The organism is Gemelliphila sp. 1F1 (genome assembly GCF_056897515.1).
On record NZ_JBXHBE010000003.1, the window covers coordinates 115,343 to 164,982 of the forward strand.

The window sequence follows — 49,640 nt, forward strand, 5'->3', positions numbered from 1 at the left end:
ATTTTTTACAAGTTGTTTTAACCAATAAATAAACTTAGTATGTGCCACTCCATCTTTTATATGAGCTTTTATTATATTATCAATCTCTACATTATTTTTCATAGCTTTCATCAATATAGTAGGATTTCTTTTTTCTACTAAAGTAGTTTCTTTCGGAATATTATTAAATAAAGCGTAATTCAACAATGTTGGATCTACTAGCACTACATCAGAATAAGAGAATTCTTTCACATCTTCATATATATTGTTATATGGTTTTAAATTAACGTTATTTTTAGCTAAATCTGTCTTTATAGTATCGGCTAACTTCGTTTCATCTACATAGAAATCTACTTTATTCTCATATACTATCGCATAACTCAAAAGTAACGGGAAGAAATCAACATCCATTCCTCTAATATTAAGTAGCCATCCAATATCATCTAGACTAGTGATAATATGAGCATTAGCCCCTACATTATTCATTTCTTTACGAACTCTTGCTAATTTGTCTTCTACACTTTCCCCTGCTTGACTTAAATCCAAAGCAAATGCTTTATTTTTAGAAAGAGCAGGTCTATCTTCCCAAATTTCATCAATTAAATCTACATCATATTTTATAGTTGCATTTTTATTTTTTAGTCTAGTAGCTAAATTTTTACCTTGACCAAAAGTTACTACACGACCATCAAACCCTAACACACCATTTTCTTTTATATTATCGACAATATATTCTTCAATAGTAGGTACGCCTGGATCAAACATTCTTTGCAATTCTATTTCTGTACCAGCAAGTTGTTTTTCTGCTTGCAAGAAGTATCTTCCATCAGTCCATAGACCTGCGTAATCTTTAGTAACTAAAACTGTCCCAGCAGACCCTGTAAAACCACTTATAAAAGCTCTAGCTTTAAAATGTTCTCCTACATATTCACTGTTATGAAAATCAGCAGTAGGAATCATATAAATATCAATATTATCACCTTCCATCAACGCTCTTAAATTTTCTAAATTTTTTGCTATACTCATAATACGTCCTCTTTATCCTAAAATTTCTCTAAACTTATCTGTAGCTGTAACCAAAGCACTAATTATTCCTGGCTCTCCAGAAGAATGTCCGGCATCTTCTACTATATTCAATTCTGATTTGTTTAATTTTTTATGTAGCAAATGTGCTCCGATAACTCTACAATCTATGTCATATCTACCATGAACAATTACAGTTGGGATATCTTTAAATTTATGACAATTATCTAGTATAAAATTATCACCTTCCCAAAACATATTATTCATCCAAAAATGACATTCAATTGTTGCCATAGAAATCGCAAAATCAATATTACCAAAACTATCCTCTAAATTAGGATCAGGTAATAATGTAACTAAGCTACCTTCCCACATACTCCATTCTTTAGCTGCTTGCTTGCGAACTTCATAGTCATCACTAGTAAGTTTTTTGTAATAACTAGCTATAATATTATTCCTTTCATCTTCTGGAATTATACTAATATATCTCTCAAAAGCAGCCGGTTGAATATTACTAGCTCCACCTATTTCATATATCCACTCAATATCTTCTCTACGTCCCAAGAATATTCCACGAAGAACTAGACCTAAAACTCTCTCTGGATACTTAATAGCGTAACACATAGCTAATGTAGATCCCCAACTTCCTCCAAATACCAACCATCTATCTATTCCTAGATCTTTACGTATTTTCTCAATATCTTCTACAATACTCCAAGTATCGTTATTTTCTAAGCACGCATGTGGAGTAGATTTTCCACTATCCCTTTGATCAAATACTATAATACGATAGAAATCCGGATCAAAATATCTCCTACACGTAGGCGAAGTTCCACATCCAGGTCCACCATGTAAAAATATTACAGGTACTCCATTAGAATTACCACTTTCTTCATAATAAATATCATGAACATTATCAACTTTTAGTTTTTTACTAAAATTTTCCTCTATCTCAGGATATAACGTCCTTAACACCATAACTTTACCCTCCTTAGTAATTTTATTAATATAAAATCATAATAAATATTTTAATAAATATTTACTACTTTAATTTTGACTATAACTATAATAAAAATTTTCAAAAATTTTCCATTAAATTAAGTTTAATAATCTTTACTTCATTATATCACACAATTATAACGGTTACAAATTTATTTACAATAAAAATACCTTAAAAGAATTATATAACTCTCTTAAGATATTTTTTTTGCATTAGTCCACTAGAGTCTCATCTTCTCGCAACTCAACCAATGATGCTAATTTTTTATCGAACACAAACAATAACACACCTAATAGACATAGTACTACAGTTATTAATGAGTATGCGTACATAAAGTCTAATTCAGAAATAGCTTTATATACATATCCGTAAGATAATGTAGCAAAGAATGTTGCTGCTACCCAAACTGACATCATAGTAGATAATAAATGTTTCGGTGAATATTTAGAAACAAAAGCATTTCCTAATGGAGAGAATACCATTTCTCCTAAACTTAATAGAACTCCAAACATTACTATCCACATTAAACTTGCCTTATTCGTTTCAGCAGAACCAATACCTCTTTGGAATTCAGCTCCTATAAGCATTAAGAATGATGCTCCTAATAAGAACAGACCTATACCTAATTTTTTGTATAAACTCAAATCTCCTTTTGGTCGTTTTGATAAACGTAGCCATAATGCACCCAAAATAGGTCCTAACACTATACATAATAATGCATTTTCTGAATCAAACCATGCTGTAGGAATTTCAAAATCACCTATGTTAAAGTTTACATATTTTGGCGCATAGTCATAAACAGCAAGATAAGTTAAGTACCAGAATAACCAGAAAATAATAGAGAATGCTGAAATTAAGAAAATTGATGCAACTCGACGTTTTTCATAGTCTGCTAAAGGTCTTTTCTCTTCCACAACTTTTTCTACTTTTTCTTCTCCTGCTTTGAATGGTATTTTTCCTGCTTCTCCTAAAGACTTATATCCTAAAACAAACCATATAGCTCCCAATAAACAAAGAAGCCCCGCAAGCTTAAAGCATTGTAAATATCCACTTTGTTCTGATGTAGCTAAAGAAACATACAAAATACCAACTGCAGTAGTTCCAACAAATGAACCTACATTAACAAAAGAATATTGTGTTGAAAACGCAGAGTCTTTCTCTCCAGAAGTTTTGAACAAAGTACCTGTCAAAGAAGAAAGATTTGCTTTAAACAATCCTGTACCTATCCCTACTAATGCTATCATAACCCATAACGATGCTTTAGTTCCAACATACCCTTGATATGCATATCCAATTGCCATAAGCAATAATCCTACAGGTATTAAATATCTAGCTCCTATATATCTATCCGCTATAAATGACATAACTACTGGTGCTGCATAAGTTGCTGCAACGAATAAACTTTGCATAACTCCTGCTTCCCCTTTATCAATACCTAAACCTCCATTTACTAAAGCAGCTGTTAAAAACGCAACAACAAGCCACTTTGAAGAATAATAAGCTGCTCTTTCAAATGAAAAAGTCAAAGAACACATATAAAAACTCCAAGGCTTTCTTGTACTAGCTTGATTATCCATAACTGTTCCTCCTTTTTTATATTTTATAATTACGCTTTCATTCTATCACAAAAATTTAATAGTTACAATACTATTATTAATAAATATATTATAATATCAAAAATTTATTTATAATTTAACTATAATAAGAGTAACGCAAAATAATACACATTGTTTATAGCAACATATTTACAATAATTTTATATTAATTATTACAATAAAAATATTATTTTTTGTAAATTATAGTACGAAAATTAAATTATATTAAATAAAAAAGACGGTTAACACCGCCTTTAAAATATATAAAAATTCTATTCTGTTCTTAATGCTTCTACAGGATTTTTCTTAGCCGCTATTCTAGCAGGTATAATACTAGCAATAAGAGTTAATAGTAAACTCAGCAATATTAACAACGTAGAATTTTGAATAGATAAACTAGCTTTAAATCCTTCTGCTTTTATTGCATTAGATACTATATTACTAATAGGAATAGATAATAACATAGCTACCACTACTCCAAAGATTCCTGAAGATAGTCCAACAAGACCAGCTTCTACATTGAATATTCTTGTAATATCTTTTTTTCTAGCTCCAATAGCCCTTAAAATACCTATTTCTTTAGTTCTTTCAACCACAGATACATAAGTTAAAATACCTATCATAACAGATGACACCACTAACGATATAGCCGCAAATGCAGTTAAAATAATAGTAACTGTATTTATCATTTGATTCATCATTTCTGTCATCATCTTAGCTAAGTCAGTGTAGCTTATATTGTATTTGCTAGCTTCTGAACTACTTGAGCCATATTTTTCATTTATCTTTTTGTTGTAATCTTCTATAGTTTTTACGATATTTTCTCTATCCTCAAACGATTTAGGATAAATAGATACTTGACTAGGTTTTGTACTTCCACCTAATTGCCCTATAATTTGTTCATAAATTGTTTCTGATATAGGTTCATTAGTTATAACATTCTTCGTACTATCCGCTTTTTGTGCTTCTACTATCTTAGAATTTTTCTCTTTTTCTAACATAACATTTTCTAAAGTTTGTGTATACCCAAGAACAGAACCACTACTTTCGTATGTACTTTCTTTAGGTTTTACTATTGCAACTATTTTGGCTTTTTCACCCGAATCATAGCTAGACTCATTCAACTCTGATAATGTGTATATTCCACTTCTTTCAGTATAATAATTATCATTACTCAAAATACTAAATTCTTTGCCTAGTAAGTCTTTGTAATCTAATTTACTATTTTCATCATATCCTAGTGCTTTTAGAATATTCTTATCAATAGAATTATCTTTGCCTATATAAAGTATCATTTCTTCTGCTTTAGTTGGATATACAAAATTATCCGTTGTTTTTGCTACTACATCATACTGATTTAAAAGAACATTTTCGTCCTCAGATAGCTTAGAAAAATTATTATCTCCTCCAAAAGATGCACCTTCTGTTTTGAATTCTTGAACTGATCCACTAGAATTTTTAACTAGTGCTTTTAATTTGTATTCATTAGTATATTCAATATTTTTATAATAATCTTTCGCATTATTTTCTAAATATTTTAGAAATGTTTCACCGTTACCTAGAACATCTTCTGTATATATATTTTTATGAATTTCATTCCTATTACCCGCTTTAATAGTCGTGCTATTATCTACTTCTGTATCAGATAGTACAATTTGAAAATTCATCTGTTGCGAACTTATAGTTATCGGCATACTCGCCATATTTTCATTTTCTAGTTTATCAATATAACCTTTCATTCCTGCAGAAATAGATAACACCAAAGCTATACTTATTATTCCGATACTTCCCGCTAAAGTAGTCAACAGTGTTCTTACTTTCTTCGTAAATAAATTTTTTGTACTAGATTTTATAGAATCACTAAGTTTCATAGAAGTTTTCGGAAAATTAGGCGTTCCTTCTTTATTATTTTCACTATCGCTATAAGGGTTTGTATCTTCCTGAATTTTCCCATCGGACACTCTTACTATTCTATCACTATATTTTTCTGCAAGCTCTGGATTGTGTGTAACCATAATTACTAATTTATCTTTACTAATTCTTTTTATTAGTTCCATAATTTGAACACTCGTTTTACTGTCCAAAGCTCCCGTAGGTTCATCAGCTAAAATAACTTTCGGATCAGTAACTAGTGCTCTTGCTATAGCTACACGTTGCATTTGTCCACCTGATAATTGACTAGGTTTTTTATAAATATGCTCTCCTAATCCTACTTCTTCTAATGACTTCTTCGCTTTTGCTGTACTTTCTGATGAACTAAAACCAGAAATAGATAACGCTAATTTCACATTATCCAAAACTGACAAATGACTTATCAAGTTATAACTTTGAAAGACAAAGCCAATAGTTCCATTTCTGTAACTATCCCAATCTTTATCCTTGAATTGTTTAGTAGAACATCCATCTATAATAAGATCTCCAGAAGTGTATTTATCTAAACCTCCTATAATGTTCAACATAGTAGTCTTTCCACTACCACTAGCCCCTAATATAGAAACAAATTCCACTTCACGAAATCTAATACTTACATCATCTAGAGCTGTTGATTTATTGCCGCCTAAAACATATTCTTTTGTAATATTGCGTAATTCTAACATTTTCTTCTTCCTTACTAAAATAAAATTTCATATAATTATATCTCAAAAGATTTTGACCGTCAATAAAAAAGTATAAAATACGGAAATATTATAATATAAAGCTCAAGAGTATAAACCCTTGAGCTTTACTATTTAAAAATTTGTATTAGACATTAAATCTAAATAACATAATGTCCCCATCTTTAACTTCGTATTCTTTCCCTTCCAAACGAACTTTACCAGCTTCTTTGGCTTTAGTCATACTACCATATTCCAACAAATCGTCGTAGCTAACAGTTTCTGCACGAATAAAACCACGTTCAAAATCTGAGTGAATAATACCAGCACACTCTGGAGCCAACATACCTTTTCTAAATGTCCATGCACGAACTTCCTGTACCCCTGCAGTAAAGTATGTAGCTAAACCTAAAAGATTGTAACTAGCTTTAATCAACTTATCTAGTCCACTTTCTTCTATCCCTAATTCTTCCAAGAACATTTCTTTTTCGTCATCCTCTAAAGATGCCATTTCTTCTTCAATCTTCGCACAAATAACAATAACATCACTACCTTCTGTTTCGGCAAATTGTTTAACTTTAGATACTAATTCATTATTATCAATATCCAAAAGGTCATCTTCACTTACATTAGCAACATACAACATAGGTTTCATTGTTAATAAATGCATATTCCTTGCAATTTTTTGCTCTTCTTTATCTAGTTCCAAAAGACGCGCAGGTTTTTCTTCTTTTAGAATATCTCTAACCTTAGTCAATACTTCGAATTCTGCAAGAGCATCTTTATCTTTTTGCTTAGCTTGTTTCTCTACTCTTCCTATGCGTTTTTCTACACTCTCTAAATCAGCCAAAATTAATTCTAGATTAATTACCTCTATATCATATATAGGAGCTACTCCCCCTGCAACGTGCGTAATATTTTCATCTTCGAAACAACGTACTACTTGACAAATTGCATCAACTTCTCTTATATGACTCAAAAATTTATTACCTAATCCTTCTCCTTTTGATGCACCTTTTACTATACCTGCGATATCAGTAAATTCAAATGAAGTAGGCACTGTCTTCTTAGGAGTTACCAACTCCGTTAGTTTTTCTAATCTATAATCCGGAACTTCTACTATTCCTACATTTGGATCTATCGTAGCAAACGGATAATTAGCTGCCAACGCTCCTGCTTTTGTTATTGCATTAAATAATGTACTCTTTCCTACGTTAGGTAATCCTACTATTCCTGCTGTTAATGCCATAATTATATCTCCTTACTTAACTAATTCTTAAAAATTCATACTAGAACATTATATCACAAAAGCTTACTATTATGAAGTTATGTAACTATATAACTTATATGAAAAAAATATTATTTCATTATAAAAATTAATTATCTTTTTTTGAGTTTATTATCATTCTATACTTATTAAATACTAAATAAAAAGTAATATAGATTGTAATAACTATTAATATATGTAAAAATACTTCTAACAACTTTAATTCCCTTTTAAATATACTATAATGTACTATTTCAACTATAATTGAAAGTATATTTATAATTATATAGTGTTTTAAAAATTTAACCATTATATGTATCTCCCAATTAATTTCCAACATATATATTAAATAAAATATTTATATCTATTATATTTATAACACATAAAATAATTGTAATCAATTGTACACTTAACTTTATATTATCTTTGTAAACTAACAATCTTTTCTAAGAAATATCAATATTTAGTAGCAATTTTTCCGATATACAGTTATAATAATTACAAATTAGCTAGGAGATTATTATGAAAAATTGGATAAGAAGTAATATAAATAAAATTTATTTGATAACATTATGTATAATAGCATTAATATTTGCCGGCAACTTACATAATAACAACTCTCTTATTAATAATATTATTTTAGTATTATTCCTTATAGACTATATTTACCGTATTTGGAAAAGTGATAATAAAATAAAATTTATTTTGTCACATCCTATTGATGCTCTTGCTATATTACCATTTTCTCAAGGCTTCAAATTATTAGCTCTTTATCGCTTATTCTTCTTGTTAAGCGATAAAAAAAGAACATCTTTAAAAAATAATAAACTTATAAAAATATTAAAGGAAAATAACCTCGCTTATCTATTAGCTTGGCTAGTAGTGATTTTGTCAATATCTAGCCTTTTAATAACGTTAGTAGAACCTACCATTCCCAAATACGAAGATGCTTTATGGTGGAGTATCGTTACTACAACTACTGTCGGATATGGGGATATCTCGCCAGAAACACAAATAGGCCGTGCAATAGCTAGCATCTTAATGATTTTGGGAATAGGTATTATGGGACTTTTAACTAGTAGTATAGTAACTTTCTTTAGTAGAGAAAATTCAAATAACGATGTAAGTTCTACTTATAATAATATAGAAATTAAAAATTTTATAGATAACGAAACTTATGATAATTTCTTATCTTTAGATGAAAACACTAAAAAATATATAATTCAAAAACTTAAAGACGATATAAATTTCTTTAGTAACAAAAAATAAGAAACTACTTATAAACTATAATATTATAGCTTATAAGCAGTTTCTTCGTACATTTCTACAATAAGTTTTTTAAATATTGAAAATCTAGAACATCTATTCGCTTGTTAGCAATGGCTATTGCACCTGCATCACGTAAAATATTAAGTTCTCTATTGAGCGTACTCCTATTAACGTGTAATATATCTGCGATAACTTCTTGCGAAATAGGAATGTTAATAGTAATGCTAGGATTATTAATATTAACTAGCCAATAAACTAGTCTATCTCTAACACGACGATACTGCAATGCTCGAAGTACTCTTTGATTATAGCAAGTAAATTCTGCGATATATATCATAACATTTCTCATAAAATTTATGTCTTCTTCTATAATCTGCTTTATATCATCCCATGCCAGCCAAACAACTTTAGTTTTTCTAATAGCATATGTATCAAAAGAGTAAACACTCTCTCCTCCATATAACATATAAAACGGGAATGAAACTCCTGGACCATAATAAGATGAATTAACAGGCTTTCCTACATTTGTAAATTCTGTACAACGCAGAACTCCTTCTAATATTATACAAATTTCTTTTATATCTTCTCCCGCACTAATGACTAAATCATTAGACGAATAGCTAGCTTCTCTCTTCTTTATATTTCTTAACGCTTCTTTTGATTTTTCAGATATACCTTCAAAAATATGTATAGTTGAAAACAACTTCTCCATATCATATCCTCCTTATTATATAGTATAACATTTATACATATTTTATGCAATCTTATTTGGTTGATATACAGCAATTATTTAGTTGTATTACAAATAATTTTTCATATTTTTGATGTTACCTATAATTCAAACAATAGAAATTAATTTTCAATAGTTATATTATTTCTCTAAAACTTTTTTTAGCTTTTTATTAAATTCTCTTCTTGGCATCATTATATTGTTATCACACTTCAAGCATTTTATTTTTATATCAGCACCCATACGTGTAATTTTCCATTTATTAGTCCCACAAGGGTGAGGTTTTTTCATTTTTACTATATTTCCCAAATCATATTCCATAAAAATCACTCCTTTACTTAACAGAGATTATTTCATTTGTAAATTCTGAATATAGCTCTTTTTTTATAACATTTTCTAAAATATTCTTTTTACCCAATTTAGCTTTAACAATAATCTCAAAACTAGCTATATTCTCTTCAATATCAATCAAAGAATTTAATTTTAATTTTTCTTTCTTGTAGAAATATTTTTTATACTCTTCGTTATTATTAAACTTGTCCAAAAAGTTACCTAAAGACACTTCTAATTCTTGTACAGTTCCCTTTATTTTGATGTTGCTTCTAATAGTTACTAAATTATAATTTTGCGAATAATTAATTACCTGATTTATACTACTATTAGGTACAAAATATACTTCGCCACCATTTGATAGAATTTTCGTTGACCTAAGACCTAAAGCCAAGATTTTCCCTTCTGCAATAAATGCAGCTTGATTATTGATTTTGACATAATCACCTACATCAAATTGCCCTTCAAGAATAATAAAAAATCCTGTAATTATATCTTTTACCAAACTTTGAGCTCCAAATCCAATCGCAACACTTACTAATCCTGCACTAGCCAAAATTCCAGCAGTATTTACCCCAAACGTTGATAATATCTGTATAATAGCTATAAAATATATCAAATATTTAGTAGCACTTTTTATAAGTTTATGTATTGTATCACTTCTTTTTTCGCTAGATTGAATGCCTAACTTACTATTAGCTTTCAAACTAGTTCTCATTATATAATCTAGTATTTTCACACTAATTTTTACAGCTATGTAAGCAAGAACAATGATTAATATTATTTTTATAAAACGATCAAGAAGATTAAGATATAAATCTTTGTTTCTCAAAAAATCTAATATGTTTACCATTTTATTTACCGAATAACTTTATTATTCTATCAAATTCTTCATTATCATTGAATAATATTTCGATCTTTCCTTTTTTATTTTTATTCTGCTTTATAGTTACCATTGTCCCTAATACTTTTTTCAACTTAATTTCTTGTTCTTCTATAAAGATATCTTTTCTTTCTTTAGTAGATGCCTTTTTAGGAGTATTTAATCTATTAACATAATCTTCCAAAGAACGCACCGACATTTTATCTGCAATTACCTTATTACAAACTTCCAACATTTCTTTTTTTGTTTTTAGTGACAATAACGTTCTAGCATGACCTGCACTAACAATACCTTCAGAAAGTTTTTCCTTTATTTCTAGCGGCAATTTCAAAAGTCGCAAACTATTAGCTACATAAGACCTACTTTTTCCTAATTGACTAGCTAATTGTTCTTGCTTCAATCCTGTACTATCCATTAATTTTTTGTAACTTTGTGCTTCTTCTAGCGCAGTAAGATCCTCACGTTGTAAATTTTCCAAAACAGCAAATATCATCATTTCTTCGTCAGAAAATTCTTTTATAATAGCTGGTATTTCTTTTTTACCTAATTTCTCAAAAGCTCTATATCTACGCTCTCCTGCAATTATATAATATCCAGAAACAGTCTTTTTCACTATTATAGGCTGTAATAATCCATTTTTTTCTATTGACTCTGCTAACTCTGATATTTTGCTATCATCAAAAATTGTTCTAGGTTGATAAGGATTTTTTTTTATTTCTTCAAGTTTTATATTTTGAACACTATTATTATCATTACTTACCGATATATTTTCCGTTTGAAATATTGCTCCTAGTCCTTTGCCTAGCCCTTTGCCTTTAGCCACGATTAATCACCTCTTTCGCTAACATTAAATATTGTTTAGCACCTTTTGATGACTTAGCATACTCAATAATAGGCTCACCAAAACTAGGCGCTTCACTAAGTCTAACCGTTCTAGAAATTACCGTATCAAAAACTTTATCTTTGAAATGATTACGTACTTCTTCTCCAACTTGATTAGAAATATTAGTTCTACTATCAGTCATAGTAAGCAAAACACCAAATATATCTAAAGTTGAATTTAGATGCTTTCTAACGATATTAAAAGTGTTCATTAGTTGACTAAGTCCCTCTAGCGCATAGTATTCTGTTTGTACAGGTATTATAACTCCATCAGCTGCCGTTAAAGAATTCAGCGTAATAAGACCTAATGATGGTGGACAATCTATAATTATAAAATCATATTTCTCAGTTATAGACGATATAGCTTGCTTCATTCTAAGCTCTCTACTTATTGCAGACACCAATTCTACCTCTGCTCCTGCTAAGGCAATACTAGATGGCACTATATCAAGATTTTTATACGCTGTCTGTTTTATTACTAAATTAATATCTACTTCATCTACTAAAACATCATATATTGATTTTTGCACATCATTTTTATCAATTCCTACTCCACTCGTAGCATTAGCTTGCGGATCAGTATCTATAATCAAAACTTTTTTATCAAGACTTGCCAAAGAAGCAGCCAAATTAATAGCTGTAGTAGTTTTTCCTACTCCTCCTTTTTGATTACATATAGCCAATATTTGCATAATTTCTTACTCCTTATATCTTGGTACTTTTATTTTCAAAGTTATGCTACTCATTTCTTCCTCTTCTTCTTTATCTATACGAATATCATAACGTTGCTCTAATTTTGCTATTTCTTTCAAAAATTTAGAAATAACTTTTTGGGCATTATAGTTTGAATTATTATAATCATTTTTAGTATTATTTTTCTTTATATTCAAATAATTATTTATTTTCTCTTCTGTTTGTATAACATTAAGATTTTGCGTTAAGATTTGGCGTAAAATATTCTCTTGTACAGCAGGCTCTAATTTTACCATCGCTCTACCATGACGCTCAGTAATTTTTTTCGTGCTTATAGCATCAATTACCTTAGGACACAATTTCAACAATCTAATTTTATTCGCTACCGTTGCTTGAGTTTTACCAAGTGATTTCGCTAATTCTTCTTGAGTAATATTATTAATATCCAACAATTGTTGATAGGCATTAGCTTCTTCGATAGGTGTAAGTTCCTCTCGTTGAATATTTTCTATAAGAGCTAGTGTAGCCATTTGTTCATCTGTTAGTTCTTTAACAATAGCTTTTGTACTTTCCCATTTCAAATACCTTAAAGCACGTAATCTTCTTTCTCCAGCAATAAGCTCATAAAGACCATTTCCCAATTCACGAACAGTTATAGATTGTAATAGTCCATTTTGAGATATAGAGTCCGCTAATTCTATTATTTTGTCATCATCAAACTCGTGACGAGGTTGATATTTGTTAGGTACTATATTATCTATTTTAATTTCTTTTAATACATCTTCATCAGAGATACCTACTTTTTCTGCCCTACGAGTTAAGCTATACAATTTGCTAAAAGGCTTTATAGTATCACTCATAATAAACTACCCCCTATAATATTTAATCCTTTTATAAGAATAACACAATTACTTTTTTATGTCAAAATATTTCCCGATAAATTAATAAACTAAATCAGTGTATATTAACAAATTTAAATAAATATTTCCAAAACTTATAATGATAATAGATTGCAATTTTTAATATATGATAAAGTTCTTTTTCTTTAAAATCGCAAATAAAACATAAAAAAAAGACAAGACATTTTTATGTCTTGTCTTTTTTTTAGATTATTTATTATCTTTTCTTCTTCTACTTAGTAGACCTGCTATCGCTAATAATACTAGTCCAGCTACACTTGTAGTTGTAGTTTCTCCAGTATTAGATAATTTCTTAGATACTTTAGATTCTGAATCTTTGTTATCTGCTGAATCAGTTTCTGGAGTTTGTGATTGACCTCCATCTGAATCTTTACCTCCTGGCACAACAGGTGTTGTCGGCTTAGAGTTTGGATCTTTTGGATCTGTTCCTTTTGCTTTTTCTTCTTCATCTGTGTATCCATCGTTATCATCATCCGGATCTGTTACATCTGGAATTTTATCTCCATCTGTATCTCTTTGTACTGTAATTACGAAGTCTTCTGTTGCTACTACTTTTCCAGTTTCATCTTTGATTTCAACTTTTACTGTGTAGTTTCTTTCTTCTTCATCTCTACCCCAATCTGTTACTGTTGGTGTTCCAGTAATTTCTCCTGTGTTTGGATTATATGTTAATCCTCCTGGTAATTCACTTACTTCTACTGTTCCGTTTGTTGGTACATTAGTAGTTTCTACTTTAATTGAATCTATTGGTTGTTTTTCTACTACTGTTTTGTCTTCAATTGGAGTTATAGTTGGTGTATTATCTACTACTTTTACAGGTACGTCAATAGTTTCTGTACTTCCATCTGGGTATGTTATTTCTACTTTTCCTGTGTAATCTCCAGGTGTGTTTGTATCTATACTTCCTTCTGGTGTTACGTCTTTAACTTTAATCTCTACTGGATTTCCGTTTTCGTCTACTATTGGGTTTACGTTGTCTGGTAAGTCTACTTTTCCACCTTTTTCTACTTCTTCAGGTTTCGCTGTTGGCTCGTACTTATCTGCATCTTTCTTAGCCGGTGTATTGTCTACTACTTTTACAGGCACATCAACAGTTTCTGTACTTCCGTCTGGGTATGTTACTTCTACTTTTCCTGTGTAATCTCCAGGTGTGTTTGTATCAATTGTTCCTTCTGGTGTTACGTCTTTAACTGTTACATTAACTGGATTTCCGTTTTCGTCTACTATTGGGTTTACGTTGTCTGTTAAGTCTACTGCTCCACCTTTTTCTACTTCTTCAGGTTTCGCTGTTGGCTCATACTTATCTGCGTCTGTTTTCGCTGGTGTGTTATCTACTACTTTTACAGGCACGTCTATCACTTCTTTACTTCCGTCTGGGTATGTTATTTCTACTTTTCCTGTGTAATCTCCAGGTGTGTTTGTATCAATTGTTCCTTCTGGTGTTACGTCTTTAACTGTTACATTAACTGGATTTCCGTTTTCGTCAACTATTGGGTTTACGTTGTCTGTTAAGTCTACTGCTCCACCTTTTTCTACTTCTTCAGGTTTCGCTGTTGGCTCATACTTATCTGCATCTTTCTTAGCAGGTGTACTGTCTACTACTTTTACAGGCACATCAACAGTTTCTGTACTTCCGTCTGGGTATGTTATTTCTACTTTTCCTGTGTAATCTCCAGGTGTGTTTGTATCAATTGTTCCTTCTGGTGTTACGTCTTTAACTGTTACATTAACTGGATTTCCGTTTTCGTCTACTATTGGGTTTACGTTGTCTGTTAAGTCTACTGCTCCACCTTTTTCTACTTCTTCAGGTTTCGCTGTTGGTTCGTATTTATCCGCATCTGTTACAGTTGGTTTAGAGTTTGAATCTTTTGGATTTGTTCCTTTTTCTTTTTCTTCTGTATCTGAAACTCCATCATTATCATCGTCCGTGTCATCTTTATCTGGAGTATTATCCCCATCTGTATCAAGATTGAAGACTGCATCAACTGCATCTGTAGTTGAATCTGGATAAGTTACAACAACTGGTACTGTAACTGTCTCTGCAGTTGTTCCAGTTGGTGAGTCTGGAGCTGTTACTGTTACTACTCCTGTGTCTGGATCTATTGTTACTGTGTATCCGTCTGGTGCCACAAAACTTGGATCTATTTTAAATTTAGTTCCCTCTGGTACTGGTACCGTGTTTCCTTCTCCATCTTTTATTGTCGGTGTCGATGTTGCTGGTGTTTTTGGCACTACATTTGTTTCTGGATATTCTGGCTCATATTTCTCATTATCTGCTTTTTTAATAACAAATTTTGCTGTTGTAGTTGCAGTTGTCCCATCTTTGTAAGTAACTTCTACTGTAACTTCTGTATCTTTTTGTGGATTAGCCCATGTAATAACTCCAGTTTTTGAATCTATTGTAAATCCTTCAACTGTTTCGTCTCCATTTTCAGAAACTAATGCAAATGTAGCTCCGTCTGGAACAGTTTTAGTTTCAACTTCGTCTGTATGCTCTACGTCAAATGTTGGAGCTTTTGATGTTGTTGATGTACCTACTTCTCCTTCCGTTACTTCATAAACAGGAACTTCACGGTAAACCACTGTGAATGAATCTTTTAACATTGGATAATCTGGTAAACTACCATCTTCTCCAAGTTGATATAATTCTGCAAAATAAGTTGTTGTTTTTGTAAGATCTGCTGGAGTTATATATGATGATTCCTCTAATGTCCCATCAGCCTTTACACTAAGCGTACCAGATTCTCCTACTACATTGCCACTTTCATCTTTCCAAATTACTTTATAGCTTCCTCCAACTCCAGGTGTTAGCCCTCCTGTTGAGGCTTTTGCAGTGTCTCCAGGCTTAGCAAAATTGCTAAATGAATCATAGTTATAAATATCAAATTTTAATTCATCATTGAAAGCACCAAAATAAACATCCCATACATTATCATTTGTTTCAACACCACCTATTGGATTTAAACTGTCATTTACCTTAACTCCCCAGTTTGTTCCACTAACTAAACCTTGTGGTCCCCAAGGACTTGTACTGACACCTTTAGGAACATCTCCATAAAATCCATTAGTCATAGCTACTCCAGGTATTTCTTCTGGAGTTACCATTAACCATTCCCAGTTAATATGCTTTGGAGCATTTGCTAATTCTCCTTTTCCATATCTTGCATCTCCTACCCAACTTCCATATGATGGACTGTGAGCTACTTGATGATTCCATTCTGTACCTTTTTTGGTTTCTCCAGTTTCTGCATTAACTACATCTTCTTCAGATACTAAAGCAGATTTTTTTGTTCCCAATAGGCTACCTGTATAACCAGGATTGTTCCAAGTAAATCCATAAGTACCATTAAATTGAATAATATATTTTCCTGAAGCGTCCACTTGTGCTCTTACTGTTTCTGCTATCCATTTGTTACGCCCGTCATTTGAAATACCATCTAAGATATATTTGCGTAATTTTTCCTCATTATAGCGAGTCCAGTCTTTACCCCTAATATTTGAAGTTTTATCATTGTTTACTTTTGGTGACCATGTAGATGCTTCATCAACAAATGTATTTAAAGCGTCCATAGAATTTAATTTTTCTACTGCCCAATCACTTAAATAAGAAGCATAAACATATTTACCTGTTAATGCTTGATCGTATTTTTTCTCTCTTGAAATAATATCTCCATAAAAAGTATTACCAGCTGGTGCATTGTTATTCCAGAATACCTGACCTTCAATGCTACCTCCACGATTACTACCTTCTACTAGAGCTGGTGTATCAGTTGCATTCTCACGCCATACATCAGATGTCTTATGTGCATACCTAACTTCTACATTGAATAACTGACCTTTAGCTATATCTTGATTCATTCCAGCAGTAGTATCCTTAACTATTCCTTCAGGTGAAATTTGTTCTTCTCCAGAAGAGTACATTAATGAATACTTATTAGTATCTGGATTTTTAGACCAAATACGCCATTTTTCCCCTTTTGGTAGTGCCGCATCAGCGTCAAATTGATAAAGTTTACCATCAGCTCCTATAAAATCAGCCATCCCTATACTAAATGAACCATCTGCCTGAGACACAGTTTTATAAATTGGTGAGGCAAATCCATTTTTTTCATACCACTGAGCAAATACCTCTACTCCTTCTAATGGTGCATGATATTCGTTAGAATCTTCTGTAGCTCCCCCTCCATAAGTTAAGCGCACGTTCCCACTAACTGTACTAACTTCACTTGAACTTACAGTATTAACAATAGCATCATCTTCTGAAGTTCCTCTATTATTAGCTACTAAATCATTGTGTTTTCTAGCCTTTTCTATTATTTCTTGAACTTGAGCATCTCGGTTAATAACACCTTTAGTCAATTTAGTGATTTCAGCTGTATAATAACGTTTCTCTATATCATTTAAATTAGATAATGTTTTAATTTCAGCTAACGCTGCAGTATATACATCTGTTGTAACTTTACGGAATGCAGATCTTGTATTTTCATTACCATAAGAATTAGCTCTCATTTCAGCTAATTGTAGTCTGACATTTGCCGCTCTAGCATCTGATTGAACAGCTAAAACTTCATCTATAGAAGTTGCTTGTTCTGCTTTTGCTACAAATTCTGCTTTTTGTTCTGCTGAAAGATATTTTAATACACTAATACTATTAATAACAGATTCTTTTCTACTTAATAACTTAGCTTCTTCAGCAGAAGTATTATTCGTATTTACAACTTCTTCATTAACTGGAGACGTTATTTCTTCATTTCCACCAACAGAATTAGAAGTATCAACCTCTGCTTCTACTTCTGCATTGTTTGCAGAAGCATCAGAAGACGCTATTCCTAAAGATAATAAAGTACCTAGTACAACACTAGCTGCACCAAAGTGATATTTTCTTATAGAAAAGCGTTGACTCATACTATACCAATCAAACTTTTTCTTGTTCATTAAATTGTTCTCCTTTTAAATAAAATTAAAATAATAAAATACTTCACTATACAAGTGAAAATATATACATTTTATAATTATATACCCCCCCCCCCGATTTTGTCAACAATATTGACTTAATTATAAAAAATATTTTACAACATATTTATCAAAATAAATAAAGAACAAGAATATGTTTCTATAATTCTATTATAGAAATAGTTTTTCGTCTATAAATCTCTTTTTAAAGAATATAATACATCAAATAATAAGGTATTACTTTGTTTTCAAACAATACAAAGCGATAAAAATAATTATATAAGTTTAAGTTTATAGAAACTTAATATTTGTGAATTATATTCATATATTATCTACTATAAATATCTAAGTTATATACCAAATATCAATAAAATTAAGTCACAAATCCAAATATTAATAAAAAACTTAGTTAGCCAAAATACTTACACCAACAAATTACTAACAATAAAAAACAATACTCTAACTTTACAATATTATCATAAAGATAGAGCATTGCTTTTATATAATTTTATTTGAATTTCTTTATTATCCGTTCTTTTAGATATTGAAAACCTTCGCTCCTGTAATAGAAAACAACTACAAAGCAACTACTTACAACTAATAAAATTGTTGCTTTAATTATTAAAGCAATCAAACTATTGACAGTAACTAACCTAGAAATTCCAATACCTATAAAAATTAAAAATAACAAAACAAATAAACTTTTCATAATAGATATAAAATAACTTATACTTGAATGACCAAAAAATTTATTGAATAATAAAACCGGTTCGTACCAAAAATACGTCAACAACCTAGAAATTGATGTCCCCAACAAAATACCCGCTAGTCCTATCAATTCACCTAAAATTATTGAAATTACAAGATTTAATATTGCCGTAAATAGCATAACATATTTTATTTGATTATACAGACCTGTCGCTTCACGATATACCCATACCGGAAGCAAAACAGCAGAAAAATAAAAATTTATAATTATTGCATATAGTACCCACTCGTCTAGTAAATAACTATCACCTAACCACAAAGCAATAAAATCTTGTAATAAAAACAACATCATAATTACAACGATAATGCTAAGAATATTGCAAATAGTTTGCAAAATTTGAAATATCTCGTAACGCTTATCCTTTCCTTCTTTGACAATAAGATTCCCTAAACTAGACGTCAAGGAATTGAACGCAGTAGTCAACAGAGAAACAACTTTCGCAACAACTAACATATAGTTAGAATAAAATCCAACCGTTGCAGTTCCTACAATAATGGAAATCAAAGTGTTATCAGTAGCACTTATCAAAACATTTGATGTTTTATAAATAAATAATGACTTAATATTATTAAAAATTCCTCTAGTCTCTTCTTTATCTAAAAATACTTTATCATTAATGTAAGGATACTTCTTACTAGCTACTCTTGATACAACAATGTTATATACATAAGTAACTACTACTTGGATAATTAAATAAATTAAAAAACTGTGAGTTAACCACAAAAACAATGCCAAAAAAATATTTTGTAAAATATTAAAAATACTTCCATACTTAGCCGTAATATATCCCTTTTGATCTGCAACCAAAATAACCGTCTTATAAACAACAATATATGAAGCAACTGTATTTAATAAATACAAAACATAATAAAGAGTTAAATATGGCATTTCAGTATTCAAATTAACTACATAATCTAAAAAAGGAATAAACGCAATTCCTCCTAAAAATATAACAAGTGCTATAATATTACAAACTTTCTTATAGAAAGTTATTAAACCACTAATATATTCTTTATCATTTTCCGCTAAAGGCTTATATAAGCTATATATCATAGCTGTTATTAATCCTAAATCTGCCATAGAAAGAAGCGTTAAGACATCTTTAAATATTGCTTGCACTCCTAAGTATTCTACACTAAGAAAATAAAGAAATATACTTCTATTAATAAATCCCAGTACAAGCATTAATAATTGATACCCTATATTATATGTTATATTTTTAATTGCGTTATATGTTCTACTAGCCATTAATCTATTCCCAACTAACTTTAATATTTATTTTGTTATTTAATTTTATATGCCAATTTTATTACATTTTTGTACAACTTAGGATTTATTTTGTAAATAAGAAAAGTTATATAACGTAAAAATCCTTTTTTCCAACCTTTTGTCAAAAATATTTTTTTATTAGAATGTTCTAATTCCGAAAATATTTTTTTCTCATACTTTGCAATATCGTTCTTGTTTCCATCTTTATAAAGACATCTAAGTAACCACATCAAACTATTAACTTGATGGAGTTCTATAATTTTCTTATCATCACTACTTAATGGTAAATTTAATAATTTGTAGAATGTAGTAATAACTGTCATATTTGTCTCTGAAAATTTTCTATGCATAGTACTGTCATTATTGTTGCGGTAATGATATAAAATTTCATTTGAAACATAAATAGTATCAATATATTGACAATATATCATATTAAAAAACATATCTTCCATAATCTTGATATCTGAATCAAAATAAATGTTGTTATTCAAAATAATATCTTTTGAATACAATTTGTTACAATTCGAGCCCCACAGATGACGAGTTAACCAAAATTCATAAATAAACTTATCTTTAGTAATTAGACCAGAAAATGAATCAGATTGCTTACCATATCCAGATACTCCAATACCAACAACCGACATATCACCCATTGTAATTCCTTGATATAACTTTTCCAAAAACGAAGGATATAAATAGTCATCTGCATCTACGAACGTTATATACTCTCCCTTGGCAAGCTGGATTCCTATGTTTCTGACAACAGATACCCCTTTATTTTCTTGTGTATAAATTGTAATATGTAAGTCTTTATTGTCATTCTTAATATTATTCAAAATGTCATTTGTTCGATCATTCGAGCCGTCATCAACAAAAATTATTTCAAAATCTTTATAAGTTTGCATTTTTATACTATCAAAACAATCTATAAGATATTTTTCAGAATTAAAGCACGGAACTATAATACTAATCATCTTAATAATCTCCTTGTACACATTAATACGAGCTGATATCACTATACAATCGTGGATATGATGCTAAAACCAAAAATATGTATTGAGTAGGTCTTATTCCCGACTCCATTAATCCCCCCCAATTAAGAAACAAAAAATTGTAACGAATAAAACATTGGCTAACACATTAGATACTCTAGCGATATTTCGAAAAGCACTTATATGTAAACATACAAATACAAACAGAGCCGTTAATCCTCCTCTGATTGCAATATCAAGTAGTTGATTATGCGCCGAGAAAAAGCTTCCCCAAATTTCGATAATATCAGAATTGTTCCCAAAACCAATAAAAGGACTTTGTTTAATTAATTCTATTGCATTTGACCAAAGCAAACTTCTTCCAGTAAAACCTGCATCTCTCCCTAACAAATCGGTAATATTCGCAATAAAAGGATTGCTGTTACCAAAAACAATTACTCCTATAAAGAATAAAAAATATACGCCTACAAAAAGCCAGATTGCATAAACTCTACTTGAGATATAATTTATGCTCACTAGAGCAATAAATAAAATTACTAATGTAATACCAGTAGCTGATCCTACAATAATCATTGTAATTATACTAACTAAGTTAAAAAAAATAATTCTAGGAGCTAACATTACAGAATACTCTTTGTATGAAATTCTAACCCTAAAAATACCGTAATTTTTCTTGCACAAAAAGTAATTTATTCCCAATAATGCGAGCAAATTATAGACTATACCATTATCTTGTCCCAAAAAATATAGTGGATTTCTCACCTGTGTATATAAAGTTGCAAAAGGAAATCCATAAGGGTAAAGAATAATAAAAACAAAATTTATAATTACTAGCGTTGCTAATATGTTAAATAATACATTTAAAACTTTTTTTATATCAGCTCCAACCGCTAAATCAATCAACATAGGTATAGCTAATGCAGGTAATATATCAATATAAAAATTTTTCTCAAATAATCCATTAACAAACGATGACATAACAAAAATAAAATTAAGTCCAAAAATCATTAACATACTTTTAGAAAACTGCAATCTAATTAGATAAAGTATAAAAATAATAATTACAGCTCCTAATTTCCAAAAAGAAGTTATATCATATACCTTTGCAAAACTAGGAATAAACTTCAGAGAATAAGGAATAAAAAACGGCAATAACAAAAAATACAAAACTAGTTTATTTTGAACTAATGAACGCAACGTCATTACTATTTCTCCTTTAAGATATCTAAATAATAATTATACATTATATTTGATATATTATGTATATCAAACGACTTCAAATTATTCTGTTCTTCTTCACTTAGTTCTCTCTTGTTTTCTCTATACTTTAATATTTCTTCCGCCCAAAAATAAGCTCCTTTATCTAAAGATAAATAACGTACCTTAGATGTTAAAGCAACTGTTCTAGGTGTAGTATTAGAAGTAAAAGAAAGAAGAGCATTAGCTTGAGACTCTGCAAGAACTATCGAAAATCCTTCAAACAGACTAGGCAAAACAAAGACATCCATAGCAGAAAAATATCTATAAACATCATCAACATTGCCGATAAAAAATACTCTTTCAGATAGATTCAAATTAGCAATTTTATCTTTTATGATTTCTTCTAATTTACCAGTTCCTATCAACAATAATCTAGTATCTCCGTCTATTTTTTCTAACTTTTGAAAAATATCTACTAAAAAAGTATGATTTTTTTGTTTATTAAAATGGCCAATATGCCCAATAACTAAATTATTTTCTGTAATTCCTAACTCTCTGCGAATTTTATCTCTATCTTCCAAAGAAAATTTGAATTTCTGTAAATCAATCCCATTATAAATTACTGTAAAATCTCTATTGCCAAAAAGCCATTCTCCTGCATCCTTACTACAAGCTAGGGCGTTCGTATATAATTTTTGAAATAGAGGATTTAAAATTGTATGTAGCAACTTATAATCACAAGTTATATTATGGCTATGAACTATCCTTACCTCAACTCCTGCTAATTTCGCTGCGAGCAATTCTTCGGTCATCAAAGCACTACTTCCATGAATATGCACAATATCAAAGTTATTCTTTTTTATATAATAACGTAATTTAAAGAAATAACCAACAAGATTTTTTGTTCTTCCTTTAATTTCTACAAGTTTTAGTTTTGAATTTTCAAAAATATTTTGCAACGATTTATTAACAGAAATAGGGGACAAAACGTAACAATCTACACCATTTTGTTCAACAATGCTATCCATCGTATTAAGTACGAATTTAGTAATTCCCCCTGCATTAACTCCACTCGTAATAATGTGCAGAATCTTTAAATTGTTTTTCGAATTAATCGACTTATTTCTTGGCAATTTTTTCAATATCCTTTCTAAGTTCACTAACAAAAACGTAATTATTCGACTTAAAAGATTCATAATTCTTGTGATGAATAATTTTGATAATATCTTATAAATCAGCAACATCGAAACAAGCTTCAATAAGATTTAATTCCGAAAACATAGAAACTATTTGTGTTTGATGATCATCAACATGTTCACCATACTTGCTATCTCTTGGAATAGCTATTACATTTTTGTTCTTTTTCAAAGCTGTAATAATGGCACCAGTTCCTCCGTGACATATTACAATATCAGCTTTTTCTATATAACTATCAAAATTTTCTTTCTCAATAAAATCTATAATTTGGAACGTTTTAGGAATATAATCACTGTAACCTACTTGGGCAATAATATCTTCTTTAATTTTTCCTTTTTTCTTTAAATTATCGATAGCTTCTAATAGTCGATTAAATTGAAATTTCTGAGAACTTAATATAATAAATATCACAATTATATACCTCAACTAATAAATACCGCCAACATATTTGGCTTTAGGATAAACTTTTAACATTTCTGGCCATTGAACATAGAAAATATCAGCAATTTTATACATAAATTTTCCTGTCAAAGTAGCAGAATTAACTTTTGCAAAAGATTCTATGTAGATAACTTTTTTACCAAATATTTTGGCAAATAGACATAAAGGGATAGTTGATAAGACACCTGTTGAAACTACAACTTCTGGCCATTCTTTAAATAAAATATATATATAGAAAAGACTACATTATACAATAGTGGAAATATAAAGAAAATATTTTGACGATTTACTTGCTTAGTAAAATATGTAGGTAATAACAGTCAAATGAGTTTAGCTAACCAAATGGCTGATTTACTTGCTTAGTAAAATATGTAGGTAATAACTTAAAGTCATTGTTATACATAGTTTTTTCTGTTACGATAAAACTGTCATAATTCTTAAATAAATCTTTTAGCATTAATACCTGTTCAAAATGTCCTCCAGATGACGAAGTAAAACAAATTTTCACTACACGACACTCTCCTTTTATCTTTCAATAAACTTTACTTAATTATTTTGAAGCTATATTAATAGCATCCTTAATATTTTGATAAAAAACTTTTTCATTAAATCTATTTTGGGTTGTATATTGAGCATTTTTTGCTTTTTCATTCCAAATTGTTGGATTCTTTAAGACCTCATCAATAGTTCTAGCTAAATCTCTAGGTAAATTGTTAGTTACGTCTACAATAATACTATTATCCGAACTCGTTGTTTCAGAAATTCCTCCTTTGTTAGTAGTAATTAAAGGTGTTCCTGATAATTTGCTTCTATCATTGTCAAACCTAATGGTTCTTCCCATATTGAAGGCAAAACGACAACATCAGCTAATTTATAATATTTTCCTAAATCTTTATTGGGTACAAAACCAGTAGCGTGGACCTTAGAACTATTAGCCACTACTCTAGCAACATCTTTTTCAAAAGAAGTTAAATTATCCATTCCAAACGAACTTGCTCCTACCAACATTAAATGAGCACTAGAATTTTCTAATTGTTGAAATGCTTGCAACAATTCCCAAACACCTTTTTTGGGCATAATACGTCCTACAAACAGAATAACAGGAGAATCTTTAGGTATGTTATAACGTAATTTTAATTCTTCTTTCTCAAAGTTAGATATAGTTAATTCAAATTTTTTTGTATCTACTCCATTATGAACAACGTGAATAGGGAGATTATTACCAAAGCATTTTCTAATATTTTCTTTTAAATAGTGACTTATACTAATAATACCTGCAAATGCCGATGATAGATTAACTTTCCTAAAATGAATATTATGAGTATGAAAGTATACTTTCCCACGGTACTTATTTTCTAGTTCTTTAGTTGCAAATATATCACATAAATATAATGCATTTTGAATAATAACTACATCATAATCTTGTTCAAGTAAAAATTTTTTAGTCTTTTTTTCGTTTAATATTTGCCAAAGATAGTTTTTTTGCCACAAGTCTTTATCACGTTTTATAAAACGTATAAAAGAAGTTATCCTTTTATCTATAAAATCAATATAATCTGGTCTTCTGAGCCACCTAAACCTTACATTAGGATATTTTCCTATTGACATTGACATAGCGTCCTTATCATAAAGCGAAAAAATTGTTATTTCTATAGATTTATCTTCATTAGCACCTTTAACTATACTTTCTATCAAAGTTTCTACTGCACCACCTCTTACAGCAGGAATAGGAAACAGATATGAATTTAAAATAGCAACTTTCACTTCTTCACCCCTTTTATACTTTTAACATCTTACTAATCTCTACCAAAGATATCTTTTGTATATACTTTATCTTTAACAAAATCCAACTCTTTGACATATCTATTAGCTAATATTAAATTCGATTTCCCACAGAAATATTCAAAATCACTAGTTACTGGAATATCGTTCCAACTTTTAGCATTAATTTTCGGTTCAAAAATAATCATTTTTATATTATTTTCCTTAAGTCTTCTAATAATTCCTTGAATAGAACTTTGTCTAAAATTATCGGAATTAGATTTCATAGTAAGTCTATAAATACCTACTAAAGCATTATCTTTTTTTGTAGCTAAAAGTTCCAAAACTCTCTCAGCTATAAAATCCTTGCGAGTAGTATTAGAATCAACAATAGCCTTCATAAGTTCTTGAGGTATAGACTCATAGTTTGCCAATAATTGTTTGGTATCTTAGGCAAACAGTATCCTCCGTAACCAAAAGATGGGTTATTATAATAATCTCCAATTCTTGAATCAAGTTTCACTCCGTTTATAATAGATTTAGTATCCAATCCATTTACCTCTGCATAAGTATCTAACTCATTAAAGAAACTAATACGCATAGCCAAATAAGTATTTGAAAATAATTTAACAGCTTCTGCTTCAGAATCAGACATCATCAAAACAGGAATATCATTTTTATAGGCGCTAGAACGCAACATATTAATAAATACTTCTAAACCTTCTTTAATTCTTAAGTTATTCTCATCAAATCCAAAAATAATACGACTAGGATACAAATTATCATACAATGCTTTTGTCTCACGCAAAAATTCAGGACTGAACACAATATTAGCTTTTGGATATTTATCACGCATACGTTTGGTAAAACCTACTGGAACAGTCGATTTAATTATAATAATAGCTTGCGGACGATAATCTAACACCTTATCAATAGTCATTTCTACTGACGTAGTATCAAAAGAAGATAATTCTGAATCATAATTAGTTGGCGTCGCAATAATTACTAAATCAGCTGACTCGTAAGCTAAATTTTCGTCTAAAGTTGCAAACAAACTCAAATCTTTATTAGCAAAAAATGATAATATCTCTTCATCTTCTATAGGAGATATTCGTTTATTAATAAGAGTAACACGTTCCTCATCAATATCCAACGCATATACAGGATATTTTTGACTCAACATAGCGGAAATACTTAATCCTACATACCCCATTCCAACAACAGTTACCCGCAACGGTGGACCTACTTCCATATTTCTTTTCTCCTTTTTAACTTTCCCTAGATAACAATAAAAAGTAATTCAATAAATTGTCAACAATATATAACTCCCTTTTTTATAAATTATATTAGTTATTTATTTCAAATCTAAAAACTCAACTCAATAATGTATAATACCAAATTTTCATATAATCATATTATCGTTATTATTTTATACTATAATCTTAAAAATTGTCAATATTTTATAGTATTTAATATCTGTTTAAATGATATTCTATAAAAAATAATAGTATATTTACATTGAAAATATACTAATATGTATATATTACTATTAATTTTATATAATATACTAATTGACTTTTTTGCACTAAATTATAAAAGACAAGGCATTAAATACCTTGTCTTTTTTTTAAAATTATTAAATTATTTATTATCTTTTTTTCTTCTACCTAGTAGACCTGCTAATGCTAATAGAACTAGACCAGCTGCACTTGTAGTTGTAGTTTCTCCAGTATTAGATAATTTTTTAGATACTTTAGATTCTGAAGATTTTCCTCCTGACACAACAGGTGTTGTCGGCTTAGAGTTTGGATCTTTTGGATCTGTTCCTTTTGCTTTTTCTTCTTCATCTGTAAATCCATCGTTATCATCATCTGGATCTGTTACATCTGGAATTTTATCTCCGTCTGTATCTCTTTGTACTTTGATTACGAAGTCTTCTGTCGCCACTACGTTTCCAGTTTCATCTTTGATTTCTACTGTTACTGTGTAGTCTCTTTCTTCTTCATCTTTGCCCCAATCTGTTACTGTTGGCGTTCCAGTAATTTCTCCTGTTTCTGGATTATACGTTAATCCTCCTGGTAGTCCACTTACTTCTACTGTTCCGTTTTTCGGTACGTCAGTAGTTTCTACTTTAATTGGATCTATTGGTTGTTTTTCTATTACTGTTTTGTCTCCAATGTCTTTGATTGATGGTGATTTTTTATCTGGATTTGTTACAGTTATTTTCACTGGTACTTCATCTTTGCTTCCATCTGGATATGTTACTGTGATTGTTGTTTCTATAACATCTCCTGGTTTCGCTGTTCCTGGAACTTTTACTGTAATCTCTCCTGTGTTTGGATCTACTTTTACATTTGGGTTGCTTGACTCAAATGTTGATCCATCTGGCAAGTTACTTCCATCTTCGTTCTTAGGCGCTGGAATTGTTACTGTTTCTCCTGGCTTACCTGTCTTGTCTTCGTACTTAGGCTCATTTGTATCTGCTTGTTTTGGATCTTTTTCAGTTACAGTTATTTTCACTGGTACTTCGTCTTTGCTTCCATCTGGGTATGTTACTGTGATTGTTGTTTCTATAACATCTCCTGGTTTCGCTGTTTCTGGAACTTTTACTGTAATCTCTCCTGTGTTTGGATCTACTTTTATATCTGGATTGCTTGATTCAAATGTTGATCCATCTGGTAAGTTACTTCCATCTTCGTTCTTAGGTGCTGGAATTGTTACTGTTTCTCCTGGCTTACCTGTCTTGTCTTCGTACTTAGGTTCGTTTGTATCTGCTTGTTTTGGATCTTTTTCAGTTACAGTTATTTTCACTGGTACTTCGTCTTTGCTTCCATCTGGATATGTTACTGTAATTGTACTTGTAATTTCATCTCCTGGTTTCGCTGTTTCTGGAACTTTTACTGTAATCTCTCCTGTGTTTGGATCTACTTTTACATCTGGGTTGTTTGACTCAAATTTTGATCCATCTGGCAAGTTACTTCCATTTTCGTTCTTAGGTGCTGGTACTTTTACTGTTTCTCCTGGCTTACCTGTCTTGTCTTCGTACTTAGGCTCATTTGTATCTGCTTGTTTTGGATCTTTTTCAGTTACAGTTACTTTAACTGGTACTTCGTCTTTGCTTCCATCTGGGTATGTTACTGTGATTGTTGTTTCTATAACATCTCCTGGTTTCGCTGTTTCTGGAACTGTTACTGTAATCTCTCCAGTGTTTGGATCTACTTTTACATCTGGGTTGCTTGATTCAAATGTTGATCCATCTGGTAAGTTACTTCCATTTTCGTTCTTAGGCGCTGGTACTTTTACTGTTTCTCCTGGCTTACCTGTCTTGTCTTCGTACTTAGGCTCATTTGTATCTGCGTTTGGCGCTCCCGGCTTAGAGTTTGGATCTTTTGGATTTGTTCCTTTTTCTTTTTCTTCTGTATCTGGAACTCCATCATTGTCATCATCTGTGTCTGTTTCGTCTGGTGTTCCGTCTCCATCTGGTTCTAGTTTGAACTCTGCAGTAACTTTATCAGTTGTTTTATCTGGATATGTTACTACTACTGGTACTTCTACTTTCTCTGCCGTTTCTCCTGTTGGATTTTCTGGAGCTGTTACTGTTACTACTCCTGTGTCTGGATCTATTGTTACTGTGTATCCGTCTGGTGCCACAAAGTTTGGATCTATTCCATACTTAGTTCCACTTGGCGCTGTTGTTTCTTTTCCATCTTCTCCTTTTATTACTGGAGTTGATGTCGCCGGTGTACCTGGTACTACATTTTTTGTTGGATACTCTGGTGTATATTTATCTGCTTGTGTTGTTGGATCAGTTACTGTTATTTTGAATGTTTCTGTAACTGGTTGTCCATTCGCAGCTTTAACTGGATTTCCAGCTTTATCCAGGACAGTTACTGTTACTGTACTTTCTCCTAACGCTGTTGGTGTTCCAGAGATTGTTTTTGTATCTGGATTAAATGTTACTCCATCTGGTAATCCTTCTACTTTTAAAGATCCTCCATTTGGTAATTTATTTACTGTTACCGTTACATTTGTAATTGGCTCTCCTAATTTTACAGTTTGATCTTCTATTGGAGTAATTGATGACGCTATTGAATTTGGATCTTTTGGATTTGTTCCATCTGTATGCTCTTCTGTATCCGGAATACCATCATTATCATCATCTGTATCTGTTTCGTCTGGTGTTCCATCTCCATCTGTATCTAGTTTAAACTCTGCAGTAACTTTATCAGTTGACATATCTGGGTATGTTACTACTACTGGTACTTCTACTTTCTCTGCAGTTTCTCCTGTTGGATTTTCTGGCGCTGTTAACGTAACTACTCCTGTATCTGGATCTATTGTTACTGTGTATCCGTCTGGTGCCACAAAGTTTGGATCTATTCCATACTTAGTTCCACTTGGGGCTGTTGTTGCGTCACCATCTTTGTCTTTTATTGTTGGTGTTGATGTTGCTGGTGTTTTTGGCACTACATTTGTTACTGGATATTCTGGCTCGTATGTATCTGCATCTTTACTTGAATTAATTACTGTAATTTTGGCATTTACTGTAGCTACTGTTCCATCTGGATAAGTTAAAGTAACAGGAATTAATATTTCTGTTCCTGCTGGAGTGTTGTCTGCTACTGTAGCAGTAATTACTCCAGTTGCTGAATCTATACTTACATTACTCAATGTATTTGGTTTAGTACCTAATGTGAATGTAGAACCAGAAGGTACTTCTACTTGCTTACTAGAAATATCTGTTATTTTCGGAATAATAGCTTGAGCTTGTTTTCCTGCTTCAACAGTAGAATCTTCATAAGAAACATCATACGTTTGTTTATCTGGAGCATTTAAAGTTAATAAGTTAGTATCCAAGAATGAGTTAGCATAAGAACCTCTTAAAACTCCAGGTTCATTAGCACCTACTGGATTTGTTCCAGATTTAGTTTCTCGTCCCATCCACCCTTCAAAGTTCAAAGTTCCATTTTGATCTTTTATAATCTTATTCAATTCTTTTGCTAATTCTACAGAATTTTTAGGATTTTTTAGACCATATTCTACTGTAATATATAGAGGTTGCCCTAACGTATAACTAAATAAATTTTGACTAAAGAAGTTACGCACTTTATTTACATCCGCTTGACTACTTTTTCCTGCAATAGTTAGATTACTGTTAGTTCTTGAATCAACTATTCCTTGAGAATCTGCTGTAATATTAAAACGTTGCTTGTTATCTAAAATATTACCACTAGAATTAGATTGATATATACTAATATTATTGCCATCTATAAATGGTAATAAAGACTTAGGAATTTGTTGTACAAAGTATGGTAAAGTTTGGTAACTATTAGCTACTCCTAAAAGACCATATGCTCCAGATGGTGTAATAATATAAACAGATTTTATACTATTAGCAATACCTGATGTATCTCCATGTAAATCCGGCAATACTTTCATTATAGGCGGTACATTAGCTGCAGCATCTTTCTTCGTCCCCGTAAAGTTATTACGCACACCATTATCAGAATCATTTAAACGTTGATTGTTTGTGCTAAACCAGCTATTATCAATTGATTCTGCAACAAGTTTGTTAATACCTTCTGATTTTTTATAATCTTTACCTGTTACCCAACCAGATGTAAACGAAATAGCCTTATTATCTAATCCTAAACCTGTTAATGTTTGTCCATTTTTTAATTTAATAACAATTTTATTTTCATACTTAGTTCCAATTAATCCTGTACTAAATGTTTTTGTCAATAATTCTACCGCCCAAGTAGATGGGTTCCCATTATACTTTTCAAATTGAACATTATTTACAGAAATACTCTCAATATTCTCATAAAATCTAGGATTTTGGAACGATAGTACATAATGTCCTGCCAATGGATATGTATTATCTTTTTGCCATCCGCTCGCTAATTGTGTCCACGAAGTTGAATTTAAAACTATTGTATTATTTGAAATACTATCTAACTCAGTACCTGCATACAATACATTCGTTTCACTAGGAAGTCCTTTTTTAGCTGGTTGTGTTATACCTTTAAGATCAAAATCGTTTGTTACATCTATTCCAGGATTATTTACATTAATAGTACCTTCTGTTGTAATAGGCTCTATTTTAGTTGTTTGTGTTTTTTCTACTCCATTCTTATCTGTAACTTTTACAGTAAGATTTCCACCACTTACAGGACGCTCAAAGCTATAAGTACCATCAGCTCCTGATAAAGCTACTTTTTTACCATCTAAAGTAGCTTCTACTTTTACTGCATTTTCAGTTAATATGGTAACCGTTGATTCCGCAATATCTATATTAAGAATAGCTAATTCAGATGAAGAATCCGCACTTCTTAAGCTTAAGTTATTAGGAGCAACATCTTCTACTGAAGATTCAGTAGCTGCCGGCTGTACTTCTCCACTATTATTAGCGGAAGCATCAGAAGATGCTATTCCTAAAGATAACAAAGTACCTAGTACAACACTAGCTGCACCAAAGTGATATTTTCTTATAGAAAAGCGTTGACTCATACTGTACCAATCAAACTTTTTCTTATTCATTAATTGTTCTCCTTTTAATAAAATTAAAATAATAAATTTATTCACTATAAAAGTGAAAAATACATATGAATTATATTATACACACCCCCCCCCGTTTTTGTCAACCATCTTTATGAAAACCCTAAAAAATATTTTAACATTATTCATAAAAACGACTTATTTTAGTCAAAATTTTCTTATTATAGTAAACATATATATTTTTATTCCAATTAATAAATTCTATAAATATTTATCGATATATTTATAGCAACGAAAAATTACCGCACTATATCAACTACAAAATAAAAAATCCTTGCATTATGCAATACAAGGAAAATAAAACTCAAAAAATATTTAATTTATTGTTTATTATTTTGTTTCCGTTCATTTCCTATATCATATAGTTCCATTTTCTGTAATATTACTTTATATATAGGATCATAAGTTAAACAATGATATTCCATAAGATTCTTGTAGTCATATAATAATTTGTACGCTCTATTTCTTGCATCTGATAAACCTCCTCCATAAAGTACAATATCTGCAAGTTTTTCGTTAACCATATCTACTAAATCATAACATCTCTTTAAAGTAAATTTAGAAGTCATAACACTATTTTCTCTCACTCTATAAAAATAATAATTCCCATTTACTAAAATAGTCTTCTTACTTTTAAATAACAATTTATGAGTTACAAAGTCATCTTCAAATATTTTTCCTACGGGATAGTGTATGTTATTAAAAAGTTCTTTTTTGAACAATTTTCCTACCAATATAATAAATGCAGATGTGTTATACTTCCAAACACTTTGTCTAATTACCGAATCAATAGGATTAATTTCTTCAATTAAAAAGTTTTCATCCAAAACATAATAATAGAAATTACCATCATTCTCATTATATTTTAGATAATTACCTATTACTATATCTGCATCCGCTTGTTGTTGCTCTTTATACAATATCTCAATATAATCTTCTACAACCCAATCATCAGAGTCTATAAATGTAATTAATTCTCCCGTAGCTTTAGATAATCCAAAATTTCTAGAGCAAGATGCTCCACCATTTTCCTTATGATAAACTTTTATACGATTATCTTGGTTAGCATATTCGTTACATATTCTTCCTGATTCATCAGTAGATCCATCATTAACCAAAATAATTTCTAAATTTTTATAGGTTTGATTAATAATACTATCAACACATTCTCTTAGATATCTTTCAACGTTATATACCGGAATAATAACACTTATTTTATCATTCATAATAACTACCTCTATAAAATTTATTTTTTATATTCCTTTAATTTTCTTACCATTTTTTCTGGTTGTGTATGTAATATTATATCATCATAAAATATATCTTCCCTATGCTTCATATTATCAAAAGTCAAAACTTTTTTTCCTAAATGCTTGGCACGATTAACTATATCAGACATTTCAGCATAAGCATTTATATCCAAATAACAATCACAACTTTCAAGTAGCACATCTACTTGAATATTATCTACGTTAGGATAAATAAATACATTATCTTTTGCTGCCAAATTTCTTAAATCCGGAGCCATAAACGTATATGCAGCTATATTAAATTGGTACTCTGGCAAATTCTCTACCAGATAATCAATATTTTCTATATGCGCTGAATTAGTAAGTATAAATATTTTATTACCTAATGTATTACTAAATCTACTAGAAATTTTATTTCTTAAGTATATTTCATGCCAATCCAATGAATTATAATGCCACCATAAGTCTCTAAATTCTCCACCCGAACTATAAGTATTCCAAGGTTTTTGACTTGTAGAATAATGAATAATCTTTGGCTTTTCTATACAATATTTATACTCCTCGTGTCCGTAGAATCCTAATCCTGGTTGCCAATTATAAATCCTAGATATTTTTTTGTATTGTGGAAATAAATAGTTTAATACACTTTGATCAGCTAACGGAAAATGCTTACTCTCATCTTTTGTAATCTCTATTAATTTTTGAGTTATGTTGTCTTCTTTACATTTTTCTATATCAAACACAATAACTCCTGCATTAAATTCACTTTCACTATCTGTTTCTTTAACTGCAGCAATATGGTTTTCTTCAAAATCTATATTAAATAAATGCGAAATATCATCATCTACTATTATATCTACATCAAGATAAAGTGCAGTCTTTTCTTCTACTATATTTGGAATGATATATCTAAAATATGTTCTATAATTTATATAATCTAATAATTTAACAGAAAAATTTTCAAATTCGCTTTCTACTAATTTTATATCTTTTATTTCACACCCTAATATTGTAAGTTTCTCTCTAATCATAATAAACCATTCTTTTGGTATATCATCGTTTAAAATATAAAATTTTATATTTTTATTATGAAGACAAATAGATTTTATAATTGTAGTAAGTTGATTTATATAATTATTGTCCGCTGATAATACTATCGCTTTCACAAAATTCCCCCCTATCTTTAAATATTTTTTATATACTCTACCATAGTATTCGGTTTGCTATCATCAAAAGTTATTTGCCCTTGTTCACTATGTTTTGTAGAGTTAAATGCTAACACTTTTTTATTTTTAGAATTAAAGAAATTCACAACACCATTTACTTCTTCTCCATAATTAATATCTAACAATAAATCACTTATTGTTGATAAGTAATTTCCAAATCCTTTTATAACTGCAATATCAGACGCTACTTCCACATTATGATATTTTAATAATTTAGAGATATTGTGCGAAACTACTACTGGTGCTGCGATTATAAATTTTACTTTCGGAAGATTTTGTACAAGATATTCTATGTTCAACAAACTATCAGTATAAGTATACACTAATGCAACTTTTTCAAAATCAGATGTAATCATATTTTTATATAATTGTTTGACATTTCCATTTATATCTCCAAAATCCAGATTATTATAAAACCACCATACTTCTCTAAACACACATTGCGAATATGGTTTCCAAGGTTTTCTTTCTGTTAAATAATGTATAATTACAGGATAATCAATATCAAACAAATTATAATTAGCAAAATCTGTATGTAAAGTTATTGCATTGTATGAGAAATTTAACTCAAGCCACTTATCTTTAAATAACATATTCAAAATACTTTGATCAGCTTGTGAAACTGTGTTGTGATATTTATTAGTTAATTCTATTAATTTTTGGGTTATACTTTCTTCTTTCCATATTTTATTATTAATTAACATTACGCCAGCATTAAATATTACTTCGTTATAATAATGAAGACCACCTAAATCTTTTACTGCCGCTAAAGGATAGTCATCTAAACCAATCGAAAATAATTCGTCCAAATTCTTAGTTACAACTAAATCACAATCTAAGTAAAGAGCTTTATCTTCTTCAACAAAATCAGGAATAAAATAACGAAGAAATACTGTATAACTTATATCTGTTTTGTAGCTATTCACTTGATTTTCTTCTACTCTTGCATTGATTATTTCACAATTGATTTTTTCTAATTTTTTATTCAATGCTATAAACCATTCGTTTGGAAAGTTACTATTTATTAAATAAAATTTAACATTGATATTATGATAGCAAACAGATTTTATAGTAGTTAATACTTGTTCTACATATTCATAATTAGCTGCTAATACTATCGCTTTTTTCATAATTAGCTCCCCTCTCTTATTAATCAACAATTCTAGTTAATATCTGTGAATTATAATTTTCATCTTCAACAAATATTATGTCGTTATCATAGTTAAATTCTGCAGTATGTTTAGTAGATAACTTCACTTTATGTGTTGCTTGCATTTTGTACCACTCATACTCAGAATCGATATGACCTATATCTATAATATGTATTCCTTTTTTATAAAGATTATTAGCTATTACTTTAGCCGTAGGTCCTAACATGACTAGTACCAATTTATTATTGGCATATTTTTTTATCGCTTCTTCTATTTCTGATAATTTGCTATAGGCATTTTTTGAAGGACAGATAATTCGTTCAATAGTCTTTGCATTATCAAACAAATCATTACCAACTCCTGAACGAGATGTTTCTCCTTCTACTATTAATACTTCTTTATTATTCCATAGTTTCTTTATCTTTTCAAAATAACTATGCGATTTAGTTTTATCATGCAAGTCAATATACGGTCTAGATATAAATGTGCTTCCATACCAATCTGCTGTACAAATTTCTCTATATAAATCTTCATAGTGAGCTAGATGTCCGTGCCAAAAACTAACAGCAAACTCGTTATATCTATCTATATCTTCAAATACATCCGGCAAACAAACAAGAAAATCACTACTACTTTGCTTTTGTAATATATCTCTAAGATTGTTAGCTAATGAATCATTATACTCTTGATAAGGAATAGAGTTACCTGCAATAATATCTATTTCTCCATCACCAAATCTAGCAACTGAGCTATTATTTTCTAATATATAATCTAAACTGTCATTAATATTTTTTACTTTTATATAAACCATTTTATACCTACTTTTTCATAAGAAGATGAATCATATCTATAAACAATTTTTTGGTAATGTAACCCCCACTTAACAACGTTGAGAATTTCTTAACATTATTTATTAATCCATAATACTCATCTTCTGTCATATTTTGCACTATATTATCCGCTTCTTCTAATGTATCACAAATAATACCTAAGTTGTTTTCTTCTATAATTTGCTGATTAGAAACCCCTCTTTTGACAATAACAGGAATCCCCGCCGCAAGATACGTACTTAATTTATAAGTTACATTCATAGTCATATATTCACTCCAATAGTCATCTTCTGACCATACTAATCCAAAACCGCCTTTAGACAATTCCATTAATAAACTATCTTGATTGTGCCATCCTGCAGCAATAATGTTATCTTTAACATTTATATCAGTGCTATCTCCAAATATTTTAAGCGTTGTCTGATAACTCCACTCATTACAGAATTCAAATTTACTAGGCTGTCCGGAAAAATTAATAACCTTTCTAAATTCTGGACTATTAAGCCATAATTTATTCGGAATATCCCATATTTGCTGTACTAAATATTTATCAACAGTAAGTCCTTCTTGTCTTAACACATCGTACATTTTTTGCGAAGGTACTATGAGAGCATCCGCTCTATTAAAAATATTGATGTAATCTTGTAATAAATATCTATTCGGTTCAAACATAAAAGGTATAAAGTCGTGAATAAAAATAACTATTTTTAAATTATAATATCCCCTAAGAGTATTTATAAAGATTTCTTCATATCTATGCGTATTCCACATAGGAGATTGCACAATAACCATATCTCCTTGACTAATAGAGGCTATAATTCCATCTATTCTTTTTCTCATTTCTATTTCACTATCTGTATTTATATCATAAGCATAAATTCCCAATTCATTAAAACCTAATGACTTGGCTACATCTGTGGTAAGATTTTGAGCTAATTGTGCCGTACTTTTAGGCGAATGACCGTATAAATTTGTTATATGAACTCTCATACTACTTTCTCTCTTTCTCACTATTTATAAAAAACTCATTAATAGGCTAAATATTATAGAAATAAACAAAAGAATTGTAGCTACATTAGCTATATTTATTTTTTCTTTCTTTTTCTCTTTTTCTACAACTTCATAGCGTTCTTCGCTAATTTTACGTTCTATACTTTTTTCTAATATGTTACTATTTTTTTTGTTATCCATAAAACACCTACTTCAAAATATTTATATAATATTCTGTACTTACTGAACTTGCTTGTATTCTTTGTTTCTCCAACAATTCTCTTCTAAAGTTTTCATCTTCTTTTGCCTTTTTTATAGACTCGGTCATATTCAACACATTTTCTGGAGAATAAACATTATTTTTCGCAATATACTTGTTATTATGAATAGTGTTATTAAAGCCATAAATAAGCATATTATTTTCAAAGGCTGTTCTTATAGCATTAAGTATTTCATTACTATGATTTACATCTAAATAATAATCACAATTAGCAAATAATTTTTTCACCATAGGTTGCTCTAAATTTTGGAATAATGTAACATTTGAATATTTTACTAGTGATAATAATTTAGCAGACATTTCAGTAATTGCAGCTATATAGAAATGAAAATCTGGTAAATTGTTTAACAACTCTTCTATTTGTTCTATCTGATCTGAATTAGTTAATATCAAAATTTTAGGATTGTTATTATTTTCTCTCTCAAAATCATAAATATATCCTAAATAATCTATTTTCTCCCTATCGTTATTGTCTATAAGATTTATTACTTTGTTATAAACTTGTTTATCCGATATTAATATATTTTTTGTTCTTGTAGCATCAGAATTAAATATCAGTTGCATATTCCCTGGTATTTCATCATATATAGGTTCTTGCCATATTAGCGTATCATTACCGTTTTTATTAGAATTATTATAAGAATAGAAAAAAGGGAGTGATAAATTATTGTAAATTATTTTATCCGTATCTAATTTTTCTAATTGAATATAATAATCTAACAATTCTAATTTAGATTTAAATATTTTAATAATACCATTTTCTTCATTTAATATAATATCTTGCGTAATATGATTTTCTACAATAACCTCAAAGCCATCTTTTTTGTAATAACTAGTTGTAATTAATTCCCCGTCTTTACTATATATAGAATTAGCATATTTATAACCATATTTATTGTAATAATCTTTACTTCTAACAATATTGTTATTATCAAACCAATCTACTTCTCTAACTATCCTTTTATGAGTAGGAGTAGTATAGTAGATATTTGCCATTTTTCTATCAAAGTTATATACTTCTCCATAAGAATTTGTTCCCTTGATTTCCCAAAATAGCGGCACTTCTAACTGATTAAAGTATCTAGGATTCTCCGGTAATACTTCATTACCATACATAAAATACTTATAAGGAGAAAGTACATTTTCTGGAGCAAATCCATCATAATTAATTACTACGGTAGGAGTACTATATCCTGCTCTTTGTAAAGAAGTATGTAAGTCTTTTGTTTCTTGATTATAATATTCAAATAAATTTATCATTGCTATCCCCTTTTTAAGTTAATTTCCAACTACTTCAGATAATAATTTAATCCAACGCTTTTCTACTTCTTCAGTCAAAAAATTTTGTGCTATTTCGTATGAATGTTGACTAAAGTTTTCCAGATAATTATTTTCATAAATATCAATTATTTTACTAGTAATTTCTTCTATTCCGCCTCTAATGTTCTCCTGATTATATTCTATCAAATAACCATTCTTCTTAGGAGTTATAAACGTTTGATTTCCATATCTTACATTAAACCCTATTATTGGCAATCCTGATCCTATTGCCTCTAACAATGTTAATCCGAATCCTTCACTAGTCGATGCAGTTATATACATTTCATAGTTTTTATAAACGTGTGTTAAATCTTTATGCCCTCTTAACTTTATATAATCTGTCGCATTATTTTCAGCTATTTTGTCAACTAGTTTATTTTCTTCTCCTCCACTACCATAAATATCAAACGTTAAGCTAGGTATTTGGGGCTTAGCATCCACTACTGCCTGTATAAGCCAGTCAACATGTTTTTCACCAGCTAAACGAGAAGCAGTTATTAACGAAAAAGGTTTTCTCTTACCTTCTTGATACTGTAATTTTTCGATACTTCCAACCGGGATAGTATATACTATAATATCTTTATTATAATATTTTTTAAATTGATTCCCCAAAAGATTTTTTTGTGCATCTGTTGCTGTTATAAAGAAATCTATATAATCAGAGTAATTAAATTGATATTCATAATAATTATTCCACAAAATATTATTATCATCACTAGAGTTTTCGCTAAAATGTTCTGCGTGAATGACTACCCCTACTTTAGCTTCTTTTTTATTTTCCAATATTTCTTGAGCTTGTCCTGTACTTCTATCTATAATTACTACATCTTTTTTAGTAAGATTTAACTTATCCACAAAGTGTCTTATAAACTCAGATTTACTATAAAATATTTTATCTGGAAATTTGTAGACTATATTATCCCCATCTATAATTTCTTCATAGGCTACACTACCATCTTCATTAAAAAACTTTCTTTGATACAAGTGAGCTCTGTTGTCTTTAGGTGTATAATATTCCGAACACATTTTAGTATAAGAGAAATAATCTTTACGAATTAACATACCTCTTGATACATACTCAACTCTGTTTACAATATTAGAATTTTCATCTTTTAAATATGCAGTCAAAAACATATCTTTATCTTTATAAAAAATACGTACTACACTACTATCCTTTTCGATACTACTAGGCTCTTCTACTATACTATTTTTTACATCATCTATCGTATAAGTTGTTTCTTTTATTTTCAAATCTGTAAAATACGTGTATAACCAAATAACTTCGCTATCTTTAAAACCTATTTTTTGCGTAAAATGTGCTATATTTTCTCCCAAGATTAAATCTGTAAAAACAAATTTAGCATCTTGTTTTATAGCACGAAAGTTTTTTGCGCGATAGACCTGAGCATATTCTACTCCACTACTTGCCCATCCTATCCCTAAATTAAAATTATAAATTGTCATTTTATCATCTCCAATTGATTTTATGGGAAATAAACCGTAAGCTCCTGTTTATTATTGATTTCTATAGTACTTAAAGAAACGTTTCTTATAATTTCTTTCTCAATATCCATTTTCATTTTATCAAATGATTTTTTTGATTCAATGTAGTATTCAAACATTACCTGCTTTTGAGCAGTTTCTCTTCCCATAACTATACTTTTTAATTGTTGTAAATTATCAACTTGCTCAATCCAGCATTCATCAACAGCTTTTAGTAATGCTATTTTATAAAATTCATTTATTTTATTTCCTAATAAACCTTTCTTTTTATCAACTTCAAAATTTATTATATCAAATAATACGTCTTTTTTAACTGTTTCATCAGAAAAATTAAATTCTCCTTCAAAACCTTTAAAATCATAACTCAAATTTTCTAGTATGTAAAAAATTAATTCATCTTCTGTATATATATCTTTAATAAATTTGGGAAGAGCTTTTTTTATCATATTATTTACAAATTTATCATCAATGTCTTCTTCTATTATTTTCTCTCTATATTTATATACTAAATCTCTCTGCACTCTAATACTTTCATCAAATTCTAGAGTTGATTTTCTTGATGATTCCCCATAATTACTACTAGCTTGTTGTGCTTTATTTATTAATTTTCTTATTTTTTTATTTTTTATCTCAACTGGATTTCTAAAGTCTACATTATCTTTATTTTTTTTGTAATAATCTTTTAGTTTATCTGCTCCATACTTTGTAACGACTTTATCTTCCAAAGATACAAAGAATTTACTGAATCCGGGATCTCCTTGTCTTCCTGATCTACCTATAAGTTGCAAATCAAATCTCTTGCTCATCATTTTTTCTGTTCCAATTACAGCAAGTCCTCCTAATTCAGCAACTCCTTCTCCTAATTTTATATCTGTTCCTCTTCCTGCTAATATAGTAGCTACTGTTACCGCTCCTTTTTGCCCCGCCTCTTTGATTATTTCAGCTTCTTTAGCAATATTATACGCATTTAATACATTATGAGCTATCCCTTCTTGTAACAACATTTGGGAATATATTTCTGACATATCCACAGATCCTGTAACTAATAAAATTGGTTGCCCTGTCTTATGAATTTCTAATAACATATTAAGTGAAGCGTACAACTTTTCGGGTAGTGTGCAATAGACTGCATCTTCTAAATCTCGTCTAATCATAGGCTTATTGGTTGGTATTGGAATTACTGCCATATTATATGTGTCTATAAATTCACTTTCAGAAGTTTTTCCTGTTCCCGTCATACCACTTATTTTCTTAAACATTTTAAATAAGTTTTGATAAGTTATGGAAGCTATTGCTCTAGTATCATCTGATATTTCAACATATTCTTTAGTTTCTAGTGCTTGATGTTGACCAGATTGAATTTTTGTATTTTCCAAAATTCGTCCATTTACATTATCTAATAAATGCAACTCATCATCTTGAACCACATATTCTTTATCTTTCTCAAACAATTTATGAGCACGTAATGCTAATACTATATGTCTTGCTAATTCTGTATAATCCGGACTGTACAAATTATCAATAGCAAAAAATTGTTCTGCTCTATCTATACCTTTATATGTAAGCCATACTTCATTTTTCTCTTTATCATATTTGTAATCTTCTTTTTCTTCTAATGTCAATACGAAAGTATTAGCTAATTTATATAAATTGGATTGTGCTCGTGGTGAACCCGATATAATAAGAGGTGTCTGCGTATTATCTAACAACACTTCATCTACTTCATCTATTATAACATAATTAAAATCACATAAAAATTTACTTTCAGCTGAATCTGCCAAATTTTCTTGAAGATAATCAAATCCAAGTGTACTGTTTGTTGTATATACTATATCAGCAGAATATATTTTTCTTTTTTCTTCTGGTTTTATATTTCTATCTTCTTCTATTACTGTTGTGCTAACAGTAAGACCCAAAAATCTATATAAATCAGCTAGTTCATCATAATCACGTTTAGCAAGATAATCGTTAGTAGTAACTATAATGGCTCCCTCTCCTGTCAATGCATTCAAATAAAGAGGCATCGTTGCTGTAAGAGTTTTTCCTTCACCGGTTTTCATCTCTGCAACGTTACCTTGATGAAGAACTATTGCCCCCAATACCTGAACATCATAAGGGTACATACCGAGAACTCGTTTAGCAGCCTCTCTTGCTACTGCATAAGCTTCTGGTAATATATCATCTAATGTAGATCCTTTTTTTAACATATCTTTAAAAATATTTGTTTTATTTTTCAACTCTTTATCTGTTAATTCAGATATTTCAAAAGCAAAGTTATTTACTTTTTTTAATATTTTATTTAATTTTCTTCTTCTAAAATAATCTAGAAAAAAATAATCTATATTTTTCAATATATTACCTCTCTTTTTCTATCTCAAGTAACTCTAATATACGATAATTATTATTATAGAATTTAGCAAAAATCGACTCTTCATTTTGATATTTACAATCGTGTATGTATATAGAACTATCTCTGTTTACTTGTTCATTACAATAATTTTTATAAATTAACTTTTCATCAATATAACTATTTTCTAATATTTTTTGATATTTCTCATAATCTTGAATGGTATCTGTAATATAAGCTTTAGAGTTTTCAAATAAATATTTATATTGAACTGCAGCTACATTAGAAAATTCCCCGTTACCGTAAAAATTTATACTTTTATATCCGTTTTGGTTGAATATATTATTAATCTCTTCAAATAAAAATTTATAACAATATATATGAGCATTATGTATTTTACTATTTATTAAAACAACATTACAATAATTTTCTAGCAAACTTCTGTCTAGTTCTTCAAATTTATTTTGTTTAGGCTCCAAAAAAATTACATTTAATTTAGTTGAATTTTCATTTTTATTTATTATATCACTGACAATAAAACTTTTTTTATCAAACCTGTCTACACATTCTGTCAACTCCAGATAATGAAATATTAGTTCTGAACACCCCGCATTCATAACTTGTATTTTGTAACTATATGTATTTTCTGGATAAGTAAAAATGTCTTCATTAGATCTTATTACTGTCTCTGAAATAATTTTTTCATAACGATCATAAAATAGTATCCTCAAATATATAGAATTTTTTGGTACGGTATCTGCATTTATATATATTTTATATAATTTTCCTTTTTTTAATACGGGTAATTGAGGTATATATTTATGACTTTGATGATTAGTTTGTGATCTCCACTCATTTATATCTTTGCCAGATGGCATTCTTAAATTTTCAAAATGGACATAATCTTTACTTTTAAATTTTATTATTGAACCATATAAATAACTATTAGTAGTAAAGTTATTCCAATATATAATATTTGAAAAATAGTTTTTATTTATCATAAATCTTCCCTTCCAAAATCACGTCTTAGAATGTTGCGATAAAAATTCATAAATGCAACAACATTTCCGCCAAAATTATCATTATGTCTACCCGATAATCCTTTTGCATTAAGATGAGTTTTTTTATTTTTTAAACTCCTCACTAGATTAGGATAAGAACAATCATCGTAATCTTCTTGTTTCATATAAACTACTGCAAAATGAGTATTATCAAAATTTCCACTGTTAAATCTGTCCCAAAATCTATTATCAAGTATTTTTGTATGTTCTATGTCTTGATCTCCAGTAATGGTCATTAATATATCCAAAGATGTTGGGAATACACCTGGTCTCCTAAGTTTTTCTCTCAATGCTACTGTTCCAAGACCCAAAACTGGCTTGCTAATTACAACCGCGTGCGGATTAAGTTTTGGTGCATAATAAGTAGCTCCAAAAGTGCCCATAGATATTCCAGAGAGAATTAAATCTCTATTTGTAAAACCTAAATATTCCAAACAATTATTAACCATTTCTGGAATTTGATTTTCTAATTCTTCACTACCTAAATAAAAAGAGCCTCCGGACAATCTAGGATCTGATACTAATAAAAATGGAGACTTAAGACCATTCATAATATTAAAACCTTCAAATCCTTCAGCAGCTCTCCACCCAGAAAAATATACATTCAAAGGAGGCTTAAGATCCCCAGGATTGAAATAAAAAAGTAACTCCTGACGATTACTATCTCTTAGTATAGTCCCTCCTAGACTAAAATCGCCAAAACCTAAACGTGAAAATCTATAATGAATAGGTCCTAGTTCTAATTTCCCCTCTCCTTTAGCAAATATAGATACTGTTAAATATCCTTTAATTTCTGTATCTAAAATCACTGAATTTTGCAAATCTTCTTCATAGAAAATCCATTCTTTATCAATAGTTGCCAAAGAGCCATCAATAATCGTTCTAACTACCATTTGAATTTCAACATTTCCTTGTTTCTTATATTCCGGCCATAATTCTATAGGAGAATTTTTAAAAATAGGTCTATTGCTAGAACATACCACTAACTGCTTAAATTCATTACCAAAATTTCCAGTCAATTTTAGATAGGCATGCCCATTATATTCAATATCACCAGTAAAATTACTACTCACAGAAAATTCTTTTAATGAATATTTTTCTCCATATCCCCCACCTTTAAAAAATGCTTTAGGTGCCATATTAATAATATTTTGAGGAGATGAAAAATCTATACTCCTTGGTTGTTTCATTCTTCCAAATTCTGAAAATTTCTCAGGAAATAATTCTTTTTCATTGTACAATATTGTATATACTGGACAAAATCTTCTTAATACATTTATGTCATCAATTTTATCTATATCATCAATAAGAGTTAGATTGAAAGTTTGCAATCTTACACTTCTTCTAATTGCCTCCTCATCTATTGTTTCTAATTCTTGATTTTTTTTTGAATTTTTTTGTTTTTCTATTTCCTTTTTTAATCTTCTATCAACTTTCGCTTCATGTATTTTTTGCAAATTTTCTACAAATGTTAAAATATTTTCTGGTTCTACATAATTCCAAATAATATTTTCTGGAATATTATAGTTCTTACTCCAATCTACACTGCCTATTTGTAAAACATTGATTTTATTACTCATTATTACTCATCCCAATATAATTTTTTATATTTCTAACAATATTATCGCTCGTATACGCTATTAGTTTATCGACTGAATAAACTAAAGATTTATTCCAATTTGACAAACCTTCAAAATAATAATTTATGGCTAATTCTAATTGTTCATTTCTAGAGATTACATAGCCATTTTTTTTATGATCTACATAAGAAGTGGATACTCTATTTACTTGCGGGATTCCCGCACTAATACCTGCTATTTGTGTAAATAAATCAGGTTTCTGACCCAAATCTACTATGAGTCTTACATATTCCAATTCTTTTATCAAATCTATTTCTGAATTTATTACCTTTAATTTAACATTGTCTTTTATTTCAAATTCTAGTTGATTTTCTGCATTAGTGTCTTCTTCTTGCTGAAAAATTATATATTCTTGAAAATCTTCATTGCTAGATATTATATTATTTACAATCTCAACAATATCATTTTCTTTATATCCATTTTTTTCGTATGTTCCCAAAGTTAAGTTAATATTGCTATTATCTAACATTGCATCAAAAATTATATTTATTACTTGATTCAATTCATTTTTATCTATAGTATCTACTAATAAATATATAATCAATTCTTTTTTTCTCTGACTTAATCCTAATCTTAAACGTGTATCATATGGTGTAATATGATATACATTTTTAACAACATCATATTTTGAAAGATTATTTATTAAACTTTTCTGAGTAAATTCATTATCTGCTATAAATAAATTAGCTTTTCTCAAATAATTTGGTAAATAATCTGACATTTTAAATCTATCTTCAAAGAAAGAAAATACTACATTAGTTTTATTCGCTGCATTGACGACCAGTTCATTATGCCTATCATCTGCTGCTATTAGTATTGTATCATTAATAGATGATTTCGCTAAATATGTTTCTAATTTCTCAAAAATTAATTCTTCTATATTATTATATTCATTTTTCTTAAAATTATCTTTAAATAATGGATTAATCGTTACTATACTATTATTAAGTATATTCTCTCTTATTTGCCAAATCCCTTCTTCATTAAGATAATCTCTATACCATTCTTTTTCATTATTAAAGTATGTTATACTTGATATAAAACCTCTATCATCAAAAATATATTTCTTAATAATTTTATTATTATCAAAAAAACTAATATATATTATATTACCTTCATTAGATAAGTCTATATGTGCATATAATTTGTCATTTTTATTAACAATAACTATAAAAGGTGTATAAATATATTCTATATTATCTCCCCAATCAAAATCCTTGTAATTAATATTAGCTACATTATCACTTTTTATTTGTTGAATATTATCAAATATTGAATAATAATCAATCTCTAATAAATCTTGCCTATGCAAAAAAGAGCGTAAATTAGGAGCATAATTTAATACAATTAATTTGATATTCTCTTCTTCTTTATGAAACATTCTTAGCTGATTTACAGTATCATCAAATTCCATATTTTCATTATTTCTATACCAAGCATCTACATTGTCATCCCATTTTCTTCTATCGTTATACCAAGATGCAATAAAATAAAACATTAATCTTCCTCCTAAATTACTTTAAAAAAGTGTTTTGTACTTATTTCTGATAAGGATTATCTTAACCTGCTCCAATATGTTATAAACTAGACTAGATAATATCAAAACAGTTCCAGAAATCATCATAGCTCTAAACCCTAAACTACTTTTTAGAGAATATATCATAGGTGCTCCAGCTAAAATAACTATATATATTGATCCTATAACAGAAAATTTTAATACTATACTACTTAAATATTTTTCCGTATCCCTTCCCGGACGGATATTATCTATATAATCTCCATTTTTATTTAAATTCTCTGATATTTCCTCAGGATTTACATTTAAAAACGCAAATCCTATAGTTAAAGCTACAAGACACACAATGTAAATCAATACACCATAAACTTGTGTAATATCTATATTTTTTAAAATAGTTGTTAATATTTCACTATCGGGATAAAATCTAAGTAAAAATCTAATGATATATGATGGCAATACGGTTATAGATAATGCATACATAACAGGTAATCCCCCAGCTGGATTTAACTTTATAGCTAAATAGGATCTTTCAAAATATTCATTATTTATTAATACTCTATTAACAGGAATTCTATATTCAGCCATTTCAAATAAAATCATTACGAGTACCATTATAAAGACAACTAATAAAACAATCATAACAAAAAGTAGTTTATATTGGTTGTAATAGTTATATTTTTCTGCAAGAAGATTAAATATTTGTCCAGTCCATTGCTTTACAATTCCTATAACCACTATTATCATTGGACCACCTAATCCTTTCAGACTATTCATATTACCTAACCAAACTAAAAAGAAACTTCCCGCAATTAGTATTGTTAATGTGCTAAAAATATTAAATTTAACATTATCATTATTAATATATTCAAAATTCCCAGATAACACATATCCCTGCAATAACGCTATAACTAACATTAATAACATTTGTAATTTTTGTGATTTTTTAGGTGCTAAAGATTTTATTTTTAGCTTTTTGGATAAAGATAATACTCTCCATATAATCAAAGAACTCATCCAAGGACCTAATCCTAATGCAAACAGAGATGTTCCCAACAAATTTCCACCTGTAGCACTTCCTGCTATTTCCAAAAATCTATTATCCTCATTTATATTCCCTAAATTTACAGCAACATTAGGTAATGGAATGTCACTCCCCAGTATATATATCATAATTATTAATATTAACCATAGGAGTTTATTCCTTAATATATTTTTACTGTTATTCAAAATTTTTTCTCCTTAATTTTACAATAGCAAAGAACTAACAAATTGCTGTTATTAGCAATTTGTTAGTTTCTGCATAATTTACACTATATCTTATTCTTCATCAGTTTTCTTTTTTCTTCTTGCTGCGAATAATGTTGCTACTAGTGTGCTTAATCCAAGAGCTGTCGTTGCTGAACTATCAGCTAATCCTGTTGATGATAATTTTCTACTACCTTCACTATTTCTTGAACTTGTTGATTCGCTTCCTTGCTCTGATGTGCTCATTAACTCTGACATACTAGCAGATTCTGATTCAGAAGGACTTGCACTTTCTGATGCCGATGTGCTTGATGATTCACTTGCACTTGTTGACGCCGATGTGCTTGCTGACTCACTTGCACTTGTCGATGCTGATTCGCTTGCTGATTCACTTGCACTTGTTGATGCCGATGTACTTGCTGACTCTGACGCACTTACTGATTCTGGTGTACTCATTGAACCTGATACACTATCTGATTCTGATGCACTTGTTGACGCCGATGTGCTTGCTGACTCACTTGCGCTTGTCGACGCTGATGTGCTTGCCGACTCTGATGCACTTGTTGACGCTGATGTTCTTGCCGATTCACTTGCACTTGTTGACGCTGATGTGCTTGCTGATTCTGACGCACTTGTTGAAGATGATGTACTTGCTGATTCACTTGCGCTTGTTGATGCCGATGTGCTTGCTGACTCTGACGCACTTGTTGACGCTGATTCGCTTGCTGATTCTGATGCACTTGTTGACGCTGATTCGCTTGCTGATTCACTTGCACTTGTTGACGCTGATGTACTTGCTGATTCACTTGCGCTTGTTGACGCTGATTCGCTTGCTGATTCACTTGCACTTGTTGACGCTGATGTGCTTGCTGATTCTGACGCACTTGTTGAAGCTGATTCGCTTGCTGATTCTGATGCACTCGTTGATGCTGATGTACTTGCTGAATCTGACGCACTCGTTGATGCTGATGTA

Annotated in this window: 38 protein-coding genes and 1 pseudogene (1 of these 39 cut by a window edge); 2 read left to right on the forward strand and 37 right to left on the reverse strand. The window is 29.6% G+C overall.

Features of this window, described 5'->3' with window-relative positions:
* From AC1XWJ_RS04505 to ychF, 5 genes are all read right to left on the reverse strand, one after another.
* Positions 1-1,005: the 5' portion of an aminopeptidase P family protein gene (locus AC1XWJ_RS04505; RefSeq protein WP_483334697.1), read on the reverse strand. The gene continues 789 nt to the left of window position 1, outside the view; only the first 1,005 of its 1,794 coding nucleotides appear in the window; the start codon lies at positions 1,003-1,005; its stop codon lies beyond the left edge, outside the window.
* A gap of 12 nt (positions 1,006-1,017) precedes the next feature.
* Positions 1,018-1,980, reverse strand: a complete 963-nt coding sequence (gene pip / locus AC1XWJ_RS04510) for a prolyl aminopeptidase (RefSeq protein WP_483334698.1) — start codon at positions 1,978-1,980, stop codon at positions 1,018-1,020.
* Positions 1,981-2,214: 234 nt separating this feature from the next.
* Positions 2,215-3,579: a peptide MFS transporter gene (locus AC1XWJ_RS04515; RefSeq protein ID WP_483334699.1), complete on the reverse strand. Its 1,365-nt coding sequence runs from the start codon at positions 3,577-3,579 to the stop codon at positions 2,215-2,217.
* 290 nt (positions 3,580-3,869) lie between these two features.
* A complete protein-coding gene (locus tag AC1XWJ_RS04520; protein ID WP_483334700.1) occupies positions 3,870-6,194 on the reverse strand; it encodes an ABC transporter ATP-binding protein/permease in 2,325 nt (774 codons plus the stop codon).
* A gap of 145 nt (positions 6,195-6,339) precedes the next feature.
* On the reverse strand, positions 6,340-7,440 hold the full coding sequence (ychF, locus tag AC1XWJ_RS04525) for a redox-regulated ATPase YchF (RefSeq protein ID WP_483334701.1): 1,101 nt from the start codon (positions 7,438-7,440) through the stop codon (positions 6,340-6,342).
* Between the two features lie 540 nt (positions 7,441-7,980).
* Between ychF and AC1XWJ_RS04530 the strand changes: the two genes are divergently transcribed.
* A complete protein-coding gene (locus AC1XWJ_RS04530) occupies positions 7,981-8,727 on the forward strand; it encodes a potassium channel family protein (protein WP_483334702.1) in 747 nt (248 codons plus the stop codon).
* A 55-nt stretch (positions 8,728-8,782) separates the two neighbouring features.
* On the opposite strand, the gene AC1XWJ_RS04535 is transcribed toward AC1XWJ_RS04530, so the two are convergent.
* The 32 genes and pseudogenes from AC1XWJ_RS04535 to AC1XWJ_RS04690 form a co-directional block, all read right to left on the reverse strand.
* Positions 8,783-9,439: a Crp/Fnr family transcriptional regulator gene (locus AC1XWJ_RS04535; protein WP_483334703.1), complete on the reverse strand. Its 657-nt coding sequence runs from the start codon at positions 9,437-9,439 to the stop codon at positions 8,783-8,785.
* A 159-nt stretch (positions 9,440-9,598) separates the two neighbouring features.
* Positions 9,599-9,778 (reverse strand): DUF951 domain-containing protein, encoded by a 180-nt coding sequence (locus tag AC1XWJ_RS04540; RefSeq protein ID WP_483334704.1) that lies wholly within the window; start codon positions 9,776-9,778, stop codon positions 9,599-9,601.
* Between the two features lie 13 nt (positions 9,779-9,791).
* On the reverse strand, positions 9,792-10,640 hold the full coding sequence (locus tag AC1XWJ_RS04545; protein ID WP_483334705.1) for a mechanosensitive ion channel family protein: 849 nt from the start codon (positions 10,638-10,640) through the stop codon (positions 9,792-9,794).
* Between the two features lies 1 nt (position 10,641).
* Positions 10,642-11,493 carry a ParB/RepB/Spo0J family partition protein gene (locus AC1XWJ_RS04550; protein WP_483334706.1) on the reverse strand — a complete coding sequence of 284 codons (852 nt, stop codon included), beginning with the start codon at positions 11,491-11,493 and terminating at the stop codon, positions 10,642-10,644.
* Positions 11,486-12,244: a ParA family protein gene (locus AC1XWJ_RS04555; RefSeq protein WP_483334707.1), complete on the reverse strand. Its 759-nt coding sequence runs from the start codon at positions 12,242-12,244 to the stop codon at positions 11,486-11,488. The genes AC1XWJ_RS04550 and AC1XWJ_RS04555 overlap by 8 nt, the downstream gene beginning before the upstream one ends.
* A gap of 6 nt (positions 12,245-12,250) precedes the next feature.
* The gene (locus AC1XWJ_RS04560) at positions 12,251-13,105 is read right to left on the reverse strand and encodes a ParB/RepB/Spo0J family partition protein (protein WP_483334708.1); all 855 of its coding nucleotides are present in this window, start codon (positions 13,103-13,105) and stop codon (positions 12,251-12,253) included.
* A gap of 249 nt (positions 13,106-13,354) precedes the next feature.
* Positions 13,355-18,100 (reverse strand): Rib/alpha-like domain-containing protein, encoded by a 4,746-nt coding sequence (locus AC1XWJ_RS04565; RefSeq protein ID WP_483334709.1) that lies wholly within the window; start codon positions 18,098-18,100, stop codon positions 13,355-13,357.
* A 526-nt stretch (positions 18,101-18,626) separates the two neighbouring features.
* Entirely contained in the window at positions 18,627-20,135 is a 1,509-nt protein-coding gene (locus AC1XWJ_RS04570; protein WP_483334710.1) for a lipopolysaccharide biosynthesis protein, read from the reverse strand.
* 35 nt (positions 20,136-20,170) lie between these two features.
* Positions 20,171-21,130 (reverse strand): glycosyltransferase family 2 protein, encoded by a 960-nt coding sequence (locus tag AC1XWJ_RS04575; protein WP_483334711.1) that lies wholly within the window; start codon positions 21,128-21,130, stop codon positions 20,171-20,173.
* A 108-nt stretch (positions 21,131-21,238) separates the two neighbouring features.
* Positions 21,239-22,351: an O-antigen ligase family protein gene (locus tag AC1XWJ_RS04580; RefSeq protein ID WP_483334712.1), complete on the reverse strand. Its 1,113-nt coding sequence runs from the start codon at positions 22,349-22,351 to the stop codon at positions 21,239-21,241.
* Positions 22,352-22,353: 2 nt separating this feature from the next.
* Entirely contained in the window at positions 22,354-23,481 is a 1,128-nt protein-coding gene (locus tag AC1XWJ_RS04585) for a glycosyltransferase family 1 protein (RefSeq protein WP_483334713.1), read from the reverse strand.
* A gap of 94 nt (positions 23,482-23,575) precedes the next feature.
* Positions 23,576-23,956: a PssE/Cps14G family polysaccharide biosynthesis glycosyltransferase gene (pssE, locus tag AC1XWJ_RS04590; protein ID WP_483334714.1), complete on the reverse strand. Its 381-nt coding sequence runs from the start codon at positions 23,954-23,956 to the stop codon at positions 23,576-23,578.
* 15 nt (positions 23,957-23,971) lie between these two features.
* Positions 23,972-24,217, reverse strand: a complete 246-nt coding sequence (pssD, locus tag AC1XWJ_RS04595) for a PssD/Cps14F family polysaccharide biosynthesis glycosyltransferase (protein ID WP_483334737.1) — start codon at positions 24,215-24,217, stop codon at positions 23,972-23,974.
* Between the two features lie 103 nt (positions 24,218-24,320).
* Positions 24,321-24,494 (reverse strand): hypothetical protein, encoded by a 174-nt coding sequence (locus AC1XWJ_RS04600; RefSeq protein WP_483334715.1) that lies wholly within the window; start codon positions 24,492-24,494, stop codon positions 24,321-24,323.
* A 42-nt stretch (positions 24,495-24,536) separates the two neighbouring features.
* On the reverse strand, positions 24,537-24,827 hold the full coding sequence (locus AC1XWJ_RS04605; protein ID WP_483334716.1) for a glycosyltransferase: 291 nt from the start codon (positions 24,825-24,827) through the stop codon (positions 24,537-24,539).
* Complete coding sequence (locus AC1XWJ_RS04610) at positions 24,770-25,750, reverse strand: glycosyltransferase family 4 protein (RefSeq protein WP_483334717.1); 981 nt, start codon at positions 25,748-25,750, stop codon at positions 24,770-24,772. Before AC1XWJ_RS04610 ends, AC1XWJ_RS04605 begins: the two co-directional genes overlap by 58 nt.
* Positions 25,751-25,782: 32 nt before the next feature.
* Positions 25,783-26,981: pseudogene (locus AC1XWJ_RS04615) on the reverse strand (nucleotide sugar dehydrogenase).
* Positions 26,982-27,388: 407 nt separating this feature from the next.
* Positions 27,389-32,287 (reverse strand): YPDG domain-containing protein, encoded by a 4,899-nt coding sequence (locus tag AC1XWJ_RS04620; RefSeq protein WP_483334718.1) that lies wholly within the window; start codon positions 32,285-32,287, stop codon positions 27,389-27,391.
* 338 nt (positions 32,288-32,625) lie between these two features.
* Positions 32,626-33,531 carry a glycosyltransferase family 2 protein gene (locus AC1XWJ_RS04625; RefSeq protein WP_483334719.1) on the reverse strand — a complete coding sequence of 302 codons (906 nt, stop codon included), beginning with the start codon at positions 33,529-33,531 and terminating at the stop codon, positions 32,626-32,628.
* A gap of 20 nt (positions 33,532-33,551) precedes the next feature.
* On the reverse strand, positions 33,552-34,721 hold the full coding sequence (locus AC1XWJ_RS04630; RefSeq protein ID WP_483334720.1) for a glycosyltransferase family 8 protein: 1,170 nt from the start codon (positions 34,719-34,721) through the stop codon (positions 33,552-33,554).
* 17 nt (positions 34,722-34,738) lie between these two features.
* On the reverse strand, positions 34,739-35,911 hold the full coding sequence (locus AC1XWJ_RS04635) for a glycosyltransferase family 8 protein (protein WP_483334721.1): 1,173 nt from the start codon (positions 35,909-35,911) through the stop codon (positions 34,739-34,741).
* Positions 35,912-35,930: 19 nt separating this feature from the next.
* Positions 35,931-36,743, reverse strand: a complete 813-nt coding sequence (locus tag AC1XWJ_RS04640; RefSeq protein ID WP_483334722.1) for an SP_1767 family glycosyltransferase — start codon at positions 36,741-36,743, stop codon at positions 35,931-35,933.
* A gap of 7 nt (positions 36,744-36,750) precedes the next feature.
* A complete protein-coding gene (locus AC1XWJ_RS04645) occupies positions 36,751-37,752 on the reverse strand; it encodes a sugar transferase (protein ID WP_483334723.1) in 1,002 nt (333 codons plus the stop codon).
* 24 nt (positions 37,753-37,776) lie between these two features.
* Positions 37,777-37,953 carry a hypothetical protein gene (locus AC1XWJ_RS04650; protein WP_483334724.1) on the reverse strand — a complete coding sequence of 59 codons (177 nt, stop codon included), beginning with the start codon at positions 37,951-37,953 and terminating at the stop codon, positions 37,777-37,779.
* A gap of 7 nt (positions 37,954-37,960) precedes the next feature.
* Entirely contained in the window at positions 37,961-39,292 is a 1,332-nt protein-coding gene (gtfB, locus tag AC1XWJ_RS04655) for an accessory Sec system glycosylation chaperone GtfB (RefSeq protein WP_483334725.1), read from the reverse strand.
* 18 nt (positions 39,293-39,310) lie between these two features.
* Entirely contained in the window at positions 39,311-40,816 is a 1,506-nt protein-coding gene (gene gtfA, locus AC1XWJ_RS04660; protein WP_483334726.1) for an accessory Sec system glycosyltransferase GtfA, read from the reverse strand.
* A 20-nt stretch (positions 40,817-40,836) separates the two neighbouring features.
* Complete coding sequence (gene secA2, locus AC1XWJ_RS04665; RefSeq protein ID WP_483334727.1) at positions 40,837-43,206, reverse strand: accessory Sec system translocase SecA2; 2,370 nt, start codon at positions 43,204-43,206, stop codon at positions 40,837-40,839.
* A 4-nt stretch (positions 43,207-43,210) separates the two neighbouring features.
* A complete protein-coding gene (gene asp3, locus AC1XWJ_RS04670; protein WP_483334728.1) occupies positions 43,211-44,203 on the reverse strand; it encodes an accessory Sec system protein Asp3 in 993 nt (330 codons plus the stop codon).
* A complete protein-coding gene (gene asp2, locus AC1XWJ_RS04675) occupies positions 44,200-45,843 on the reverse strand; it encodes an accessory Sec system protein Asp2 (protein WP_483334729.1) in 1,644 nt (547 codons plus the stop codon). Before asp2 ends, asp3 begins: the two co-directional genes overlap by 4 nt.
* Complete coding sequence (gene asp1 / locus AC1XWJ_RS04680; protein ID WP_483334730.1) at positions 45,836-47,401, reverse strand: accessory Sec system protein Asp1; 1,566 nt, start codon at positions 47,399-47,401, stop codon at positions 45,836-45,838. Before asp1 ends, asp2 begins: the two co-directional genes overlap by 8 nt.
* Before the next feature lie 21 nt (positions 47,402-47,422).
* Complete coding sequence (gene secY2 / locus AC1XWJ_RS04685; RefSeq protein WP_483334731.1) at positions 47,423-48,649, reverse strand: accessory Sec system protein translocase subunit SecY2; 1,227 nt, start codon at positions 48,647-48,649, stop codon at positions 47,423-47,425.
* Between the two features lie 90 nt (positions 48,650-48,739).
* Positions 48,740-48,913 (reverse strand): LPXTG cell wall anchor domain-containing protein, encoded by a 174-nt coding sequence (locus AC1XWJ_RS04690; RefSeq protein WP_483334732.1) that lies wholly within the window; start codon positions 48,911-48,913, stop codon positions 48,740-48,742.
* Between AC1XWJ_RS04690 and AC1XWJ_RS04695 the strand changes: the two genes are divergently transcribed.
* Positions 48,906-49,640, forward strand: a 735-nt coding sequence (locus AC1XWJ_RS04695; RefSeq protein ID WP_483334733.1) for a hypothetical protein, incomplete at its 3' end; no start/stop codon positions are given. The genes AC1XWJ_RS04690 and AC1XWJ_RS04695 overlap by 8 nt on opposite strands.

Bases quoted from the DNA above. Each gene is read 5' to 3' on its own strand.
- pip (WP_483334698.1), bottom strand. From the start codon at position 1,980: ATGGTGTTAAGGACGTTATATCCTGAGATAGAGGAAAATTTTAGTAAA.
- AC1XWJ_RS04515 (WP_483334699.1), bottom strand. From the start codon at position 3,579: ATGGATAATCAAGCTAGTACAAGAAAGCCTTGGAGTTTTTATATGTGT.
- AC1XWJ_RS04520 (WP_483334700.1), bottom strand. From the start codon at position 6,194: ATGTTAGAATTACGCAATATTACAAAAGAATATGTTTTAGGCGGCAAT.
- ychF (WP_483334701.1), bottom strand. From the start codon at position 7,440: ATGGCATTAACAGCAGGAATAGTAGGATTACCTAACGTAGGAAAGAGT.
- AC1XWJ_RS04530 (WP_483334702.1), top strand. From the start codon at position 7,981: ATGAAAAATTGGATAAGAAGTAATATAAATAAAATTTATTTGATAACA.
- AC1XWJ_RS04535 (WP_483334703.1), bottom strand. From the start codon at position 9,439: ATGGAGAAGTTGTTTTCAACTATACATATTTTTGAAGGTATATCTGAA.
- AC1XWJ_RS04540 (WP_483334704.1), bottom strand. From the start codon at position 9,778: ATGGAATATGATTTGGGAAATATAGTAAAAATGAAAAAACCTCACCCT.
- AC1XWJ_RS04545 (WP_483334705.1), bottom strand. From the start codon at position 10,640: ATGGTAAACATATTAGATTTTTTGAGAAACAAAGATTTATATCTTAAT.
- AC1XWJ_RS04555 (WP_483334707.1), bottom strand. From the start codon at position 12,244: ATGCAAATATTGGCTATATGTAATCAAAAAGGAGGAGTAGGAAAAACT.
- AC1XWJ_RS04560 (WP_483334708.1), bottom strand. From the start codon at position 13,105: ATGAGTGATACTATAAAGCCTTTTAGCAAATTGTATAGCTTAACTCGT.
- AC1XWJ_RS04565 (WP_483334709.1), bottom strand. From the start codon at position 18,100: ATGAACAAGAAAAAGTTTGATTGGTATAGTATGAGTCAACGCTTTTCT.
- AC1XWJ_RS04570 (WP_483334710.1), bottom strand. From the start codon at position 20,135: ATGGCTAGTAGAACATATAACGCAATTAAAAATATAACATATAATATA.
- AC1XWJ_RS04575 (WP_483334711.1), bottom strand. From the start codon at position 21,130: ATGATTAGTATTATAGTTCCGTGCTTTAATTCTGAAAAATATCTTATA.
- AC1XWJ_RS04580 (WP_483334712.1), bottom strand. From the start codon at position 22,351: ATGACGTTGCGTTCATTAGTTCAAAATAAACTAGTTTTGTATTTTTTG.
- AC1XWJ_RS04605 (WP_483334716.1), bottom strand. From the start codon at position 24,827: ATGGGAAGAACCATTAGGTTTGACAATGATAGAAGCAAATTATCAGGA.
- AC1XWJ_RS04620 (WP_483334718.1), bottom strand. From the start codon at position 32,287: ATGAATAAGAAAAAGTTTGATTGGTACAGTATGAGTCAACGCTTTTCT.
- AC1XWJ_RS04625 (WP_483334719.1), bottom strand. From the start codon at position 33,531: ATGAATGATAAAATAAGTGTTATTATTCCGGTATATAACGTTGAAAGA.
- AC1XWJ_RS04635 (WP_483334721.1), bottom strand. From the start codon at position 35,911: ATGAAAAAAGCGATAGTATTAGCAGCTAATTATGAATATGTAGAACAA.
- AC1XWJ_RS04640 (WP_483334722.1), bottom strand. From the start codon at position 36,743: ATGGTTTATATAAAAGTAAAAAATATTAATGACAGTTTAGATTATATA.
- AC1XWJ_RS04645 (WP_483334723.1), bottom strand. From the start codon at position 37,752: ATGAGAGTTCATATAACAAATTTATACGGTCATTCGCCTAAAAGTACG.
- AC1XWJ_RS04650 (WP_483334724.1), bottom strand. From the start codon at position 37,953: ATGGATAACAAAAAAAATAGTAACATATTAGAAAAAAGTATAGAACGT.
- gtfB (WP_483334725.1), bottom strand. From the start codon at position 39,292: ATGATAAATTTATTTGAATATTATAATCAAGAAACAAAAGACTTACAT.
- gtfA (WP_483334726.1), bottom strand. From the start codon at position 40,816: ATGACAATTTATAATTTTAATTTAGGGATAGGATGGGCAAGTAGTGGA.
- asp3 (WP_483334728.1), bottom strand. From the start codon at position 44,203: ATGATAAATAAAAACTATTTTTCAAATATTATATATTGGAATAACTTT.
- asp2 (WP_483334729.1), bottom strand. From the start codon at position 45,843: ATGAGTAATAAAATCAATGTTTTACAAATAGGCAGTGTAGATTGGAGT.
- asp1 (WP_483334730.1), bottom strand. From the start codon at position 47,401: ATGTTTTATTTTATTGCATCTTGGTATAACGATAGAAGAAAATGGGAT.
- AC1XWJ_RS04690 (WP_483334732.1), bottom strand. From the start codon at position 48,913: ATGAGCACATCAGAGCAAGGAAGCGAATCAACAAGTTCAAGAAATAGT.